The 56,903-nt window shown below is 57.5% G+C and carries 53 protein-coding genes (2 of these 53 cut by a window edge); 22 read left to right on the plus strand and 31 right to left on the minus strand.

All coding sequences use genetic code 11. The annotated features are described in order from the left end of the window. From FFS28_RS19555 to rhaB, 12 genes are all read right to left on the minus strand, one after another. Nucleotides 1–491 carry the 5' portion of an Hcp family type VI secretion system effector gene (locus FFS28_RS19555; RefSeq protein WP_042322658.1) on the minus strand. Its footprint begins 1 nt before the window's first position, so 491 of the gene's 492 nt are visible here — the first part of the coding sequence; its start codon is at nucleotides 489–491; its stop codon straddles the left edge of the window (only 2 of its three bases are visible, at nucleotides 1–2). Between the two features lies 1 nt (nucleotide 492). After that, complete coding sequence (locus tag FFS28_RS19560; RefSeq protein ID WP_137903763.1) at nucleotides 493–765, minus strand: hypothetical protein; 273 nt, start codon at nucleotides 763–765, stop codon at nucleotides 493–495. Then, on the minus strand, nucleotides 740–1,261 hold the full coding sequence (locus FFS28_RS19565; RefSeq protein WP_137903764.1) for a DUF2778 domain-containing protein: 522 nt from the start codon (nucleotides 1,259–1,261) through the stop codon (nucleotides 740–742). The genes FFS28_RS19560 and FFS28_RS19565 overlap by 26 nt, the downstream gene beginning before the upstream one ends. 355 nt (nucleotides 1,262–1,616) lie before the next feature. Beyond that, complete coding sequence (gene rhaM, locus FFS28_RS19570; RefSeq protein WP_137903765.1) at nucleotides 1,617–1,931, minus strand: L-rhamnose mutarotase; 315 nt, start codon at nucleotides 1,929–1,931, stop codon at nucleotides 1,617–1,619. Beyond that, nucleotides 1,928–3,076, minus strand: a complete 1,149-nt coding sequence (gene fucO / locus FFS28_RS19575) for a lactaldehyde reductase (RefSeq protein ID WP_137903766.1) — start codon at nucleotides 3,074–3,076, stop codon at nucleotides 1,928–1,930. Before fucO ends, rhaM begins: the two co-directional genes overlap by 4 nt. Nucleotides 3,077–3,172: 96 nt before the next feature. Continuing rightward, the gene (locus FFS28_RS19580) at nucleotides 3,173–4,180 is read right to left on the minus strand and encodes an ABC transporter permease (RefSeq protein ID WP_006179145.1); all 1,008 of its coding nucleotides are present in this window, start codon (nucleotides 4,178–4,180) and stop codon (nucleotides 3,173–3,175) included. Beyond that, on the minus strand, nucleotides 4,177–5,181 hold the full coding sequence (locus tag FFS28_RS19585; protein WP_006179146.1) for an ABC transporter permease: 1,005 nt from the start codon (nucleotides 5,179–5,181) through the stop codon (nucleotides 4,177–4,179). The genes FFS28_RS19580 and FFS28_RS19585 overlap by 4 nt, the downstream gene beginning before the upstream one ends. Next, nucleotides 5,181–6,683: a sugar ABC transporter ATP-binding protein gene (locus tag FFS28_RS19590; RefSeq protein ID WP_137903767.1), complete on the minus strand. Its 1,503-nt coding sequence runs from the start codon at nucleotides 6,681–6,683 to the stop codon at nucleotides 5,181–5,183. Before FFS28_RS19590 ends, FFS28_RS19585 begins: the two co-directional genes overlap by 1 nt. Before the next feature lie 110 nt (nucleotides 6,684–6,793). Beyond that, nucleotides 6,794–7,780 carry a rhamnose ABC transporter substrate-binding protein gene (gene rhaS / locus FFS28_RS19595; RefSeq protein ID WP_006179148.1) on the minus strand — a complete coding sequence of 329 codons (987 nt, stop codon included), beginning with the start codon at nucleotides 7,778–7,780 and terminating at the stop codon, nucleotides 6,794–6,796. A gap of 78 nt (nucleotides 7,781–7,858) precedes the next feature. Beyond that, nucleotides 7,859–8,689 (minus strand): rhamnulose-1-phosphate aldolase, encoded by an 831-nt coding sequence (gene rhaD, locus FFS28_RS19600; protein WP_137903768.1) that lies wholly within the window; start codon nucleotides 8,687–8,689, stop codon nucleotides 7,859–7,861. Between the two features lie 96 nt (nucleotides 8,690–8,785). Further along, complete coding sequence (gene rhaA, locus FFS28_RS19605) at nucleotides 8,786–10,045, minus strand: L-rhamnose isomerase (protein ID WP_137903769.1); 1,260 nt, start codon at nucleotides 10,043–10,045, stop codon at nucleotides 8,786–8,788. Next, nucleotides 10,042–11,511 carry a rhamnulokinase gene (rhaB, locus tag FFS28_RS19610; protein WP_137903770.1) on the minus strand — a complete coding sequence of 490 codons (1,470 nt, stop codon included), beginning with the start codon at nucleotides 11,509–11,511 and terminating at the stop codon, nucleotides 10,042–10,044. The genes rhaA and rhaB overlap by 4 nt, the downstream gene beginning before the upstream one ends. 301 nt (nucleotides 11,512–11,812) lie before the next feature. On the opposite strand from rhaB, the gene rhaS (FFS28_RS19620) reads away from it, so the two are divergent. Both rhaS (FFS28_RS19620) and rhaR read left to right on the plus strand, forming a co-directional pair. After that, the gene (gene rhaS / locus FFS28_RS19620; RefSeq protein ID WP_137903772.1) at nucleotides 11,813–12,649 is read left to right on the plus strand and encodes an HTH-type transcriptional activator RhaS; all 837 of its coding nucleotides are present in this window, start codon (nucleotides 11,813–11,815) and stop codon (nucleotides 12,647–12,649) included. A gap of 73 nt (nucleotides 12,650–12,722) precedes the next feature. Continuing rightward, entirely contained in the window at nucleotides 12,723–13,571 is an 849-nt protein-coding gene (gene rhaR / locus FFS28_RS19625) for an HTH-type transcriptional activator RhaR (protein WP_006179153.1), read from the plus strand. Here rhaR and rhaT read toward each other — a convergent pair whose 3' ends face one another. After that, the gene (rhaT, locus tag FFS28_RS19630) at nucleotides 13,572–14,606 is read right to left on the minus strand and encodes an L-rhamnose/proton symporter RhaT (protein ID WP_058610685.1); all 1,035 of its coding nucleotides are present in this window, start codon (nucleotides 14,604–14,606) and stop codon (nucleotides 13,572–13,574) included. 288 nt (nucleotides 14,607–14,894) lie between these two features. Here rhaT and sodA point away from each other — a divergent pair, with 288 nt between their 5' ends. Together sodA and yiiM are read left to right on the plus strand one after the other, a co-directional pair. After that, nucleotides 14,895–15,515 carry a superoxide dismutase [Mn] gene (gene sodA / locus FFS28_RS19635; RefSeq protein WP_014833772.1) on the plus strand — a complete coding sequence of 207 codons (621 nt, stop codon included), beginning with the start codon at nucleotides 14,895–14,897 and terminating at the stop codon, nucleotides 15,513–15,515. A gap of 66 nt (nucleotides 15,516–15,581) precedes the next feature. After that, nucleotides 15,582–16,256: a 6-hydroxyaminopurine reductase gene (gene yiiM, locus FFS28_RS19640; RefSeq protein ID WP_006179157.1), complete on the plus strand. Its 675-nt coding sequence runs from the start codon at nucleotides 15,582–15,584 to the stop codon at nucleotides 16,254–16,256. Nucleotides 16,257–16,372: 116 nt separating this feature from the next. Here the strand turns inward: yiiM and cpxA are convergent, their stop codons facing one another. After that, nucleotides 16,373–17,746 carry an envelope stress sensor histidine kinase CpxA gene (gene cpxA / locus FFS28_RS19645; RefSeq protein WP_006179158.1) on the minus strand — a complete coding sequence of 458 codons (1,374 nt, stop codon included), beginning with the start codon at nucleotides 17,744–17,746 and terminating at the stop codon, nucleotides 16,373–16,375. Continuing rightward, complete coding sequence (gene cpxR / locus FFS28_RS19650) at nucleotides 17,743–18,441, minus strand: envelope stress response regulator transcription factor CpxR (protein ID WP_006179159.1); 699 nt, start codon at nucleotides 18,439–18,441, stop codon at nucleotides 17,743–17,745. The genes cpxA and cpxR overlap by 4 nt, the downstream gene beginning before the upstream one ends. Nucleotides 18,442–18,591: 150 nt before the next feature. Between cpxR and cpxP the strand changes: the two genes are divergently transcribed. From cpxP to FFS28_RS19685, 6 genes are all read left to right on the plus strand, one after another. Then, nucleotides 18,592–19,098, plus strand: coding sequence for a cell-envelope stress modulator CpxP (gene cpxP / locus FFS28_RS19655; RefSeq protein WP_006179160.1), 507 nt, complete (start codon nucleotides 18,592–18,594; stop codon nucleotides 19,096–19,098). A gap of 153 nt (nucleotides 19,099–19,251) precedes the next feature. Next, complete coding sequence (gene fieF / locus FFS28_RS19660) at nucleotides 19,252–20,145, plus strand: CDF family cation-efflux transporter FieF (protein WP_042322666.1); 894 nt, start codon at nucleotides 19,252–19,254, stop codon at nucleotides 20,143–20,145. Between the two features lie 174 nt (nucleotides 20,146–20,319). Then, a complete protein-coding gene (gene pfkA / locus FFS28_RS19665; protein ID WP_131635617.1) occupies nucleotides 20,320–21,282 on the plus strand; it encodes a 6-phosphofructokinase in 963 nt (320 codons plus the stop codon). 212 nt (nucleotides 21,283–21,494) lie between these two features. Then, nucleotides 21,495–22,484 carry a sulfate ABC transporter substrate-binding protein gene (locus tag FFS28_RS19675; protein ID WP_006179164.1) on the plus strand — a complete coding sequence of 330 codons (990 nt, stop codon included), beginning with the start codon at nucleotides 21,495–21,497 and terminating at the stop codon, nucleotides 22,482–22,484. A gap of 110 nt (nucleotides 22,485–22,594) precedes the next feature. After that, a complete protein-coding gene (locus FFS28_RS19680; RefSeq protein ID WP_042322668.1) occupies nucleotides 22,595–23,338 on the plus strand; it encodes a CDP-diacylglycerol diphosphatase in 744 nt (247 codons plus the stop codon). 73 nt (nucleotides 23,339–23,411) lie between these two features. Next, complete coding sequence (locus tag FFS28_RS19685) at nucleotides 23,412–24,716, plus strand: SLC13 family permease (RefSeq protein WP_137903773.1); 1,305 nt, start codon at nucleotides 23,412–23,414, stop codon at nucleotides 24,714–24,716. A gap of 80 nt (nucleotides 24,717–24,796) precedes the next feature. Here the strand turns inward: FFS28_RS19685 and tpiA are convergent, their stop codons facing one another. After that, on the minus strand, nucleotides 24,797–25,564 hold the full coding sequence (gene tpiA, locus FFS28_RS19690; protein WP_042322670.1) for a triose-phosphate isomerase: 768 nt from the start codon (nucleotides 25,562–25,564) through the stop codon (nucleotides 24,797–24,799). Nucleotides 25,565–25,675: 111 nt separating this feature from the next. After that, complete coding sequence (locus FFS28_RS19695) at nucleotides 25,676–26,272, minus strand: DUF1454 family protein (protein ID WP_137903774.1); 597 nt, start codon at nucleotides 26,270–26,272, stop codon at nucleotides 25,676–25,678. A gap of 112 nt (nucleotides 26,273–26,384) precedes the next feature. Here FFS28_RS19695 and FFS28_RS19700 point away from each other — a divergent pair, with 112 nt between their 5' ends. Then, nucleotides 26,385–26,804 (plus strand): DUF805 domain-containing protein, encoded by a 420-nt coding sequence (locus FFS28_RS19700; RefSeq protein WP_006179169.1) that lies wholly within the window; start codon nucleotides 26,385–26,387, stop codon nucleotides 26,802–26,804. On the opposite strand, the gene fpr is transcribed toward FFS28_RS19700, so the two are convergent. The 4 genes from fpr to FFS28_RS19720 form a co-directional block, all read right to left on the minus strand. Next, nucleotides 26,805–27,551: a ferredoxin--NADP(+) reductase gene (gene fpr / locus FFS28_RS19705; RefSeq protein WP_058610683.1), complete on the minus strand. Its 747-nt coding sequence runs from the start codon at nucleotides 27,549–27,551 to the stop codon at nucleotides 26,805–26,807. A gap of 96 nt (nucleotides 27,552–27,647) precedes the next feature. Next, the gene (glpX, locus tag FFS28_RS19710) at nucleotides 27,648–28,658 is read right to left on the minus strand and encodes a class II fructose-bisphosphatase (RefSeq protein WP_137903775.1); all 1,011 of its coding nucleotides are present in this window, start codon (nucleotides 28,656–28,658) and stop codon (nucleotides 27,648–27,650) included. A gap of 123 nt (nucleotides 28,659–28,781) precedes the next feature. Further along, complete coding sequence (glpK, locus tag FFS28_RS19715) at nucleotides 28,782–30,290, minus strand: glycerol kinase GlpK (protein WP_006179172.1); 1,509 nt, start codon at nucleotides 30,288–30,290, stop codon at nucleotides 28,782–28,784. Between the two features lie 21 nt (nucleotides 30,291–30,311). After that, entirely contained in the window at nucleotides 30,312–31,157 is an 846-nt protein-coding gene (locus FFS28_RS19720) for an MIP/aquaporin family protein (protein ID WP_006179173.1), read from the minus strand. A gap of 398 nt (nucleotides 31,158–31,555) precedes the next feature. On the opposite strand from FFS28_RS19720, the gene zapB reads away from it, so the two are divergent. Both zapB and FFS28_RS19730 read left to right on the plus strand, forming a co-directional pair. Then, complete coding sequence (gene zapB, locus FFS28_RS19725) at nucleotides 31,556–31,795, plus strand: septal ring assembly protein ZapB (protein ID WP_006179174.1); 240 nt, start codon at nucleotides 31,556–31,558, stop codon at nucleotides 31,793–31,795. A gap of 143 nt (nucleotides 31,796–31,938) precedes the next feature. Beyond that, nucleotides 31,939–32,325 (plus strand): hypothetical protein, encoded by a 387-nt coding sequence (locus FFS28_RS19730; protein ID WP_137903776.1) that lies wholly within the window; start codon nucleotides 31,939–31,941, stop codon nucleotides 32,323–32,325. A gap of 36 nt (nucleotides 32,326–32,361) precedes the next feature. On the opposite strand, the gene rraA is transcribed toward FFS28_RS19730, so the two are convergent. From rraA to priA, 7 genes are all read right to left on the minus strand, one after another. Beyond that, nucleotides 32,362–32,847, minus strand: a complete 486-nt coding sequence (gene rraA, locus FFS28_RS19735) for a ribonuclease E activity regulator RraA (protein WP_006179176.1) — start codon at nucleotides 32,845–32,847, stop codon at nucleotides 32,362–32,364. A 92-nt stretch (nucleotides 32,848–32,939) separates the two neighbouring features. Further along, entirely contained in the window at nucleotides 32,940–33,860 is a 921-nt protein-coding gene (menA, locus tag FFS28_RS19740) for a 1,4-dihydroxy-2-naphthoate polyprenyltransferase (RefSeq protein ID WP_006179177.1), read from the minus strand. Nucleotides 33,861–33,928: 68 nt separating this feature from the next. Continuing rightward, nucleotides 33,929–35,260: an ATP-dependent protease ATPase subunit HslU gene (hslU, locus tag FFS28_RS19745; RefSeq protein WP_006179178.1), complete on the minus strand. Its 1,332-nt coding sequence runs from the start codon at nucleotides 35,258–35,260 to the stop codon at nucleotides 33,929–33,931. 9 nt (nucleotides 35,261–35,269) lie between these two features. After that, nucleotides 35,270–35,800 carry an ATP-dependent protease subunit HslV gene (gene hslV / locus FFS28_RS19750; protein WP_042322674.1) on the minus strand — a complete coding sequence of 177 codons (531 nt, stop codon included), beginning with the start codon at nucleotides 35,798–35,800 and terminating at the stop codon, nucleotides 35,270–35,272. A 94-nt stretch (nucleotides 35,801–35,894) separates the two neighbouring features. Continuing rightward, nucleotides 35,895–36,905, minus strand: a complete 1,011-nt coding sequence (gene ftsN, locus FFS28_RS19755; protein ID WP_137903777.1) for a cell division protein FtsN — start codon at nucleotides 36,903–36,905, stop codon at nucleotides 35,895–35,897. 92 nt (nucleotides 36,906–36,997) lie between these two features. Continuing rightward, entirely contained in the window at nucleotides 36,998–38,023 is a 1,026-nt protein-coding gene (gene cytR, locus FFS28_RS19760) for a DNA-binding transcriptional regulator CytR (protein WP_042322679.1), read from the minus strand. Between the two features lie 120 nt (nucleotides 38,024–38,143). Further along, the gene (gene priA / locus FFS28_RS19765) at nucleotides 38,144–40,339 is read right to left on the minus strand and encodes a primosomal protein N' (RefSeq protein WP_137903778.1); all 2,196 of its coding nucleotides are present in this window, start codon (nucleotides 40,337–40,339) and stop codon (nucleotides 38,144–38,146) included. Nucleotides 40,340–40,539: 200 nt separating this feature from the next. Between priA and rpmE the strand changes: the two genes are divergently transcribed. Further along, complete coding sequence (rpmE, locus tag FFS28_RS19770; protein ID WP_003862040.1) at nucleotides 40,540–40,752, plus strand: 50S ribosomal protein L31; 213 nt, start codon at nucleotides 40,540–40,542, stop codon at nucleotides 40,750–40,752. A 48-nt stretch (nucleotides 40,753–40,800) separates the two neighbouring features. Here rpmE and metJ read toward each other — a convergent pair whose 3' ends face one another. Next, entirely contained in the window at nucleotides 40,801–41,118 is a 318-nt protein-coding gene (gene metJ, locus FFS28_RS19775; protein ID WP_006179183.1) for a met regulon transcriptional regulator MetJ, read from the minus strand. Between the two features lie 275 nt (nucleotides 41,119–41,393). On the opposite strand from metJ, the gene metB reads away from it, so the two are divergent. From metB to katG, 4 genes are all read left to right on the plus strand, one after another. Further along, nucleotides 41,394–42,554 carry a cystathionine gamma-synthase gene (gene metB / locus FFS28_RS19780; RefSeq protein ID WP_101738493.1) on the plus strand — a complete coding sequence of 387 codons (1,161 nt, stop codon included), beginning with the start codon at nucleotides 41,394–41,396 and terminating at the stop codon, nucleotides 42,552–42,554. Nucleotides 42,555–42,556: 2 nt separating this feature from the next. Then, entirely contained in the window at nucleotides 42,557–44,989 is a 2,433-nt protein-coding gene (locus tag FFS28_RS19785) for a bifunctional aspartate kinase/homoserine dehydrogenase II (RefSeq protein ID WP_137903779.1), read from the plus strand. 252 nt (nucleotides 44,990–45,241) lie between these two features. Then, the gene (gene metF, locus FFS28_RS19790) at nucleotides 45,242–46,132 is read left to right on the plus strand and encodes a methylenetetrahydrofolate reductase (protein ID WP_006179187.1); all 891 of its coding nucleotides are present in this window, start codon (nucleotides 45,242–45,244) and stop codon (nucleotides 46,130–46,132) included. Between the two features lie 208 nt (nucleotides 46,133–46,340). Continuing rightward, nucleotides 46,341–48,521 carry a catalase/peroxidase HPI gene (katG, locus tag FFS28_RS19795; protein ID WP_137903780.1) on the plus strand — a complete coding sequence of 727 codons (2,181 nt, stop codon included), beginning with the start codon at nucleotides 46,341–46,343 and terminating at the stop codon, nucleotides 48,519–48,521. Nucleotides 48,522–48,613: 92 nt separating this feature from the next. Here the strand turns inward: katG and ppc are convergent, their stop codons facing one another. Continuing rightward, nucleotides 48,614–51,265 (minus strand): phosphoenolpyruvate carboxylase, encoded by a 2,652-nt coding sequence (gene ppc / locus FFS28_RS19800; protein WP_137903781.1) that lies wholly within the window; start codon nucleotides 51,263–51,265, stop codon nucleotides 48,614–48,616. Between the two features lie 271 nt (nucleotides 51,266–51,536). After that, entirely contained in the window at nucleotides 51,537–52,688 is a 1,152-nt protein-coding gene (gene argE, locus FFS28_RS19805) for an acetylornithine deacetylase (RefSeq protein WP_058610676.1), read from the minus strand. Nucleotides 52,689–52,776: 88 nt separating this feature from the next. Here argE and argC point away from each other — a divergent pair, with 88 nt between their 5' ends. The 4 genes from argC to oxyR form a co-directional block, all read left to right on the plus strand. Next, nucleotides 52,777–53,781 (plus strand): N-acetyl-gamma-glutamyl-phosphate reductase, encoded by a 1,005-nt coding sequence (argC, locus tag FFS28_RS19810; protein ID WP_088209382.1) that lies wholly within the window; start codon nucleotides 52,777–52,779, stop codon nucleotides 53,779–53,781. Between the two features lie 6 nt (nucleotides 53,782–53,787). Continuing rightward, the gene (gene argB / locus FFS28_RS19815; RefSeq protein ID WP_006179192.1) at nucleotides 53,788–54,564 is read left to right on the plus strand and encodes an acetylglutamate kinase; all 777 of its coding nucleotides are present in this window, start codon (nucleotides 53,788–53,790) and stop codon (nucleotides 54,562–54,564) included. A 77-nt stretch (nucleotides 54,565–54,641) separates the two neighbouring features. Further along, complete coding sequence (argH, locus tag FFS28_RS19820) at nucleotides 54,642–56,015, plus strand: argininosuccinate lyase (RefSeq protein WP_006179193.1); 1,374 nt, start codon at nucleotides 54,642–54,644, stop codon at nucleotides 56,013–56,015. Nucleotides 56,016–56,339: 324 nt separating this feature from the next. After that, on the plus strand, nucleotides 56,340–56,903 hold the 5' portion of the coding sequence (gene oxyR, locus FFS28_RS19825; protein WP_006179194.1) for a DNA-binding transcriptional regulator OxyR. The gene runs 354 nt beyond the window's last position; the window shows 564 of its 918 coding nt (coding positions 1–564); its start codon is at nucleotides 56,340–56,342; the stop codon falls past the right edge of the window.

A 56,903-nucleotide genomic window follows, 5' to 3' on the forward strand; every position in this document is an offset into this window, starting at 1 on the left:
CATGCCGTGGCGCGTTCGTTCCACGCGTCGCTATGCTGGATATTGCCGTCAACAATGCGCCAGGTAATTTTCTCATACTGCAAGCTGACGCTTTCGACGTGATTGATTTTATCGTTGGCTGCGATTTTCACGTTTGGCACGCTACAGTTAACGCCGGTTACCTTTACGTTCTCCATAAACACGGTGTAATAACACACCTCCTGACCTGCATCGTTGATGTGATAGAACTTAATTTCTGCGCTTTTCAGCGCCTGGCCGGTGGCAGCGGCTTTATAAAGATAGGGAGTAGAACTATCCACTTCCTTTTCGATTCTCATTGAAGAGTGCTGACGCGTACCGGTGATTGCCCCATTAGCGCTGTCTACCGGCAAATTGACGCCATGACTCAGCCCGATAATCTCAATGCTTCCTTCGCGGTCTTTGACATCTACTGAGCCTTTGATATCTGCACCGCCATCGTCTTTGAGCCACATATAGGGAGGAATTGGCATGTTATGTGTTCCTTATTTTTTTGAGTAACTTCATTGTTAAGAGATAGAGGGGCGCTGTAATGAGTAGAATGGCCATCAGCCCAATGTAGGTATAAACCTCATAAAGAGCATCCTGACCTATCTCACCCGCCCCATAAAATACTTCACCGATCCGGTGTGCTAATTCATAGTCAAACCAACCTTCAGCGGGGCCCAGAGTACGCCCTACGGGGAAAGACAAAGCGATAAAGTAAATCGTCTTCGCAACCCTACGTACAAGTTTTGGTAAAGCCACCGTCAATCACCTCTACCCAACCTCGGGCCATAAGGGAACGCATACAAGGTATTTGCATTTGCGTTGTGTTCATCAATGCATCTCTTATTATCCCGTAATCGGAGTTATGGGCGATAGTGATGCAGCCCTCGGAGATAGTCCCAGGGTGGAGCCTGAATAGACCTCGCTGAACGTGCTCAACCCACGTTCCATCGTCTATGCCGAAGTCATCCCTGTATAACGCAAACCACTCATCGCGGTTAAACTCTGCGCCGTAAAAATACCGATTGACGAGATCTTGCGATTTCGCTTTCAACGCGGAGGCGAAGCCGCCGTTCCCACGCTCAATGATCCAGTATTTGCCTGGTGGCAATGGACCTTGGGTGGGGATGGCTGCGCAACTGGCATTATTTCGGTAGGTACCCTGCCCGGAGTGAGCCATAAAAACCCCGACCCCATACAGGTTAAAGGGCGCATAATCTGCACCATTAAGTATCAACGTTCCGTGTAAGGCCATATTTACCCACCTCTTATTACACCCATCAACACTACTGCCATTACAGAGGCCGAAAATGTCATCCTCATCTCGTCCTTGTCATGTGCCTGTTCGCTTAAGCGTATGCCCGATGCCGTTTAAGAAGGTAAAGGCTGATCATATTTACGCCCTATCGATGCCTTTTTGAGACATTGACCAGGCATTTTTTAACCAAATTAAGGGGAGTGAATGAAAACTCGAGAAAAGTGCCGTATGACTACCGGCTCTGTCAGCAAGACAGCGAAGAAAGTGAATAACGGTTTGTCCCTTATTCCACGCGGGAACGATGCAATTACCGTCTTATGACGCTGCCGCGAAGGCGGCAGCGTAAAACGCATTATTCCAGGTAAAACACCTCTATCAACTCCGCGCTCACCGGGCTGTTGTCCGGGTTCGACGGCATAACCTCGCGCATGTGTTTCCACCAGCGTTGGCAGACGTCGGTACTTGCTACCGCGTTCCAGCGCGCTTCGGATTCAATCTCTACGGTTGCGAACAGCAGGTGGCGTTCCTTGTCGAGATAGATGGCGTAATGGTGCGCGCCGTGGTCTTTCAGCACAGCTTCCAGCTCTGGCCAGATGGGATTGTGGCGGCGCGCGTACTCTTCGTGCGCGTCCGGGTTAACCTGCATGACAAACGCTTTGCGGATCATAATGCCTCCAGGTACAGCTCGCGGACCTCATCGCGGCTGGCGGTTCGCGGGTTGCAAGGTGCGCACGGGTCGGCGAGGGCTTTATCCAGCCAGCCTTCGATGTCCGCTTTGGTTACGCCGAGCTGGCTAAAGCCGGACGGAATGCCGACGCGGGTACTCAGATCGCGAATCGCCTGAATGGCTGACATACTTGCTGCTTCATCGCTCATCCCGCGCGTATCGACACCCATCGCCTGCGCCACGCGGGCAAAGCGCGCCACCGCGTTCGGGCGGTTAAAGTTTTCGATGATCGGCAGCAGGATGGCGTTACACACGCCGTGCGGCAGGTTGTGCGTCGCGCCCGGTTGATGCGCCAGGGCGTGAACCAGACCCAGACCGGCGCTGTTAAACGCCATGCCCGCAAGATACTGCCCGAACGCCATCTGCTCGCGGGCTTCAAGGTTATGGCCCTCGTCGACCACTTTCGGCAGCCACAGGGTGATCAGGCGAATCGCTTCCAGCGCGTTGGCGTCGGTGAGCGGGTGCGCACCTACGGAAACGTAGGCTTCGATGGCGTGGGTCAGGGCGTCCATCCCCGTCGCGGCGGTGACGGAAGCCGGAATATCAAGCATCACGCTGGCGTCGTCCACGGCAATATCCGGGATGATGTTCGGATCGATAATCACCTCTTTCACCTGACGCGCGGAATCAATAATTACCGCGTTGCTGGTCATCTCCGCCGCCGTACCGGCGGTGGTATTGATCGCTACCAGCGGCACGCCCGCGTTTTTCACCTTGCCGACGCCGGAGTAGGCGGTGGACGGGCCGGGGTTAGCGGTCAGAATTTTGATCGCCTTAGCGGTATCGATCGGGCTGCCGCCGCCGAAGGCGATCAGGTAATCACACTCCGCGTCGCGGAATGCCGCAAACCCCTGTTGCACCAGCGCTTCCGTTGGGTTCGGGAACACCTCATCAAACAGGTGATACGACATCTCGTGGGCATCCAGTGCGGTAAACAGGCTGTCGAGCAGGCCGAGTTTAACCAGCTGGCCGTCGGTGACAATCAGCGCTTTTCCCCACTGCTTGTTCGCCACCAGGTTGACCATATCGCCGATTGCGCCCGCGCCGTGCAGGCTGATTTTAGGAAGCGCCAACATAAAGCTCATGATAATTCTCCTTAATTACTGTGATTTTTATGCCCGGCGGCGCTGCGCTTGCGCGGGCCTGCGATCCGCAGACCGGGTAAACGTAGTGCCACCCGGCTATGGAATCCGTCTTCGCTGCATCATCCGTCGCGTGATAATCGGCAGTGAAATCACCACGATCAGCATTGCGCCGACGATCACTGACATCACGATGCCGGGCACGTTTAGCAGGCTCAGGCCAAAGGTCACCAGCCCCATCAGGAAGGCGGCGATGATCACGCCGACCATGCTGCCGGACCCGCCTAAAATATTGACGCCGCCGAGCACCGCCATCGTCACCACCGCCAGTTCCCAGCCCATCGCAATCGTCGGGCGCGTGCTGCCCAGGCGCGAGGTGAGCAGCACCGAGGCGAGGCCCGCCATCAGCCCCACCAGCGCAAACAGGATCAGGTTGTGGCGTTTAACGTTGATCCCGGCATACCACGCGCCGGTCGGGTTATTGCCGATGGCGTACGTGCGGCGACCAAAGTTGGTGCGGTGCAGCACAAAGGCAAACACGGCTGCCAGCACGATAAACAGCGCAAACTCAAACGACAGCGCGCCCCAGACGTAGCCTTGCCCCAGCCACGCGAAGCTCTCCGGGTAGCTGTTCAGCGCCTGATCACCCAGCAGGATGTAGGTGATCCCGCGGTACAGGCTCATGGTGCCGATGGTGATGACGATGGACGACAGGTTAAAGCGCGTCACCAGAATGCCGTTGAACAGCCCGCACAGCAGCCCGACGCCTAATCCCACGCACACCAGCAGGGGCGTATCCATGCCCGCCGCCGCGCAAAAACCCATCGCCGTAGAGCTGAGCGCGATGGTCGAGGCCACCGACAGGTCAATCTCACGGGCGATAATTAGCATCGCCATCGGCAGGACGATGATCGCCTTCTCGGTGAAGTTGAACGTCGCGTCGGAGAGGTTCCAGACGTTGAGGAAGTAAGGCGAGGCGAGGGCGTTGCCCACGAACACCGCCAGCGTAACGGCCAGCAGGAAACCTTCCCAGCACAGCAGGCGCTGGAGCAGGCCCGGCGCAGCAGGCACGTTTTTGATCTCTTCAGTGGTCATCATTTTGCTCATGATTTCACCGCCAGTTTCTGACGCGCCAGCGCCGCGTCGCGCAGGATCAGCCTGCCTTTACGTTTGTTGCCGCGTTCGTTGAGCAGCACCGCAATGACGATCACCGTGCCGGAAATCGCCATTTGCCAGAACGGCGAGACGCCGATTACCGGCAGGGCGTTATTGATGACGCCGAGGAACAGCGCGCCGAACAGACAGCCGAGCACGCGCCCGGTGCCGCCCATGGTGCTGATCCCACCAATCACACAGGCTGCCACGACCTGCAGCTCAAAACCGTTAGCCACGTCGACATACGCAACGGCAAAGCGGGAGATCCACAGATAGCCGCAGAAGCCAGCCAGCAGGCCGGAAAGGCAGAAGCTGACGAACTGCATTTTTCCGACGTTGATCCCGGTGTAATACGCTGCGGTAGCGTTGCCGCCTGCGGTATACAGCGCGCGGCCGGTGCGGCTGTAGCGCAGGAAGTAGCCCACCAGCAGCAGCGCGGCAACGGCGCACCAGCTTAGCACCGGCAGGCCCAACACCGCCGCGCGCGGCAGGCCGAGGAAGTCCGCGCTCATCTGGTTGGCGTTGACCCAGCCGCCGCCGGAAAGCAGAAAGATAATTCCGCGATAAATGCTCATGGTGCCGAGGGTGACCACAATCGCCGGAATACCCAGTTTCCACACCAGCAGGCCGTTAATCATCCCCATTACCAGCCCGAGCGCGCTTGCCAGCATCAGTAGCCCCCAGACGGGCACGTCCGGGTAGTGGAAGTTAATCAGCGCGACGATCATCCCGGTTAGCGCCAGGTTGGCCGCCATGGAGAGGTCGATGCCTTTGGTCAGCAGCACCATCATCTGCCCGAGGGCGAGAACGATCAGAATCGACGTGTCATTGAATATCTCCACCAGGTTGCCCGGCGCGAGAAACGACGGCACGCGGCTGCCGATGGCGACAATCATCAGCACAATGACCGCGCCCAGCAGGGCTTCACGGTGTTTCATCAGTGAGTTAAGCATCACGCCGCCTCCTGTTTTACACCGCTGGCGGCGCTGACGATGGTTTCCGCCGTCGCGTCGCCCGCCTGATATTCGGCCACCATCAGCCCTTCGTGCATCACGATGATGCGGTCCGCCATGCCCATCACTTCCGGCAGTTCGGACGAGACCATAATCACCGCCAGCCCCTGACCCACCAGTTCAGACATAAACTGATGAACGGCGGCTTTTGAGCCGATATCGATGCCTTTAGTCGGCTCATCGAGGATGATCACGTCAGGATGCGTCGCCAGCCACTTGCCGATCACCACCTTTTGCTGGTTGCCGCCGGAGAGGGTTTCCACCGCCTGTTTCCAGCTAAAGGCTTTGACCTGCAGGCGGGTGGCGTATTCGTCAGCCAGTCGCCATTCGCGGTCGTCATGCAATACGCCGTTCGGGTTAAGTTTGCCGAGCTGCGGCAGACTGATGTTCTGCGCAATCGGCAGCGCGATAATCGCCCCCTGTTTCTGGCGTTCTTCCGGCACGCAGACAATGCCGGCGTTGATGGCGTCCGCCGGCTGGCGGAAATGCTGCGTTTTACCGTTAAGCACAATTTCGCCCGAGGATGGACGGGTGATGCCGGAAAGCGCCTGCATCAGCTCGGTACGCCCCGCGCCGACCAGCCCGTAAAAACCGAGGATCTCGCCCTTGCGCAGGGAGAATGAGATATTGGCGAACTCGGTCGGGTGGCAAAGATTTTTCACCTCCAGCACCGTCTCGCCTTTTTCGCAGTCGACTTTCGGGAAGGTCTGGGTAATGGCCCGCCCGACCATCATCGACACCATCCGCTCTTCGGTGATCGTGTTTATCGATCCTTCCCCGACAAACACGCCGTCGCGCAAAATGGTGTAGTGATCCGCCAGCTCAAAAATCTCGTCGAACTTGTGGGAGATAAACAGGATCGCTTTTCCCTCCTGCTTCAGGCGCTCCACTATCTGATAGAACTCGAGGATTTCATGCTGCGACAGCGCGGCGGTCGGTTCATCAAGGATCACCACCTGCGCCTCAAACGACAGCGCGCGGGCGATGGCGACCATATGACGCTGGGCGATGCTCAGGGTTTTCAGCGTTGCGCGCGGGTCGATCTGCACTTCCAGACGCGTGAGGATAGCCTGCGCCCGACGGTGCATCGCCGGCCAGTCGAGGGTGTTGAAAACGCCTTTACAGAGATACTGGCCGACAAAAATATTTTCGGTGACCGACAGTTCATCGAACAGCACCGTTTCCTGATGAATGGCGGTAATGCCGATCTTGTGCGCCGATTCCGGCGTCGGGAGGTGTACAGGGATGGCCTTATAGAGGATTTCGCCCTCGTCAGGCTGATAAATGCCGGTCATCACTTTGACCAGCGTCGATTTTCCCGCGCCGTTTTCGCCGATAAGCGCGGTCACTTTGCCGGGCCACAGCGCAAGCTGCACGTTCTCAAGGGCGCGCACGCCGGGGAAGACCTTGGTGATGCCCGAAAGCTGTAGCAATGGGGTCATGATAGTTCTCCGTTAGATCCCCTCTCCCCTCGGGAGAGGGTTAGGGTGAGGGGAGATGCGGCCTGATGCCCTCACCCCGACCCTCTCCCACAGGGAGAGGGGGATAAGGGTTAGAAAATCTTCGAGAACTTATCAATGTTGCTGGCATCGTAGACGAACGGCTCGGCCATCGCCCCGTTGCCGTCGGCATCCAGCTTCACTTTGCCGAGTTTGCCCATGCTGGCTTCGCCTTTGGTGGCGGTGCCTTTTACCAGGTCATCCGCCAGATAGGTGGCAGCGTAGCCAAGGTCAATCGGGTTCCAGATGGCAAAACTCTTGCTTGCCCCGGATTTCACTGCGCCCGCCATTTCAGACGGTAGACCTAAACCGGTGACGTAAACTTTGCCGATCTTGCCCTGGTCTTTGACCGCCTGCGCGGCGGCCACAATGCCTACCGACGACGGCGAGACGATCACTTTCAGGTCAGGCCAGGTTTTCAGCAGGCCGACCGCTTCGCGGTAGCTTTTGTCAGAGAGATCGTCGCCGTAGGCCACTGTCACCAGATTGACGGACGGGTACTTCGGCAGCACCTTTTTCATCTCCGCAATCCAGGTATTCTGGTTGGTTGAGGTTGGCGTGGCGCTCAGCACCGCCACGTCGCCTTTCTCGACGTTCAGCGCTTTTAGCGCGTCGGCGGCAAGTTTGACGTTGGTTTCACCGATCAGGGCGTTGTTCGACGGGTTCAGGTGGATTTGACGCCCGGCCTTCGCCACGCCGGAATCCCACGAGACAACCTTGATGCCGCGCTGCATCGCTTTTTTCAGCACCGGCACGACCGCATCCGGATCGTTCGCCGAGATGGCGATCGCATCCACGCCCTGGGCGATCAGCCCGTTCAGCACTTCGATCTGCGCTTCCGCCGTGGTGGTGGTCGGGCCGGTATAAATCACTTTTACATCGCCTAACTCTTTGGCCGCCTCCTGCGCGCCAACGTTCGCTGCCTCGAAGAATCCATTCCCTAAGGACTTCGCCACGAGGGCGATTTTCACTTCTGCTAAAGCGGAACCGGACAACGCCAGTGCGGCAACGGTGAGGATCAAGCTTGTCTTTATTTTCATTGCTTTTACTCCACATGAGTCAGTTGTAGGGATTGCAGGTGGTTTTCGCCCCGTCTCAATGAGCGGGGCGCGATGTTTTTATGGGTACAATGCTAACGCTGACTGCATTGGGGTGACGCCGAAGCGTTTGCCCAGCGCGATCAGCTCTTCACGGGTGATGGTCTGCTTCATGCCGCCCATGGCGTAGACTTTCACCAGCACTTCAGCCGACTTCTCGGCGGTGTCGATCAGGCCAAAGGTTTCATCCAGCGTCGGGCCGCTGCCGAACACGCCGTGGAACGGCCACAGCACCAGGGAATGTTTTTGCATATCCGTCGCGGTGGCCTGGCCGATCTCGTCGGTGCCCGGCACCATCCACGGCAGAATGCCCACGCCGTCCGGGAAGACCACCAGACATTCGGTACTGCCTTCCCACAGCTTGCGGGTGATCAAATCCGAACTGTTTTCCAGCACGTAGGTCAGGGCAATCAGGTTGGTGGCGTGGCAATGCATGATCACGCGGTCTTTGCCCTGGGTCGCCTTGATGCGCTCGCAGTGGGAAAGGAAGTGCGCAGGCAGTTCAGAGGTGGGCACCGCCTCGTCCGTCAGCCCCCAAAGAATGTGGTAGCCTGCGCCGTCGCTGTCCACTTTCACCACCCCGAGGTTGGCCTGCGGGTCAAGCTGTACGTTGCGGAAAAACTTGCCGGAACCGGTGACGATAAACGGCGTATTGGCAAGCAGCGGCATCGGCTGGCTCAGCGCGATATAGCGCGGCTGCGGGTGGAAATCGGCGACGTACGGCTCGATGTCTGCGTCGTCCAGACGCAGCGTCAGGTTGCCGCCGTTACGCTCGTCCCAGCCCTTGAGCCAGGCGTCGGAGGTGGCTTTGATCATGCCCTGGACGAACCAGGAGGTGGTGATGGTCTGCATACTGTGTTTCCTTTGAAAATGCCGGGTGGCGCTACGCTTACCCGGCCTACTCTTACCTGTAGGCCCGGCAAGCAACGCGCCGCCGGGCAATGTTTTTTACTGACGAGCGGTGAGAACGTCTTTCTCATACGCCCGCACGTTATCCAGCCACTGGCTGCCCGCCGGGGCGTCGTGACGCTGGCAGTACATCTCCCACACCGCCTGCCACGGCAGGGATTTCTGCTCCTCCAGCAGCGCCAGACGGGCGGTGTAGTCGCCGTTTTCCTCCAGCTGCTTCAGCGCGGCGGTTGGCTCCAGCAGGGCGCGCAGCAGGGCTTTCTTCATATTGCGGGTGCCGATAACCCACGCCGCGATGCGGTTGATGGAGGCGTCAAAGAAATCGAGGCCAATGTGCACGCGGTCGAACAGGTCGTGGCGGATGATTTCGCTGGCGATTGCCTGAGTTTCGTCATCCAGTAACACCACGTGGTCGCTGTCCCAGCGCACCGGACGGCTGACGTGCAGCAGCAGGCGCGGCACGTAGAGCATGGCGGCGGAGATTTTGTCGGAGATCACCTCCGTCGGGTGGAAGTGACCGGCGTCCAGGCACAGCGCGGTCTGGCGGCTGGTGGCGTAGCCCATGTAGAACTCGTTCGAGCCGACGGTGTAGCTCTCCGCGCCGATGCCGAACAGCTTGCTCTCCACGGCGTCGATGTGGTGCGCCGGGTCTAGTTTTTCGCTGATGGCTTCATCCAGTGCGGCCAGCAGGCGCTGACGCGGCGCCAGGCGGTCAACGGTGATGTCCTTCATGCCGTCCGGGATCCAGATGTTCATCACCGACGGCGTGCCGAGTTGCTCGCCGAAGTACGCCGAGACGCGGCGGCTGGCTTTGACGTGGTCAATCCAGAACTGGCGGATTTCATCGTTGGCGTGGGCGAGGGTAAAGCCATCGGCGCTCAGCGGGTGCGAGAAGCAGGACGGGTTAAAGTCCAGCCCCAGCCGGTTGGCTTTGGCCCACGCCACCCAGTTCGTAAAGTGTTCCGGTTTGATCTCGTTACGCGCCACCGGCTCGTCGGATTCGAGATAGATGGCGTGCAGATTCAGGCGTTTTGGACCCGGGATCAGGCTCAGCGCCAGCTCCAGGTCGGCACGCAGTTCGCTGGCGTTGCGCGCTTTGCCCGGATAATTACCCGTTGCCTGAATGCCACCCGTCAGCGAACCGCCTGGGTTTTCGAAACCGGCGACGTCATCGCCCTGCCAGCAGTGCATAGAGACGGGCAGACGGTCGAGCTGGCGCAGCGCCGCGTCGACATCCACGCCGACGGCGGCGAAACGCTGTTTAGCCAGGTCCCAGGCTTGTTCAAGTTGAGTGGTCATGCGCAAAGCTCCTTAGTCAGTCGTTTTTGCTGAAACTGCGCCCGGTAGCGGGCAATGTCATGGCAGGGATGGGGAGTGAAGGTGGTCAGGCCATAGTTGTCGGCCACTACCGAGCGGAAATCGTCGACGCTCGCCAGTTCGTCCAGGGTCATCAGCTGAATGCCGATATTGCCGAGCGTGGAGGCCTCAACCGGCCCGGCGACGACGGTGATCCCGCAGGCGTCGGCGCAAAGCTGGTTCAGCAGCTGGTTCTGGCAGCCGCCGCCAACGATGTGCAACCGGCTGAACGGCCTGCCGCGAAGGCTCGCCAGTTCGTCGAGAATGTCGGCATACAACAGGGCGAGGCTGTCAAAAATACAGCGCGCCAGCTCGGCAGGGCGGGACGGCACCGGTTGGCCGGCCTCGACGCAGGCGGCCTGGATCTCGGCGCTCATGTGCGCCGGGTTGATAAAGCGGTCGTCATTGGGGTTGATCAGGTACGTACAGGCCGTCAGCTTTTCGGTTTGTGCAATCAGCGAGGCCAGGTCGGTGATGTTCTGCTCTTTCAGCACCCGCTGGAGCAGCCACAGCCCCATGATGTTCTTTAACACCCGGTAACGGCCTTCTGCACCGCCCTCGTTGGTGATGTTCGCCGCCAGCGCGGCGTCGCTGGTGTAGGGCGTTTTGCTCTCAAAGCCCATCAGCGACCAGGTGCCGGAAGAGAGATACGCCGCGTCTTTGTCGGCAAGCGGCGCGGCGATGACCGCGCTGGCGGTATCGTGGCTCGCCACGGCCACCACCGGGATCGGATTGCCCTGCGGGCAGAGCCACTCGCCAATCACATTGCCCGGATGGGTCGGCGTGCCAAACCACGACGGCGAGGCACCCGTCCAGGCCAGCAGGTTTTCGTCCCAGTTATCGGAATTGATGTTCACCAGCTGCGTGGTGGTGGCGTTGGTGTATTCCCAGTTCAGGTTGCCGGTCAGGCGGTAGCTGAAGTAGTCGGGGATCAGTAGGGCGTGCGCCGCCTTTGCTGCCAGTTCCGGCTGCTGTTCGACCAGGGCGCGCAGCTGATACAGGGTGTTAAACGGCAGGAACTGAATGCCGCTGCGCCCGTAAATCGTCTCTTTACCCAGATGGGCGATGGCATGCGCCATGACGCCGTCGGTACGGCTGTCGCGGTAAGAGACGGGCAGGCCGACGCGTTCGCCAGCGTCGTCCAGCAGGACGTAATCCACGCCCCAGGTATCAATTCCGATGCTGTCGATACGGATGCCGTCATTGCAGACGTTCTCAAGCCCGGTACGGATGGCCGCCTCCAGGCCGTCAATGTCCCAGGTATCAAAGCCGTCCCGCTTTTGCAGGCAGTTGGCAAAACGGTGCATTTCGCGAAGCGAAAGCGTGCGCTGGCTACGGTCCCAGGTCGCCAGCATTACGCGGCCGCTGGATGCGCCTAAATCGACAGCCACACAATGGCGAAAAGTCATGGTCACGTCCTTTCTCAAGTCATTAGCGGTGAGTGTAAGAAAGGGAAGAAAAAGGCACCTTCTCGCCAGTGACAGGGCAAATCGCGCGCTGGCAAGAAAGCAAAGGTGAACGTGAGGCAGTTCACAGTTTCCAGTAATGGCGGGGTTTTCAGGCAGTGTGACGCTTACCGCATTTCCCGATCTTTCCGCCCGTTTCTTGAAAAACGAACAGCTTTTGCGAGGTTTGCTGCTGAAAATTTAAGGTGCGTGCGCCGGGCCTTAATTACTATTTTGAGAACTTTTCTCATTGGTGGGGGCCGTTATGACCGTACTACACAGCGTGGATTTTTTTCCTTCGGGCGGATCGCCTGTCGCGATTGAGCCACGGCTCCCGCAGGCAGCGTTTCCGGAACATCATCATGATTTCCATGAGATTGTGATTGTTGAGCACGGCACGGGCATTCACGTCTTCAACGGCCAGCCGTACACTATCAGCGGTGGCACGGTCTGCTTTGTACGCGATCACGACCGGCATTTATACGAACATACCGACAACCTGTGTCTGACCAACGTGCTGTATCGCTCGCCGGATGCGTTCCAGTTTTTGTCCGGGCTTAATCAGCTTTTGCCCCAGGAGAAAGACGGGCACTATCCGTCGCACTGGCGGGTTAATCAGTCCACGTTGCAGCAGGTGCGCCAGCTGGTGAGCCAGATGGAGCAGAGCGAGGAGGGGCTGGAGACGCACGTCGTTGCCACGCGTGAACTTCTGTTTATGCAACTGCTGGTGCTGCTGCGCCGCAGTAGCCTGGTGGAGGGGCTGGAAAATAACGCTGCGCGCCTTAACCAGCTGATGGCCTGGCTGGAAGAGCACTTTGCTGAGGATATCTGCTGGGAAACGCTGGCGGATGATTTCTCGCTGTCGCTGCGTACCCTGCACCGCCAGCTGAAGCAGCACACCGGGCTGACCCCACAGCGCTATCTTAACCGCCTGCGTTTAATCAAGGCCCGGCATCTGCTGCGCCACACGGATGAAAGCGTCACGGACATCGCTTATCGTTGCGGTTTCGGCGACAGTAACCACTTTTCGACGCTGTTTCGCCGTGAATTTAGCTGGTCGCCGCGCGACATACGCCAGGGCAAGGACGCGTCGCTTCAGTAACGCGAGGGCAATCACCGTTTTTTCGCCGCAAAAAGGCTAATAATGTCAGGTTATTCGCCCGTGAGGTTGTGGTGTGGCTGCTCAGTTAATTCTTCGCAAAGATGATTTTTTTGCCTCCGCAGGCCAGGCCGTTGCGGTGGCCGATCGCTATCCGCAAAACGTCTTTGCCGAACACACGCATGAATTTTGCGAGCTGGTGCTGGTGTGGCGGGGCAACGGCCTGCACGTCCTTAACGACCGGCCTTACCGCATCACGCGCGGGGATCTGTTTTACATTCGCGCCGAGGACAAACACTCCTACGCCTCGGTGAACGACCTGGTGTTGCAGAACGTCATCTACTGCCCAGACAGGCTCAAACTCAACGTCGACTGGGCCGCAAACATTCCGGGGTTTGTTGATGCGAAGGGCGCACCGCACTGGCGCTTAAGCAGCAACGGCATGACCCAGGTCCGGCAGGTGATTTCCCAGCTTGAACAGGAGAGCCTGAAAAACGATCCCGAGGCTAACCAGATGGCGGAGCTGCTCTTTGCCCAGCTGGTAATGACCCTCAAGCGCTATCGTTATGCCACCGACAACCCCTCCGCCACCACTCAGGAGGCGCTGCTTGATAAGCTCATCACCCAACTTGCGGGCAGCCTGAACAAGAGTTTCGTGCTGGAAAAGTTCTGCGAGCAGGAGCAGTGCAGCGAACGCGCGTTACGCCAGCAGTTCCGCACCCAGACCGGGATGACGGTGAACCACTATCTGCGCCAGCTGCGCATCTGCCACGCTCAGTATTTGCTCCAGCATACGGAGCTGATGGTGAGTGAGGTGGCGATGCGCTGCGGCTTTGAGGACAGCAACTACTTTTCGGTGGTGTTTAACCGCGAGGTGGGGATGACGCCGGTACAGTGGCGTCATCGTAGTCGAAAGGCGGCGTGATCAGTTCGCCATGCCGAGGCCAACAATGTTGGCAGCGATAATAATCACCACGCAGCCGAGGCTCAGCACGCCCACCGGACGACGCCCGGCGTTGTTCCACTCCTTCAGCACCAGCCCCACCAGGCCGCCGCACAGCACGTAGAAGCTCATGTGCAGCATCCAGCTCATGTAATCGTACTGCGCCGGAATGCTGGCGTGGCCCCAGGCGTAGAAGAAGAACTGCAGATACCACATCAGCCCACCCAACGCGGAGAGCAGCACGTTGGTTACGATCAGCGGTTTTGCCAGCGAGAAGTCGGCTTTTACCGACAGGTTCTTCACTTTTGCCAGACGAATAAAGCAGAAGCCCAGGTTGACCAGCGCGCCGCCGCCCATGATCACCACGTAGCTTGGCAGGGCAACGTACAGCGGGTCGACGCCCAGCGCGGCGGCGGCTTCGTGCATCGGTTTGGCGGCGTTCATGGCGAAGGACATACCGGCGGAGAAGATGCCGCACATTACCGCCAGCAGCAGCCCTTTCTTCAGGTTGAAGTCCTCGGCTTTGATGCCCATCTTGCGCTCTTTAAGCTGGCCCGCGCGGGTCACGATGCCCACGCCGATCACCGCGACCAGCACGCCCAGCAGCGTCATGCGCCCGCCTTCGGTATTGATCAGCACGTCGAAATTGCCGTTGAGGATTGGCGTCATCAGGGTGCCGACAATCAGCGTAATGCCAATCGCGATGCCGATACCCATCGACATGCCGAGGTAGCGCATGGTGAGGCCATAGTTGATGTTGCCGATGCCCCACATCGCGCCAAACAGGAAGACCGGCAGCAGGGTAGAGGCGCTGAAGGAGGAGAAATAGCCCCAGAAATCGGGCAGGAGCATGGCGCTGATGGTCCACGGCAAAATCAGCCATGACACCGTACCGCCGACGGACCACATGGTTTCCCATGACCAATGTTTAACCTTTTTAAACGGGGCATAGAAACAGGCTGCACTGGCTGCGCCTATCAAATGCCAGAAAATACCCATCGTAATCGCATGATTCATTTTTACATCCTCATCGTTTTTATAGTCGGTGGCTTCCCGCCGACTTGATGAGTGTAAAAATTAGGCGGTTTGGGAACCTTCAGAAGGTTGCCGCACTTTTGTTCAGGATGGCAATCAGCACGTTAACCGCGTGAGCAGACTCACAATTTCGCGATGAGAGGGAAAATGAATAACCTTATAAAAACTACGGCATTGATAATCATTTTCAATATCATTTAATTAACTATAATGAACCAACTGCTTACGCGGCATTAACAGCTGTGCCGCCCGACACTAATGGAGAGGATTATGAGTTATACACTGCCATCCCTGCCGTATGCCTACGACGCACTGGAACCGCATTTCGACAAGCAGACGATGGAAATCCATCACACTAAACACCACCAGACCTACGTGAACAACGCCAACGCTGCGCTGGAAAGCCTGCCAGAGTTCGCTAGCCTGCCGGTTGAAGAGCTGATCACCAAACTGGACCAGCTGCCAGCAGACAAGAAAACCGTTCTGCGTAACAACGCTGGCGGCCACGCTAACCACAGCCTGTTCTGGAAAGGCCTGAAAACCGGTACTACCCTGCAGGGCGATCTGAAAGCGGCTATTGAGCGCGACTTCGGTTCCGTAGACAACTTCAAAGCGGAATTCGAGAAAGCCGCTGCGACCCGTTTCGGCTCTGGCTGGGCGTGGCTGGTCCTGAAAGGTGACAAACTGGCGGTGGTTTCTACCGCAAACCAGGACTCCCCGCTGATGGGTGAAGCGATCTCTGGTGCATCCGGTTTCCCAATCCTGGGCCTGGACGTGTGGGAACACGCTTACTACCTGAAGTTCCAGAACCGTCGTCCAGACTACATCAAAGCCTTCTGGGACGTGGTGAACTGGGACGAAGCTGCAGCGCGTTTCGCTGCGAAAAAATAAGGTTGCATTGACGCCTGTGAGAAGCGAGTCTGATGACTCGCTTTTTTTGTATCTGAAGGAGTAGAGATGCACTACCCGGTCAACGTGTTTACAGGCAAGGTAACGGAGTACGAAGGCAGCCGCCCGAGCGCCATCGCCAAAGTGCAGGTTGACGGCGAGTTGAGCCTCACCGAGCGCGGTCTCGTGGGCGATGAGCAGGCCGAAAAGAAAATTCACGGCGGGCCGGAGCGCGCGCTGTGCCACTATCCGCGTGAGCATTATGCTTACTGGATGAGTGAATTCCCCGAGCAGGCGGAGCGCTTCGTCGCACCCGCCTTTGGCGAGAACCTCTCTACCGAGGGGCTGACCGAGCAAAACGTCTTTATCGGCGATATCTTCCGCTGGGGCGATGCCCTGATTCAGGTGACGCAGCCGCGCTCGCCGTGCTTCAAGCTGAACTACCATTTTGGCATTGAAGATATGTCCGCCCGGCTGCAAAGCGCCGGTAAAACCGGCTGGCTCTACCGCGTGGTGCTGGCGGGGAACGTTTCGGCGGATGCCCCGCTGGCGCTCGTTTCACGCGTGAGTGATGTGTCGGTGTACGACGCCTGCGCGATCGCCTGGCATATGCCCTTTGACGATGAGCAGTATCATCGCCTGCTGTCAGCGGCAGGGCTATCGACAAGCTGGACCAGAACGATGCAGAAAAGGCGTTTAAGCAACAAAATTGAGGATAATTCGCGAAGATTGTGGGGAAGATAATCCCTTTTGGCGAAATGCAGGCCGGGTAAGGCGAAGCCGCCACCCGGCTTTTTTGTTGGCATCTTGCGTGAATTTGCCCGGTGGCGCTGCGCTTACCGGGCCTGCAAAACGAACAGCTACGAACGCTTATACAACGGCAGCCACAGCGTTAAACGCAGTCCACCCAGCGGACTGTCGTCGGCTTTCACCCAGCCACGATGCTGCTGCATGGCGGTTTCAACAATCGCCAGCCCCAGCCCCGTGCCGCCGGACTCGCGGTCACGCGCCTCGTCGGTACGGTAGAACGGACGGAAAATCTGCTCGCGATCTTCCGGACTCACGCCCGGGCCGTCGTCGTCCACGATGATGGTGATCCCGTCTTTATCCACCGAGAACGCCACCTCAATCTTCGTGTGCGAGTAGCGCAGGGCGTTACGCACGATATTCTCCAGCGCGCTTTCCAGTGCGTTAGGGTTACCGTACAGCGGCCATGGGCCTGGCGGGAAGTTAACGGTGAACGATTTCCCCATCTGCTCGGCTTCGAATGCCGCGTTATCCAGCACCTCATGCCACAGATGGTTGGCTTTGACCGTTTCACTCACCAGCGCGTTTTTCTGCTGGTTGCGCGACATCACCAGCAAATCGTTGATCATGCTGTCCAGACGATGCGCTTCGGTTTCAATACGCTCCAGCTCTTTGCTCTCGCCGCTGCGGCGGCGCAACAGCGCGGTGCCAAGCTGCAGTCGCGTGAGCGGGGTGCGCAGTTCGTGGGAGATGTCCGATAGCAGGCGTTGCTGCGCGGTCATCATGCGGTCAAGGGCGCTCACCATCTGGTTAAAACTGGTCCCGGCGGCCAGGAACTCCTGCGGCCCGGCTTCCAGCTCGGGATGTTGTCTCAGGTTGCCCTGAGCCACTTCGTCGGCGGCGTTTTTCAACTTACGTGCCGGTTTCGCCAGACTCCACGCCAGCCAGAGCAGCAGCGGCGAGCTGAGCAGCATAGTCACAATCAGCAGCAGAAGCGGGCGGTCGAACAGCAGGTTGATGAAATCTGTCTGGGAGCTGCTCGCAGGGCGAATCAGATAGAGCTGATAGTTATCCTCCCCGTCTCTGACGGAGAAAGGCCCTACCATCTCAACCCGGCCATATTTTTTCTTCTGAGGGTGGTCGGCGTTATCCGCCTGGCCAATGAAGTTGCGGATGATCTGCATTTCATTGCGATCGGCCCCAATGACGCGGCCTTCGCTGGTCACCAGCAGAAGACGTTGTCCGGGCGGCGCCCACTTGTCGATAGCGCGAAACAGCCTGCGCCACCACATCAAATCGTTTGGCGGATCGTTTGCCAGCTCGGCTTCGACGTGTTGTTCGATCATCACGCCCTGACGTTGCTCACTGTCGAGAAGCTCCGTCATCTGGCGTGAGTCGAGTTTTGGCAACATCAGTACGAGCATTAAAACCAGTGCCAGCGTCAGCCAGAAGATGGCGAAGATGCGGGCGGTTAAGCTGCCTATCATGAAGCGGAAACCATCAGATAACCGCGACCACGTAGGGTTTTAAACCACGGGTGACCGTCTTTACGCTCCGGTAATTTACGGCGCAGGTTAGAAATATGCATGTCGATGGCGCGGTCAAACGGCGTGAGACGTTTGCCCAGCACTTCCTGACTCAGGTGTTCACGCGATACCACCTGGCCGAGATGCTGCGCCAGCAGATAAAGCAGGGTGAACTCGGTGCCGGTTAATTCCAGCGTCTGGCCGTCAAAGCTGGCTTCCTGACGACCCGGGTTCAGGCTCAGGGAGTCCACTTCCAGCGTCGGCGAGCTGTTGTCCGTATTTTGCTGCTGCTCGCTCCAGTGGGAACGACGCAGGATTGCGCGAATACGGGCCACCAGTTCACGGTCGTTGAACGGTTTCGGTAAATAGTCATCCGCACCCAGCTCAAGGCCAAGGACACGGTCAAGTTCGCTGCCGCGTGCGGTCAGCATGATAACGGGGGTCTGGTGCGTCTGGCGAAGCTCTTTCAGCGTATCAATGCCGTTTTTCTTCGGCATCATAACGTCGAGCAAAAGTAGATCGATGCTGTCATCAAGGAGACTCAGCGCCTGCTCGCCATCGTGGGCAACCAGAACGTTGAAACCTTCCATGTCGAGCAACTCCTTTAAAAGGGAAGTCAGCTCTCGGTCATCATCAACTAACAGAATTTTATTCATTGTTTAAATACCTCCGAGGCAGAAATTACGACATCAAGGCTATCTAATCCATGACTTTACGTTGTTTTACACCCCCTGACGCATGTTTGCAGCCTGAATCGTAGACTGTCTCTCGCTGAATCGCGACATGAAAGATTTTGGGAGCAAGTGATGCGCAAAGTTACCGCTGCCGTCATGGCCTCAACGCTGGCCTTCAGTGCGTTTAGCCAGGCTGCTGTAGCTATCATCGGCGATACCGGTTCCTCGCAGGAGGGCGCAGCGCAGAATAGCAGCCAAAGCCATATGTTTGACGGCATAAGTTTAACCGAACATCAACGCCAACAGATGCGAGATCTGATGCAGAGGGCACGACATGAGCAGCCCCCTGTTAATGTTAGCGAAATGGAGACAATGCACCGCCTCGTCACCGCAGAAAATTTTGACGAAAGCGCTGTACGCGCTCAGGCCGAAAAAATGGCTCAGGAACAGGTTGACCGCCAGGTAGAGATGGCGAAGGTCCGCAACCAGATGTTCCACCTGCTATCGCCCGAGCAGCAAGCGGTTTTGAACGACAAACATCAGCAACGAATGGACCAGTTGCGTGAGGTTGCACGGATGCAGCGAAGCTCAGAAACAACGTTTTTCAGTAGCAATAGCAGCACCCGTAGTAACCAGTAAACCCTGTTTTCCTTGCCATAGACACCATCCCTGTCTTCCCCCACATGATGTGGGGGTTTTTTTTGCCCGTCGTTCAGGTTTGTTAACCTTTTATTCATCCTTAGACTCCTCTTCCATCCGTTATACTAGCGCCATGGCATGACAGGAGTGTTTATGAATCAATCCTATGGCCGGCTGGTTAGCCGGGCCGCAATAGCCGCGACGGTGATGGCGTCGTGTTTGCTGATTATCAAAATTTTTGCGTGGTGGTACACGGGCTCGGTCAGTATTCTGGCTGCCCTGGTGGACTCGCTGGTGGATATTGCCGCCTCGCTGACCAACCTGCTGGTGGTGCGCTATTCGCTGCAACCGGCTGATGAAGAGCACACCTTCGGGCACGGAAAGGCGGAATCGCTGGCGGCGCTGGCGCAAAGCATGTTTATTTCCGGTTCGGCGCTGTTCCTGTTTTTAACCGGCATTCAGCATCTCGCCTCGCCGACACCGATGAACGATCCGGGCGTCGGCGTGGCTGTTACGGTAATCGCACTTATAAGCACTCTTGTTCTGGTAACGTTCCAGCGCTGGGTCGTGCGTAAAACGCAAAGCCAGGCGGTACGGGCAGATATGCTTCATTATCAGTCTGATGTTATGATGAATGGGGCGATTCTTATTGCGCTCGGTCTGGCCTGGTATGGCTGGCATCGTGCGGACGCGTTGTTTGCGTTAGGCATTGGCGTCTATATCTTGTATAGCGCTTTACGGATGGGGTATGACGCGGTGCAATCGCTTCTCGACCGCGCGCTTCCGGACGCAGAACGCGATGATATATATTCCATCGTGACCTCCTGGCCCGGCGTCAGTGGGGCACACGATCTTCGTACGCGGCAGTCAGGGCCGACCCGCTTTATTCAGATTCACATAGAAATGGAAGACAACCTGCCGTTGGTTCAGGCTCACATCATAGCTGAGCAGGTCGAGCAGGCAATTTTGCAGCGTTTTCCTGGTTCAGACGTCATCATTCACCAGGACCCCTGCTCGGTTGTACCCGGACACGTTCAGCTTTCGTAATACGGTGTAAAAAAGTGAGCCAGGCCAGCATTTTGTGTATAAATTACCGCCATAGGGTCTGACCTGAATCAATTCAGCTGGAAGAGATTGATATACTATTTGCAGTATTCGTTGATGGAATAATTTCTTTCGGCAACAGATTTCAATTTTGCATTCCTAAGTTCAGAGGTAGTCATGATTAAGAAAATCGGTGTGTTGACAAGCGGCGGTGATGCGCCCGGCATGAACGCGGCAATTCGTGGGGTTGTTCGTGCAGCCCTGACCGAAGGTCTGGAAGTGTTTGGCGTCTATGACGGTTACCTGGGCCTGTATGAAGACCGTATGGTTCAGCTCGACCGTTACAGCGTGTCTGACATGATCAACCGTGGCGGCACCTTCCTCGGCTCCGCACGCTTCCCGGAATTCCGTGACGAACACGTTCGTGAAGTGGCTATCGAAAACATGAAAAAACGTGGCCTCGATGCGCTGGTTGTTATCGGCGGTGACGGTTCCTACATGGGTGCAAAACGTCTGACTGAAATGGGCTTCCCGTGCATCGGCCTGCCGGGCACCATCGACAACGACATCAAAGGCACCGACTACACCATCGGTTTCTTCACCGCACTGGGTACCGTTGTTGAAGCGATTGATCGTCTGCGCGACACCTCTTCTTCTCACCAGCGTATCTCCATCGTGGAAGTGATGGGTCGCTACTGTGGCGATCTGACCCTGGCGGCGGCGATTGCGGGTGGCTGTGAGTTCATCGTGGTGCCGGAAGTGGAGTTCAGCCGTGAAGATCTGGTGAACGAAATCAAAGCCGGTATCGCGAAAGGTAAGAAACACGCGATCGTGGCCATCACCGAGCACATCTGTGATGTGGATGAACTGGCGAAGTACATCGAAACCGAAACCAAGCGCGAAACCCGTGCAACCGTACTCGGCCACATCCAGCGCGGCGGCTCCCCAGGGCCATACGACCGTATCCTGGCGTCCCGCATGGGCGCGTATGCGATCGATCTGCTGCTGCAGGGCCACGGTGGCCGCTGCGTCGGTATTCAGAACGAAAAACTGGTACACCATGACATCATCGACGCGATTGAAAACATGAAGCGTCCGTTCAAAGGTGACTGGCTGGACTGCGCGAAAAAACTGTACTAATCGGCTCTGTTGCCCGGTGGCGCAGCGCTTACCGGGCCTACAAAAGTTTGGTTCGTAGGCCGGGTAAGGCGTAGCCGCCACCCGGCTTTTTTACGCACTCAATCTCCTTTTTTATTCCTCAAAGTTATAGCCAATCTTTTTTTATTCTTTAATCATCGGTTAGCTTTCTGGCACGCTGCAATCATCAAAACATTGCATAAGAGAGCCGGGCGATGAACAAGTGGGGCGTAGGGTTAACATTATTGCTGGCATCGACCAGCGTGCTGGCAAAGGACATTCAGCTTCTGAACGTGTCGTACGACCCGACGCGTGAGCTGTACGATCAGTATAACAAGGCCTTTGCGGCGCACTGGAAGCAGGAAACCGGTGATAACGTGGTGGTTCGCCAGTCGCACGGCGGTTCCGGTAAGCAGGCAACCTCGGTCATCAACGGCATTGAAGCCGATGTCGTCACCCTGGCGCTGGCTTACGACGTAGACGCCATTGCCGCGCGTGGCCGTATTGATAAGAACTGGATCAAACGCCTCCCGGACAACTCCGCGCCGTACACCTCGACCATCGTTTTCCTGGTGCGTAAAGGCAACCCGAAACAGATCCATGACTGGAACGACCTGGTCAAGCCGGGCGTTTCCGTGATCACCCCGAACCCGAAAAGCTCCGGCGGCGCGCGCTGGAACTACCTGGCGGCCTGGGGCTACGCACTACACCACAACAACGGTGACCAGGCGAAAGCCCAGGATTTCGTCAAAGCGCTGTATAAAAACGTTGAAGTGCTGGATTCCGGCGCGCGTGGCGCAACCAATACCTTCGTGGAGCGCGGCATTGGTGACGTGTTGATTGCGTGGGAAAACGAAGCCCTGCTGGCGACTAACGAGCTGGGCAAAGACAAGTTTGAAATCGTCACCCCGAGCGAATCTATCCTCGCCGAACCGACTGTCTCCATCGTCGATAAGGTAGTGGAGAAAAAGGATACCAAAGCGGTGGCTGAGGCCTATCTGAAGTATCTCTACTCGCCGGAAGGCCAGGACATTGCCGCGAAAAACTTCTATCGTCCGCGCGATCCGGCGGTTGCGAAGAAGTACGAGAACGCCTTCCCGAAACTGAAACTCTTCACCATTGATGAGGAATTTGGCGGCTGGGCCAACGCGCAGAAAACGCATTTCTCCAATGGCGGCACCTTCGACCAGATCAGCAAACGCTAGCCTTTCGCACAGAACGACACGGTGACCCGGTGTGAGAAATCCACCGGGTTTTTTATTTGGTCATCATTTTGCGTTACTCTTTTGCCTCTATGAAAAACAGGGAACGCGTTGTGAAAAAAATACTTTTGCTCATTTTGATTGTTATCGTGCTCGCCGCAGGGGGCTGGTACTTTTTAAAAGCGGGTAATTCGAATGCGCTGCGTCATATCGTGCTCGACCAGTGCGTGCCTAATCAGCTTAAAAACGATAACCCTGCGCCGTGCGCAGAGGTGAAGCCGGATGCAGGCTACGTGGTGTTTAAAGACCGCAACGGTCCGCTGCAGTATCTGCTGATGCCCACCTACCGCATCAATGGCACCGAAAGCCCGCTCCTGACCGAGCCTCAAACCCCTAACTTCTTCTGGCTGGCGTGGCAGTCGCGTAACTTTATGAGCCAGAAGCGCGGCGCAGACGTGCCGGACAGCGCCGTCTCACTGACCATCAACTCCCCGACTGGCCGCACGCAGAACCATTTCCATATTCACATCTCCTGCCTGCGTCCGGACGTGCGGCAAAAGCTGGACGCCAGCCAGGGGCAGATCAGCACCCAGTGGCTGCCGCTTCCCGGCGGACTGGAAGGGCATGAATATCTCGCCCGCAGGGTGACGGAAAACGAGCTGGTACAGCGCAGCCCGTTCATGATGCTGGCGGAAGAGCTGCCGGAAGCGCGCGACCATATGGGACGCTTCGCGCTGGCGATGGCGCAGCAGTCTGACGGCTCATTTGTTCTGCTGGCGACCGAACGTAACCTGCTCACCCTTAACCGCGCATCCGCTGAGGAATTACAGGATCATCAATGCGATATCCTGAAGTGACCCCACCATAAATAGCGTTTACTCGCCCTGCCTGTCGCCGTAGACTTGCTGAAAAAATCTACAGGAGACAGGCATGTCGCTCTGGTTCACTCACCCTCTGTTTCTGCCCTCGCTGATTGTTGGCGTCACCATTGTGCTCTGGGCGACGTCGCTGCTGCCGGAGTTCATTACCGCGCTGCTGTTTTTCACGGCGGCGATGGCCACCAAAATAGCCCCGCCGGACGTTATTTTCGGCGGTTTTGCGTCGTCCGCTTTCTGGCTGGTGTTCAGCGGGTTTGTGCTGGGCGTGGCGATCCGCAAAACCGGCCTCGCGGACAGGGCCGCGCGGGCATTGTCCGCGAAACTGACCGACTCCTGGGTACTGATGGTGGCAAGCGTGGTGCTGCTCAGCTACGCGCTGGCGTTTGTGATGCCGTCGAACATGGGACGTATTGCGCTGCTGATGCCAATTGTCGCCGCCATGGCGAAGCGGGCCGGTATTCCTGATGGCTCCCGCGCCTGGTTTGGCCTGGCGCTGGCGGTCGGATTCGGCACGTTCCAGCTCTCCGCGACCATTCTGCCAGCCAACGTTCCCAACCTGGTGATGAGCGGCGCGGCGGAAGGTTCGTACGGGATCCACCTCAACTATGTGCCGTACCTGCTGCTGCATACGCCGGTGCTGGGCATTCTCAAAGGTCTGATTCTGATCGGCCTGATCTGCTGGCTGTTTCCCGGCAGCCCAAAGCCGCCGCGCAATCTGGCACCCTCTGAGCCGATGGGGCGGGACGAAAAGCGTCTCGCCTGGCTGCTGGCGGTCGTGCTGGTGATGTGGGTCACCGAGAGCTGGCACGGCGTGGGACCCGCCTGGACGGGTCTGGCGGCATCGGTCATCGTCATGCTGCCGCGTATTGGCTTTATCACCGGAGAGGAGTTCTCGGCGGGAGTGAACATGCGCACCTGCATTTATGTGGCGGGCATTCTCGGGCTGGCGATTACCGTCACGCAGACCGGTATCGGTGCGGCGGTGGGGGAGGCGTTGCTGCACGTTATGCCGCTGGATGCAGACAGGCCGTTTACCAGCTTCCTGGCGCTGACGGGGATCACCACCGCGCTCAACTTCATCATGACGGCCAACGGCGTTCCGGCGCTGTACACCACGCTGGCGCAGAGCTTCGCGGATGCGACCGGCTTCCCGCTGCTGTCGGTGATCATGATTCAGGTGCTGGGGTATTCCACGCCGCTGCTGCCGTATCAGGCGTCGCCGATTGTGGTGGCGATGGGGTTAGGGAAGGTGCCTGCGAGGGCGGGGATGTTGTTGTGTCTGGCACTGGCGATAGCGACCTATATGGTGCTGCTGCCGCTGGATTATCTGTGGTTTAGCTTGCTGGGACGGCTGTAAAAAAGCCCGGTGGCGCTGACGCTTACCGGGCCTACAGAACCGTAGGGCGGGTTAGCTAAGCGCCACCCGCCACAACAGCATTACGCCTGTTTAGCGGCTTCTGCTGCTTTAACGATCACCGCGAAAGCGTCGGCTTTCAGGGATGCGCCGCCAACCAGCGCGCCGTCGATGTCCGGCTGGGTGAACAGCTCAGCGGCGTTCGCTGCATTTACGGAACCGCCGTACTGGATGATAACCTGCTCAGCCACTTTCGCGTCTGCTTTAGCAATGTGGTCACGGATAAATTTGTGAACCGCCTGCGCCTGCGCTGGGGTTGCTGATTTGCCGGTACCGATAGCCCAGACTGGCTCGTAAGCGATAACCGCGCCTTCGAACGCGCTCGCGCCCTGGGTTTTCAGTACGGCGTCGATCTGACGAGCACACACTTCTTCGGTTTTACCCGCTTCGTTTTCTGCTTCGGTTTCACCGATGCACAGAACCGGGATCAGACCCTGCTCTTTCAGCACGGCGAATTTCTTCGCGATAAACTCGTCGGATTCTTTGTGGTAGGTGCGACGCTCAGAGTGGCCGATGATGATGTATTTCGCGCCGATATCTTTCAGCATTTCAGCGGAGGTTTCACCGGTGAATGCGCCAGACAGATTAACGTCAACGTTCTGAGCACCCAGCACGATGTGGCTGCCGTCAGCGGCACGTTTAGCCAGGTCCAGGTACATATCCGGTGGCGCGATAGCAACCGCACAGCCCGTTACGCCAGCCAGCTCTTTACGCAGGTTCGCAACCAGCTCGTTTACCATGTGGCGGCTGCCGTTCAGTTTCCAGTTACCCATCACTAAAGGATGTCGCATTTTAATTCTCCACGCTAAATAAGCGAATTAAGGAATATGGCCACCCTTAAGGGCGGCATGGTCTGTGAATCAGTATAGAGATTTTCCCTCGAAAGGCTTTGCTTTTTGTCATTAATTCGCCCCTCCGAGCGGGTCTGATAGTGCCAGCTTAATCGGTTCAACAGCGAAGGTCAGTCCCTTTTCGCCATTATCTGCCACCACATAGCGAACGGCACCTTCGGTCTCGGCGTAATAGTGTTTGTTTTTACCCGCAGTGAGCAGTTTTTGCAGCTTTTGCTGGCTCTGCGCTTTGGTTAAGGCCGGGGTAAAAGCGCGCAGCACGGCGCTCATGTATTCATGGGCTTTCGCTTTTGCCGCTTTCTGTTCAGGCCCCTGGATGGGCAGCCAGGTTATCTGCATGCTTTTGATTTTTAACGTTCCACGCTCCAGCGCGGTTGAGGCATACAGATTTTCGTTAATCTTGCTGGCTGCGCGGGTGAGGGTCGAGGTATCCCGGGCGCTCTCGATAGAGCGAAATTCATCCAGCGGCAGGGTTGGGTTGTCTTTGTTAAAGGCTTCGCGGAACTGGCTGATGGAGCGATCGAACGACGGCGCGCCCGCAAGCAGATAGGGCGCGGCAGCAGGAGCGGCGTTGTCGGCGGCGTGCAGGGTGACGCTGGCGCTCAGCATCGCTAAACACAGTAACAGAGAGTATGCCGAACTTTTCATCAATATTGCCCCTGGCCGTCAATGGCCATGATTAAAACGATATATGCCTGGCTTGTCAAAAGGTCACCACTCCAGGGTAAAATGCGCGCTATATCATAATAAGGAACCTTACATGACCATACAGCAGTGGCTGTTTTCATTCAAAGGGCGTATCGGACGCCGGGACTTCTGGATATGGATAGTGACGTGGATCGTCGCTATGCTGGCGCTGTTTTTCGTGGCGTTCAATGCGTGGCTGAGCACGCAAACTGCGGCCTTTGCGCTGGTGTGCCTGCTGTGGCCAACGGCGGCAGTGGTGGTAAAACGCCTGCACGATCGCGGCCGCTCCGGCGCATGGGCATTTCTGATTATTCTGGCGTGGATGCTGGTGGCAGGGGACTGGTCGATACTGCCATCCATCCTCCCGTGGGTGGTTGGCCTGCTGTTGCCGACCATTATCTTTGTGATGATGATTATCGATCTGGGCGCGTTTATCGGCACCCAGAGCGAAAACAAATACGGTAAAGACACCCTTGAGGTGAAGTACCGCTGATCACCAGTAGTGTTCAGCCGTCATATGGCCCGGTCGGCGGCGAAGGTGCTTCGTCATCTGCCGGGTATCCTTCAGAAGCTGCTGCGTATCCCTGACCATCTGCGGGTTACCGCACAGCATCACGTGGCTGGTTTCCGTATTCATCGGTAAACCAACCGCCGCTTCCAGCGCACCGCTCTCAATCAACGCCGGCACGCGTCCCGTCAGCGAGCCTGCCGCCGTTTCGCGGCTGACCACGGTCTGAATTTTCAGCTTCCCGGCATAGCGCTGCTCCAGCGCCTGCATTTGCGGCAGATAGCTCAAATCAGCGGCATAGCGCGCGGCGTGTACCAGCACGATATTCTTAAAACGCTCAAGATCTTTGCCGTACTCCAGAATGGAGAGGTAAGGGCCGATGGCGGTCCCGGTCGCCAGCATCCACAGGGTGTCGCAGTCCGGAATTTCGTCCAGCACGAAGAAGCCTGCGGCTTCGCTGACAATCTGCACCTCGTCGCCGGGCTTCAGCGCGGCGAGGCGCGGGCTGAGCTTGCCGTCCGGGACGGTAACCAGATAGAACTCAAGGTCCGGGTTATCCGGCGCGTTGACGTATGAATAGGCGCGCTGTACGCGCTCGCCGTCGACATCCAGCCCCAGCTTCGCAAATTGCCCTGCGGTAAACGGATGAACCGGAGCGTGAAGGGTGAGACTAAATAGCGCATCGGTCCAGAACTGTACCTTTGTGACTTTACCCGTTACCCAGTCCGCCATGATCTTCTCCTGTGCTGTTTCTCTGCTCTATCTTCCGGTCTTGCGGGGAAGATTTCCAGCCCAATCGGGCCGGAAAGCTCAATCGATCAAACGGTTTTACAGAATGTGGGTCTGCACGTCCGGGTCTTTACGATCGAGATAGTGGATAGACTGAATGCGGCGAATGGTGCGTGATTTTCCGCGGATCAGCAGCGTTTCGGTGGTCGCCATATTGCCCTTGCGGGTAATGCCATCCAGCAGATCGCCTTTAGTGATGCCGGTTGCAGAGAAGACCACGTTATCGCTGCGCGCCATGTCTTTTAACGCCAGTACCCTGTTGGCTTCAATGCCCATCGCCGCACAGCGTGCCAGTTCGTTCTCGCCAATGCGACGGTTCTCTTCGCTGTCGCCTTTAACGTCGTGACGCGCCAGCAGGCGGGCCTGCATATCGCCGTCGAGCGCGCGGATCACCGCCGCGGAGACCACGCCTTCAGGCGCGCCGCCGATGCCGTAAAGCACGTCCACTTCGCTGTCAGGCATGCAGGTCAGGATGGAGGCGGCAACGTCGCCGTCCGGGATGGCAAAGACGCGCACGCCGAGCTTTTGCATCTGGGTGATGGTGGCGTCGTGGCGCGGTTTCGCCAGAATGGTGACGGTCAGTTCACCGAGCGGTTTACCCAACGCCGCGGCGACGTTGCGCAGGTTCTCTTCCAGCGGCAGGTTAAGGTCGATTGCGCCCTTCGCGCCGGGGCCGACGATCAGCTTTTCCATGTACATATCTGGCGCATTGAGGAAGCAACCTTTGTCGCCGACCGCCAGCACTGCCAGGGCGTTAGCCTGGCCCATCGCCGTCATGCGGGTGCCTTCAATGGGGTCGACGGCGATATCCACGGCATCGCCCTTGCCGGTACCGACTTTTTCACCGATGTAGAGCATCGGCGCTTCGTCGATTTCGCCTTCGCCAATCACGATGGTGCCGTCGATGTTGACCTGATTGAGGACAATGCGCATGGCATGGACAGCTGCGCCGTCAGCGGTATTTTTGTCGCCACGGCCAAGCCATTTATAGCCAGCCAGGGCGGCGGCTTCGGTGACGCGGGAAAACTCGATGGCAAGTTCACGTTTCATGAGGTACTCGTGCAATCAAAAAGAATTGCACGAAGTTTATCACAGAGTGGGATGGGGTGCGGGGACCGGTGCGGTCTGGGCCCCTCACCCTGACCCTCTCCCCATGGGAGAGGGAATATTTGATTACTCGTCGTGCTCTTCCCACGCCAGGGCGCGCTTCACCGCTTTCTTCCAGCCGCTGTAGCGGTAGTTACGCTCGGTGGTTTCGATACCCGGGCGGAATTCGCGTTCGATGACCGCTTTCTCCTGCAGTTCGTCCAGGTTCTGCCAGAAACCGACCGCCAGACCGGCGAGGTACGCCGCGCCAAGCGCCGTAACTTCGCGCACTTCAGGACGCTCCACGCGGGTGCCCAGAATATCGGACTGGAACTGCATCAGGAAGTTGTTGGCGACCGCGCCGCCGTCCACGCGCAGGGCGTGAAGACGAATGCCGGAGTCGGCCTGCATCGCTTCGAGCACATCGCGCGTCTGGTAGGCAATGGACTCCAGCGTCGCGCGGATGATGTGGTTTGAGTTCACGCCGCGCGTCAGGCCGAAAATAGCACCGCGCGCATACGGGTCCCAGTAGGGAGCGCCAAGGCCGGTGAAGGCAGGCACCACGTATACGCCGTTGGTGTCTTTCACCTTGGTGGCGAAATATTCGGAGTCAAACGCGTCGCTGATGAGCTTCATCTCGTCGCGCAGCCACTGAATAGACGCGCCTGCCATGAATACCGCGCCTTCCAGAGCGTAGTTCACTTCGCCGCGCGGGCCACAGGCGATAGTCGTCAGCAGGCCGTTCTCTGATTTCACCGCCTTCTCGCCGGTGTTCATCAGCATAAAGCAGCCGGTGCCGTAGGTGTTCTTCGCCATCCCTTCCTTAACGCACAGCTGGCCGAACAGCGCCGCCTGCTGATCGCCAGCGATACCGGCGATAGGGATACGCGTGCCGCCTTTACCGCCGATGTTGGTCTGGCCGTACACCTCGGAGGACTTGCGTACCTGTGGCAGCATGGCGCGTGGGATATCCAGCGCGTCCAGCATCTTGTCATCCCACTCGAGGGTGTTGATGTTGAACAGCATGGTGCGCGAGGCGTTGGTGTAGTCGGTGACGTGCACGCGTCCCTGGGTCATCTTCCAGATAAGCCAGGTATCGACGGTGCCGAACAGCAGCTCGCCGCGTTTTGCGCGCTCGCGTGAGCCTTCGACGTGGTCGAGGATCCACTTCACCTTGGTGCCGGAGAAGTACGGGTCAATGACCAGCCCGGTGGCGCTACGGATGTACTCTTCCATGCCGTCGCGTTTCAGCTTTTCGCAAATTTCCGAGGTGCGGCGGCACTGCCAGACGATGGCGTTGTAAATCGGTTTGCCGGTTTCGCGTTCCCAGACAACGGTGGTTTCACGCTGGTTGGTGATGCCGATGGCGGCAATCTCGTCGGAGCTGATGTCGGCTTTCGCCAGCACTTCGACCAGAGTAGAGCTTTGTGACGCCCAGATCTCCATTGGGTCGTGCTCTACCCAGCCTGGACGAGGATAAATTTGTTCAAATTCGCGCTGTGACACGCTGACGATGTTCGCGTCATGATCCATTACGACAGCGCGGGAGCTGGTGGTGCCCTGGTCGAGCGCAACGATATATTTTTTTTCGGTCATGGTTTGTGTCCCGTAGTCAGTTTACAGCGAAGCTTTTTGTTGTGTGGCGGAGGTCGTCTCTTTCTCCTCTTCCACACAGGTGTCGCACGGTAAGTGGCGACCAATTAATTTGCGATAGCCGAATGCGCCCAGCGCCGCCCCTACGATAGGCCCGAACAGCGGCACCAGGAAGTAAGGAATGTCTTTGCCGCCGGTGAAGGCAACGTCGCCCCAGCCCGCGAAGAACGCGAAGGTTTTCGGCCCCAGGTCACGCGCCGGGTTCATCGCAAAGCCTGTCAGAGGCCCCATAGATGCCCCGATGACGGCGATCAGCAGGCCAATCAGCAGAGGCGCCAGCGGGCCGCGCGGGATACCGTTCCCGTCATCGCCCAGCGCCATGATAACGCCCATCAGAATAGCGGTAATCACCATTTCAACTGCGAACGCCTGCACAAAATTGATATGCGGGTTCGGATAGGTGGAGAAGATGCCAGCCAGTTCCAGGCTGTCGACACTGCCGCGAACCATATGATGCGTTTGTTCGAAGTCGCTGAAAAGATTGTAATAAAGCCCGTAAACTAACGCCGCTGCGCAAAACGCGCCGGCAAATTGAGAAAGGATAAAGGGTACGACTTTGCGTCCGTCGAAGCACGCGAACAGCCACAGCGCGATGGTCACCGCCGGGTTAAGATGTGCACCGGAAACCCCTGCGGTCAGGTAGATGGCCATCGCCACGCCCAGACCCCAGATGATGCTGATTTCCCACTGACCGAAACTGGCACCCGCCACTTTCAGTGCTGCGACACAGCCCACTCCGAAGAATATCAACAACCCGGTACCCAGAAACTCGGCAATGCACTGGCCTTTTAAGGTTGATGTCTGACTCATAATCGGAATCCTGAAGAAATTGAATGTTTTTTGTTAGCATGACCGCCCGTGACAGCCATGGTGCCCTGTAGACACGGTGTTAATTTATCGTTAACGAGCAAAAACGAGAAATATCGAAATCAAAATGTGTGGTCTGCGTCAATAAAATGAGCGTTTTCGCGCCATAAAGCGCGTTTTTGCATCACGACAGAAATGAGAGCTGAATCATTTCATTAACTAAAGAGTTAACAATTTAGGGGTATATGCCGCGAACGCACCAGGATGACACTGAAAAGTGTTGCAAAGCGCGATCTGCGCGGTCTGTCGCTGGACAGAGAGCGTCGCGCTCCATACAATCGACGCTATGTCGTGCGCGTTTACGTTAAAGCGTCGCCTTGCAATTCAGGAGAGGTAGCATCATGTCTTTAGAAGTGTTTGAGAAACTGGAATCGAAAGTACAGCAGGCGATCGACACCATCACCCTGCTGCAGATGGAAATTGAAGAGCTGAAAGAGAAGAACAACTCCCTGTCACAGGAAGTTCAGAATGCTCAGCACAGCCGCGAAGAACTGGAGCGTGAAAACCACCAGCTGCGCGAACAGCAGAATGGCTGGCAGGATCGTCTGCAGGCGCTTCTGGGACGTATGGAAGAAGTGTAATTCCGAATTCGTACAAAAGGCACGCTAAATGCGTGCCTTTTTTATTTCATCGAAATAGACTCGCTTGATACGACAACTCACACGGAACGCGAGATGACGAAACAAAGCGATATTGTCGATAACACTTTTCTTGAATTGCGCGTATGAAGAAATATTTCCTTATTTTAACGTTCTCTGCGCTGGCGATACTTTATTGTCTTTTGATGACGCGTTCCTTCATGGATGAGGAATACACGCAACGTGATTTTCTTCAATATTATTTATTAACACCTGAACCGCTCAGGCAGGCACCCAGGGTTGCATCGCACTGGTATTTTACCCGTCACGCCGATGAGGGAAGTGGCTTGCAGATCAGTACGCTTACGTTTACGGATATTGAAGGGGATAAAATCCAGTCGATAGCTGAAAAGCTCAACGCTTATATTGATAGCTATCCCGACCATCGTGTTCAGATGGGGATTGCTGTCGAGGAGCGGAAGGGAACGTATGAAATTCGTATCACCCATTATGAATCGGGTGAAGATAAATAAAAAAAAGGCCATCCGGTTTGCCGATGGCCTTTATCGTTACTCAATATCCAGCGCATCCTCAGAAAGGATAATCCCGGTATTGTCGGCATAGAGATGGTCGCCGGAGAAGAAGGTCACGCCGCCGAAATTCACGCGGATGTCGCTTTCGCCGATGCCGTCACCTGCTGCACCCACTGGAATGGCTGCGATAGCCTGGATGCCGATATCCAGGTCTTCCAAATCGTCCACCTGGCGCACGGAGCCGTAGACCACAATTCCTTCCCACTCGTTTTGCGCGGCAAGACGGGCAAGGTCAGCGTCGATCAGGGCGCGGCGCACTGAACCACCGCCATCGACCAGCAGAACGCGGCCACGGCCATTCTGTTCGAGCAGATCGTACAGCAACCCGTTATCCTCGAAACATTTCACCGTGATGATTTGTCCGCCAAACGACGACCGTCCACCAAAGTTGGAGAACAGCGGTTCAACGACGTTGACATCTTCCTGGTAGATGTCACAAAGCTCGGAGGTATCGTATTTCATAGGTTTAACGCTCAGTTGCTGCGAATGTGTTCAGTATATCGTGCGAAAGGCGTTGTTGGCAAAATCATCAATTGTTAATTGATATTTGTCAGTTAACGCAGCGTCTGGCTCAGGACAATCCCGATGACGAACAACAGGTTAGTTAACAGCGCCCCTTTTACCGTGCGTTCGAGCATCGGCGGCATGGCGGACGGGCTAAGTTCGCGCATCACGAAGCGCGCCTGTTTCACCAGCAGCGGTGCGGCGAGTATAAACAGCCAGCCCCACAGGCTGTGCAGTGAAATCAGGTTAAACAGCGCCAGGCAAATCAGCGCCCCCATCAGCAGGCAGACGTGGTAGCGGCGTGCATTTACCGGGCCGAGGCGCACCGCGAGCGTGTTCTTACCGTTTACGCGGTCGCTGTCAATATCGCGCAGGTTGTTGATGTTGAGCACCGCCGTCGCCAGCAGGCCGCAGGCGGTCGCCGGCAGGAACAGGGCAGGGATCAGCGTATGCGTCTGTAAGTACCAGCTCCCCATCACGCTTAGCCAGCCGAAGAAGACCAGGACTGAAATATCACCCAGACCAATATAACCGTAGGGCCGCGTACCAACGGTATAGGTAATGGCCGCGATAATGGCGAGCAGGCCCAGCACCAGGAAGCCAATAAAATCGCTGGTGGTTTTAGACGCTACCGTCACCAGCGCCAGGCCGGACACGCAAATCAGCGCCACGGTGATAATCAGCGCCCGTTTCATCTGCGCCTGGGTGATCACCCCTTTTTGCATCCCACGCAGTGGCCCGATGCGGTCAGGCTTATCGCTGCCCTTTACCGCGTCGCCATAGTCGTTGGCGAGGTTGGAGAGGATTTGCAGCAGACCGGCGGTAATCAACGCCAGCCCCGCCACCCACGGATCGAAATGCCCTTGCCACCAGGCAAGCGCAGTACCGACGACGATCGCGGCGAAGGCCAAAGGAAGGGTTTTAGGGCGTAAACTTTCGAGCCACGCCTGAGTACGGCTGATATCAGTCATAGTTATTTAGCCAATAAAAATGGGGGCATTAGCCCCCATCAACAGTGATGAAAATGCAATAACCGCGATTATAGGATAAAACGGCTCAGATCTTCATCTGCCACTAACGCATCCAGGTGTTTGCCCACATATTCTGCGTTGATGGTAATGCTTTCGCCATTGAGGTCGCTCGCATCATAAGAGATGTCTTCCATCAGGCGTTCCAGTACGGTGTGCAGACGACGCGCGCCGATGTTCTCGGTCGTTTCGTTAACCTGCCATGCCGCCTGAGCGATGCGTTTAATGCCATCCTCGGTGAACTCGATGTTCACGCCTTCGGTTGCCATCAGCGCTTTGTACTGTACGGTCACAGAGGCGTTTGGCTCGGTCAGGATGCGCTCGAAATCTTCGGTGGTCAGCGCCTGCAGCTCAACGCGGATCGGCAGACGACCCTGCAGTTCCGGGATCAGGTCAGACGGTTTGGCCACCTGGAACGCACCAGAGGCGATAAACAGGATGTGGTCGGTTTTGACCATGCCGTGTTTAGTGGAGACGGTGCAGCCTTCAACCAGCGGCAGCAGGTCGCGCTGAACGCCTTCACGGGAAACGTCCGGGCCTGAGGATTCACCGCGCTTACAGATTTTGTCGATTTCATCGATAAACACGATGCCGTGCTGCTCAACCGCGTCGATAGCATCCTGCTTCAGCTCTTCCGGGTTCACCAGCTTCGCCGCTTCTTCTTCGATCAGCAGCTTCATCGCGTCTTTGATTTTCAGCTTACGCGCTTTCTGCTTCTGGCCACCCAGGTTCTGGAACATGGACTGCAGCTGGCTGGTCATCTCTTCCATGCCAGGAGGGGCCATGATTTCAACGCCCATTGGCGCAGCGGCGAGATCGATCTCAATCTCTTTGTCGTCCAGCTCGCCTTCGCGCAGCTTCTTGCGGAACGCCTGACGCGCCGCAGACGGCTCAGCCTGCTGTTCCGCCTGGCCCCAGTTGTTTTTGGCAGGTGGGATCAGCACGTCGAGAATACGCTCTTCGGCCATCTCTTCGGCGCGATAGCGGTTCTTCTCGATAGCCTGAACGCGCACCATCTTGATCGCCGAATCGGTCAGATCGCGGATGATGGAGTCCACTTCTTTACCCACATAGCCCACTTCGGTGAACTTGGTGGCTTCAACTTTGATGAACGGCGCGTTAGCCAGCTTCGCCAGACGACGGGCGATTTCGGTTTTACCGACGCCGGTCGGGCCGATCATCAGAATGTTTTTTGGGGTCACTTCATGGCGCAGCTCTTCATCAAGCTGCATACGACGCCAGCGGTTACGCAGGGCAATCGCCACGGAACGCTTGGCATTGTCCTGGCCGATAATGTGTTTATTCAGTTCGCTGACAATTTCGCGTGGGGTCATTTCAGACATGGGAGATCCTTACGCTTTAGACGGTAATTCTTCGATGGTGTGATTGTGGTTGGTATAGATGCAGATATCACCTGCAATATCCAACGCTTTCACCGCGATATCGCGCGCGTTCATGTCGGTATTTTCCAACAGCGCGCGGGCAGCTGCCTGAGCGTATGGGCCGCCAGAGCCGATGGCAATCAGGTCGTTTTCTGGCTGGATCACGTCACCGTTACCGGTGATGATCAGCGAGGCGTTTTCGTCGGCCACGGCCAGCAGCGCTTCGAGCTTGCGCAGCATGCGGTCGGTACGCCAGTCTTTCGCCAGCTCAACGGCGGCTTTCACCAGATGACCCTGGTGCATTTCCAGTTTGCGTTCAAACAGTTCAAACAGCGTGAAGGCATCGGCAGTGCCGCCTGCAAAACCGGCGATCACTTTGTCGTTATAGAGACGACGCACTTTCTTCACGTTGCCTTTCATGACGGTATTACCCAGCGTGGCCTGGCCGTCCCCGGCAATTACCACCTGGCCGTTACGGCGTACACTTACTATTGTTGTCACGAGCAGACCCCCTGGTTACAGAATCGGGAAACAGAAGCCCTGAGCCTGTGCTCAGGGCTGAATAGAATGATAGATGGGGGGGATTTTGGGGGTTTCAACCCCCGGAAGCGAGTCGAATGCAGTTTGTGTGGCCCGCGACCTTCAGACGGGAAATGGTGCCATCGGCATTTTCTTTGCCTTTCACCGGACCAATCACCACGCGATTCCAGCCGTTATTGGTGGTAATGCGTGAATCAAACCCTTCGAACGCCAGCTGAGCACGGACGGTTTCCGCCTGCTCTGCGCCTTTAAACGAACCACACTGCACCATCCAGCGACGTTCATCTTTTTTCTCAGCCGTTTGCTTCGGGGCCTCGGTCTCTTTGGTGACCGGTGCGGCCTGCTGCGTTTTCGGCTGCTGCGCGGTGGTATGCGCCGGCGTTTGCAGCAGATCCTGATACGGCTGGGCGGCTTGCTTTTGCGGCTGCGCTTTTGGCTGCTGGGCAGGCTGAGTTTGTACCGTGCGCGTTTGCTGCTGCGGCTGCGGCTGCTGATAAGGCTGTTCCGTCACCCGCGGCTGCGAGCGAGGCTGCTGTACCGGCTGGGTTTGCGCCCACTGCTGCTGTTGCTGCTGTTGGATCTGAGCCTGGCGCTGACGCTGCAACTGCAACGTTTGCTGACGCTGAGCGGGCGTTTGTTCATTCCACGGGACTTCGTTCAGCTGCGTTGGCTGCTGGCGCATATCGGCCTGCATCTGGGCCAAGAGCTGACGCTGTTCATCCGTGAGCTGATCGGCGTTCTTCACTTCGCCACCGGCGGACGGTTCGGTAGGCGCACGCACCCCCGGCTGGCGACTTTCCAGCTCTTTAATGTAACGCCAGCGTTCTTCAGGTTTTGGTGGTAAGCCATTGCCGACCACTTTGTTGCCCTGAAGCGCCTCGGACTCTTCTTTCTTATGATGCGTGATAAAGTACAGGCCACCAATAAAGGCGACCAGTACAGCCGCAGCAATAGCGACCATCGCTGGCGAGACAGCAGGCAGGCTACGTTGCTTGTTCCTTGAGCCACTCTTTTTGCGTCGCGAAGGTGCCGGCTGGCCGCGACGTACATAATCTCGTTGTGCCACTATCGTTTCGCTGTATTTATTCGTTCGTCAGCCCGCCATGTTACTTAAGCGGCGGGGCTTTGACCAGACAGTGAGTCTTAAAGAGGTTTACTTTAAGTCAATGCCTGGGTAGAGCCGCGCACAATTAGCTCGCAGTCGAGCAGTCGCGAGCCGCTGCTAACTGTTTGACCATGCAGCTGATCCAGCAAAAGCAGCATCGCTTCACGGCCAATCTGGTAGCGGGGTTGTGCAACGGTTGAGAGCGGTGGATCGCAAAATTCCGAAAGCGAAATGTTATCGAAGCCGATAATCGACAAGTCTTTCGGCACACGCAGCCCACGGCGTTTGGCATAAGACAAGGCCCCCAGCGCCATGACGTCGCTGTGACAGAACACAGCGGTAGGTGGCTCCGGCAGCGCCAGCAGTTTCTCCAGCGCCTGCCCGCCCGCTTCATAGGTGAAATCCCCACGGGCAATATAGTGCGGGTCGACGATGGCACCGGCGCGACGCAGCGCCTGAACATAACCCTGCAGGCGATAATGGCACAGCGGCATCTCTTCCGGGCCAGCGATACATCCGATGCGCTTATGCCCCAGCTCCTGAAGATAGTTCACGGCATTAAAGGCGGCGGTGAGGTTGTCGATATGCACGGTCGGCAGTTCAAGTTCCGGCGCAAACTCGTTAGCCATCACCATCGGCGGTAAATTGCGTTGTTCTTCGATGCTGGCGTCAAACGGCAGGCGCGAGCCAAGCAGCAGCATGCCGTCGATCTGCTTGGTGATAATAAGGTCGATAAAGGTCTTTTCCTGCTGGTTCTGATGGGCGCAGTCGCCAATCAGAACGAGGTAGCCTTGTTCCGCCGCCGTGACTTCAATACCGCGGATAATCTCGCTGAAGAAGGGATCGCAGATGTCCGGGACAATCACCAGGATAGTGCGCGATTCGTTACGCTTCACGTTACGACCCATCGCCTGCGGGAAATACCCGACTTCCAGGGCCGCCTGCTCCACCCGATGGCGGGTCGCCTGGGAGACTTTATCCGGGTTCATTAATGCGCGGGACACGGTTGCCGTAGAAACTTGCGCTTTCTCGGCAACGTCTTTCATGGTCGCCGAGGCAACCTCTTTCCTGGACTTCAACGTCTTCTCCTCGCATGAACACCGAACTTCTCACCTTGCCATTTTTACAGATTGTTAATGGAATCGGTTACAGAATTTTCATGAAAAGTGTGAGGAATGTTGGATTTTTTCGATCCGTATTCAGCCTTCTATCGGATCGACGTCAAGAACCCACTTCACTTTACGCGCGTCCGGCAGCGTGTTGATCAGCGCCAGCGTGGCGCTCACGATGTGCTGTAAGCGGATGCGGGAGGGATGTTGCAGCAAAATCTGCCAGCGGAATCGCCCGCCACGCTTGGCGGCCAGCGCCGGAACAGGCCCTAAAATCCACAGCTGATTATCCACCAGAGGGCTGGCCTGCAGGAGATTTCGCAGCTGCTGGAGGAAAAGCGGCGCCTGCTGGTTGTTATGATCTTCTGCACGGATGATGACGTGGCTGGTCCACGGCGGAAGCTGCATTGTCTGGCGCTCGGCCAGCGCCTGCTCGGCAAAGGCGTCGTAGCCTTTATGCAGCAGGATTTGCAGCAGCGGATGTTCAGGATGGTGCGTTTGCAGCACCACTTCCCCCTGTTTCCCGGCACGTCCGGCACGCCCGGCAACCTGGGTATAGAGCTGGGCGAAACGTTCCGCAGAGCGGAAATCCGCGGAGAAGAGCGCGCCATCGACATCCAGCAGGGCGACCAGCGTAACGTCCGGGAAGTGGTGTCCTTTAGCCAGCATCTGGGTGCCAATCAGGATACGCGCACCGCCGCGATGCACTTCCGCCAGCTGTTGTTCCAGCGCCCCTTTCCGGCTGGTGGTGTCCCGGTCAATGCGTGAGATAGGCACGTCAGGGAAGAAGGGGGCGAGCGTCTGTTCCAGCTGTTCCGTACCCAGCCCGACCGGCACGATATGCGTGGAGCCGCACGACGGGCACTGTCGCGGCACCGGGCGCTGGCTGTCGCAGTGGTGGCAGCGCAAATGACGCTGAGCCTGATGGAAGGTGTAATAGTGGTCGCAGCGCGGACACTCGGCAATCCAGCCACAGTCGTGACACAGCAGCGCAGGGGCAAATCCGCGGCGGTTAAGGAACAGGATCACCTGGTTGCCCGCCTGCAGATGCTGGCGCATGCGGGTGATGAGCGCCGGGGCGAGCCCCGCCTGCACCTGCTGACCTTTCAAGTCCAGCACGTGCTGGATGGCCGGGCGAGCATTGCCCGCGCGGCGCGTCAGGCGCAGCATGTGATATTTGCGCTGGCGTACATTATGCAGCGTTTCGAGCGCAGGCGTGGCGGAACCCAGAATAATGGGGATCTGCTCGCTATGGGCGCGATAGACCGCTAAGTCACGGGCATGGTAGCGCCAGCCTTCCTGCTGTTTATAGGAGCTGTCGTGTTCTTCGTCGATCACGATAACGCCGAGATTTTTAAACGGCGTAAATAAAGAAGAACGTGTACCGATGACAATCGCCGCCTCGCCATTTTTGGCTTTCAGCCAGGCGCTGAGGCGTTCGCTGTCGTTCAGACCGGAGTGAAGCACCTCAACCGGCGCATTAAAGCGCTCGCGAAAACGGGCGATGGTTTGCGGCGTCAGGCCGATTTCCGGCACCATCACCAGCGCCTGTTTGCCCTGCGCGAGCACGTTTTCCAGTACGCTCAGGTAGACTTCGGTCTTGCCGGAGCCGGTGACGCCCGCCAGCAGCCAGGCGGAGAAATGATCCGATGCACTGTGGATTGCACCCACCGCGGTCGCCTGTTCGGTGTTCAGCCGCAGGCGATCGCCCGAAACGGAAAAGCTCTCCCGCCAGTCTTGCTGCGCGGGCGCTTCGCTGCCAAGTTCGCTCAGTCCTTTCTTGCGCAGTGCCTGCAGCGCGGTTTCGCTGACCTCAAGTTCATTCACCTGATGCCGCCAGATTTTCCCCTGGCGCAGCGCCGCCAGCGCCTGCTGCTGTTTCTGCGAGCGCTTCAGACTGTTGATATCTACGGCCTGGCCCTGTTCGGTGGCAAACCAGTACCACATCGGCGCGTGGCAGGCGTTTTTCCCCTGACGCAGCAGTATGGGCAGCGCATGAAACAGGACATCGCCAATCGGGTGATGGTAGTAATCCGCCGCCCACAGCAGTAATCGCCAGGTGCTGGTGGAGTAAACGGGTTCGCCGTCCAGCACCTCAACGACCGATTTCAACTCATTGAGCGGCAGTTCGCTTTTCTCGCTGACGGAGACGACGATCCCCACGCGCTGCTGTTTGCCAAATGGCACGGTCACGCGACAGCCCGCTCTGGCGCTCATGCTGTCGGGCAGCAGATAGTCAAAGGTGCGGGGAAGCGGAACGGGCAGGGCTACGTGAGCAACGGGCATCGAATCTTCCTGACTTGAAAAGTGGCGCGTTAGTATACACATTAGAGAAAGCGGCGTGCGGATCAGTTTGCATACGCTGGTTAAATTCTGTATGATTCGCCGCCTTTGGTGTACTTTACGCCAAAGAACTTACATTCAACATCGCGTGGTGTCTGGCGTTAGGGCTGGAAGAGCGACGCGGCCTTAACTGAGGTTCTCCCATGAAAAAAGATATTCACCCGAAATACGAAATGATTACTGCAAACTGTTCTTGCGGTAACTCTATCCAGATCCGCTCTACCGTGGGCCACGATCTGAACCTGGACGTGTGCGGCAAATGCCACCCGTTCTACACTGGTAAGCAGCGTGATGTTGCAACCGGTGGCCGTGTTGACCGCTTCAACAAGCGTTTCAGCATCCCGGGCGCTAAGTAAGTTTCCCGAAAAAAAGGCACCGCAAGGTGCCTTTTTTGTATCCGCTAATCAGTATTCCCACGTATCCGGGTCGATACCCAGTTCACGCATGATCACCTTCGCCTCTTCCGGAATTTCATCACTACGCTCTTTGCGCAGATCGTCGTCGTTTGGCAACGGTTGGCCGGTAAACGCGTGCAGGAATGCTTCGCACAGCAGCTCGCTGTTCGTCGCGTGACGCAGGTTGTTCACCTGACGACGCGTACGTTCATCGGTGAGGATCTTCAACACTTTCAGAGGAATGGAAACCGTAATTTTCTTTACTTGCTCACTCTTCTTACCGTGCTCAGCGTATGGGCTGATATATTCGCCGCTCCATTCAGCCATGAGATACCTTTAATCCTCTCAGTCATTAATCTAAAGGTGCAAAACCGTAACTGACGGTTCTGAACCGGAATCTTGTGTAGTTTACCGTAGAGACGATACCGTGGCACGGATATTGCCGCTGCAGCGTGCACTAAAGCATATAATTTTAACGGCTATTTGCGCATTGCTCAATCTATACGCAAAGAAGTTTAGATGTCCAGATGTATTGACGTCCATACTTTCAATGTTTACTCTGGTGCCTGACTTTTCACCTAATTAGCCAGGAAGCCTTCACCATGACGCGTAAACAGGCCACCATCGCAGTGCGTAGCGGATTGAATGATGACGAGCAGTACGGCTGTGTTGTCCCGCCTATTCACCTCTCCAGTACGTATAATTTCACCGGATTTAATGAACCCCGCGCGCATGACTACTCGCGTCGCGGCAACCCGACGCGCGATGTTACCCAGCGCGCGCTGGCGGAACTGGAAGGTGGCGCAGGGGCGGTACTGACCAATACCGGCATGTCGGCGATCCACCTGGTGACCACCGTCTTCCTGAAACCTGGCGACCTTCTGGTTGCGCCGCACGACTGCTACGGCGGCAGCTATCGTCTGTTTGACAGCCTGGCAAAACGCGGCTGCTACCGCGTGCTGTTTGTCGATCAAAACGACGAACAGGCGCTAAAACAGGCGCTTGCAGAGCAGCCGAAGCTGGTGCTGGTGGAAAGTCCAAGCAATCCATTGCTGCGCGTTGTCGATATTGCGAAAATTTGTCAGCTCGCAAGGGATGCGGGAGCGATAAGTGTAGTGGATAATACGTTCCTCAGTCCGGCCCTTCAGAACCCGCTGGCACTGGGTGCAGATCTGGTATTGCATTCATGCACTAAATATCTGAACGGCCATTCTGACGTGGTGGCGGGCGTGGTGATTGCAAAAGATCCCGACGTTGTCACTGAACTGGCATGGTGGGCCAATAATATTGGCGTCACCGCGGGTGCCTTCGACAGCTACCTGCTGTTACGCGGCATTCGCACGCTGTCCCCACGCATGGAGGTGGCGCAGCGTAACGCCCAGGCGATCGTGGATTTCCTGCAAACACAGCCGCTGGTGAAGAAACTGTATCACCCGTCGCTGCCGGAAAATCAGGGCCACGAGATTGCCGTGCGCCAGCAGAAAGGGTTTGGCGCGATGTTAAGTTTTGAACTGGACGGCGACGAGCAAACGCTGCGTCGCTTCCTGAGCGGGCTGTCATTGTTTACGCTGGCGGAATCCTTAGGTGGGGTTGAAAGCTTGATCTCCCACGCCGCGACCATGACGCACGCAGGTATGGCACCGGAAGCCCGTGCCGCCGCCGGTATTTCTGAGACGCTGCTGCGTATCTCAACCGGTATTGAAGATTCTGAAGATTTAATTGCCGATCTGGAAAATGGCTTCCGGGTCGCAGCCAAGGGGTAATCATGAGTGTGATAGCGCAGGCAGGGGCGAAGGGTCGTCAACTGCACAAGTTTGGTGGTAGTAGTCTTGCTGATGTGAAGTGTTACCTGCGTGTCGCAGGGATCATGACCGAGTATTCACAGCCGGGCGACATGATGGTTGTCTCCGCGGCGGGCAGCACCACCAACCAGCTGATTAGCTGGCTTAAGCTGAGCCAGACCGATCGCCTTTCTGCGCATCAGGTTCAACAGTCTTTACGCCGCTATCAGAGCGAGCTGATTGCCGGTTTGTTGCCAGCGGACGTGGCGGACGGGCTGATTAGCGCGTTCACGCACGACCTTGAACGTATGGCCGCCCTGCTCGACAGCGGCATTACCGATGCAGTGTATGCCGAAGTGGTGGGGCACGGTGAAGTGTGGTCCGCCCGCCTGATGGCCGCCGTGCTGCAACACCTTGGCGTGGACGCGGCCTGGCTTGATGCGCGTGATTTCCTGCGTGCCGAGCGCGCCGCGCAGCCGCAGGTAGACGAAGGGTTATCTTATCCGCTGCTGCAACAGCTGCTGGTGCAGCATCCGGGCAAACGTATTGTGGTGACAGGCTTTATCAGCCGCAGCAGCGCGGGCGAAACCGTGCTGCTGGGGCGTAACGGCTCTGACTATTCAGCGACGCAAATCGGCGCGCTGGCGGGCGTTTCCCGCGTCACCATCTGGAGCGACGTGGCCGGTGTTTACAGTGCGGACCCGCGTAAGGTGAAAGATGCCTGCCTGCTGCCGCTGCTGCGTCTGGACGAGGCCAGCGAACTGGCGCGTCTGGCAGCGCCGGTTCTGCACGCCCGTACGCTGCAGCCGGTGTCCGGCAGCGATATCGACCTGCAACTGCGCTGTAGCTATACCCCTGAACAAGGCTCTACGCGCATTGAACGCGTGCTGGCCTCGGGTACCGGGGCACGTATTGTCACCAGCCATGACGACATCTGCCTGATTGAGTTCCAGGTGCCTGCGGGCCAGGATTTCAAACTGGCGCAAAAGGACATCGACCTGATCCTCAAGCGTGCGCAGGTTCGTCCGCTGGCCGTGGGCGTGCATAACGACCGCCAGCTGCTGCAGTTCTGCTATACCGCTGAAGTGGCGGACAGCGCGCTGAAAATTCTGGATGAAGCGGGCCTGCCGGGCGAGCTTCGTCTGCGTCAGGGGCTGGCGCTGGTGGCGATGGTCGGGGCGGGCGTCACCCGTAACCCGCTGCATTGTCATCGTTTCTGGCAGCAGCTTAAGGGCCAGCCGGTGGAATTTACCTGGCAGTCGGAAGAGGGCATCAGCCTGGTGGCCGTGCTGCGTAAAGGGCCGACCGAAAGCCTGATCCAGGGGCTGCATACCTCACTGTTCCGTGCGGAAAAACGCATTGGGCTGGTGCTGTTCGGGAAAGGCAATATCGGTTCACGCTGGCTGGAGCTGTTCGCGCGCGAGCAGGTCACGCTCTCGGCGCGTACCGGATTCGAATTTATTCTCGCAGGCGTGGTGGACAGCCGCCGCAGCCTGCTGAATTACGACGGGCTGGACGCCAGCCGCGCGCTGGCTTTCTTTAACGATGAAGCGGTCGAACAGGACGAAGAGTCGCTGTTCCTGTGGATGCGCGCGCACCCGTATGACGACCTGGTGGTGCTGGACGTGACCGCCAGCGAACAGCTTGCCGATCAGTATCTGGATTTCGCCAGCCACGGGTTCCACGTCATCAGCGCCAACAAACTGGCTGGGGCGAGCAGCACCGATAAGTATCGCCAGATCCACGATGCGTTCGAGAAAACGGGTCGCCACTGGCTGTATAACGCCACGGTCGGCGCGGGCCTGCCGGTCAACCACACCGTGCGTGATCTGATTGACAGCGGCGACAGTATCCTGGCGATCAGCGGCATCTTCTCCGGCACGCTCTCGTGGCTGTTCCTGCAGTTTGACGGCACCGTACCGTTCACCGACCTGGTGGATCAGGCGTGGCAGCAGGGGTTAACCGAGCCTGACCCGCGCGTTGACCTCGCCGGAAAAGACGTGATGCGTAAGCTGGTTATTCTGGCGCGCGAGGCGGGCTATGACATCGAGCCGGACGCGGTCCGCGTCGAGTCGCTGGTGCCTTCTGGCTGCGAGGAAGGGTCGGTCGATCACTTCTTCGAAAATGGCGACGAGCTGAACGAGCAGATGGTGCAGCGTCTGGAAGCGGCAAACGAGATGGGGCTGGTGCTGCGCTACGTGGCACGCTTCGAGGCGAACGGCAAAGCGCGCGTGGGTGTGGAGGCGGTTCGTCCTGAACACCCGCTGGCGGCGCTGCTGCCGTGCGATAACGTCTTCGCCATCGAAAGCCGCTGGTACCGCGATAACCCGCTGGTGATCCGTGGTCCGGGCGCAGGGCGTGATGTGACCGCCGGGGCGATCCAGTCGGACATCAACCGTCTGGCTAAGCTGCTGTAACCCCCCTCACCCTAACCCTCTCCCCGCAGGGGAGAGGGGACGGCTCGGTGCTGTTTTTCCCCCTCGCCGGGGTTAGGGGACACCCAAACCCATCATGAACTCCCCTCAACTCCCCCTGAGCATTCCTCACCGTTAATGTTGATTATTTCTGTTGACGCCACTCCGCTTTTCCGTCATTTTTACATCTGGACGTCTAAACGTATAGAAGTTCACAACACAACACATAACGACACGCGATTGATGAGGTAAGGTATGAGCTTTTTTCACGCCAACCAGCGGGAAGCCCTGAATCAGAGCCTGGCCGAAGTAAATGGCCAGATTAACGTCTCTTTTGAATTTTTCCCGCCGCGCACCAGTGAAATGGAGCAAACCCTCTGGAGCTCTATCGATCGCCTGAGCAGCCTGAAGCCGAAGTTTGTCTCCGTCACCTATGGCGCAAATTCCGGTGAGCGTGACCGTACGCACAGCATTATTAAAGGTATTAAAGATCGTACCGGTCTGGAAGCTGCGCCGCACCTGACCTGCATCGACGCTACGCCTGACGAACTGCGGACAATTGCCCAGGATTACTGGAACAACGGCATTCGCCATATCGTTGCGCTGCGCGGGGATTTGCCGCCGGGGAGCGGTAAGCCGGACATGTACGCCACTGACCTGGTCGCGCTGCTGAAAGACGTGGCGGATTTTGATATTTCCGTCGCCGCCTACCCGGAAGTGCATCCGGAGGCAAAAAGCGCCCAGGCGGATCTGCTCAACCTGAGGCGCAAAGTCGAGGCCGGTGCTAACCGCGCCATCACGCAATTTTTCTTCGACGTGGAAAGCTATCTGCGCTTTCGCGACCGCTGCGTCTCTGCGGGCATCGACGTTGAAATTATTCCAGGCATCCTGCCGGTATCCAACTTCAAACAGGCGAAGAAATTTGCCGACATGACCAACGTGCGCATCCCGCTGTGGATGTCAAAAATGTACGAAGGGCTGGACGATGACCCGGAAACCCGCAAGCTGGTGGGGGCCAATATCGCGATGGACATGGTGAAGATTTTAAGCCGCGAAGGGGTGAAAGATTTCCACTTCTATACGCTGAACCGCGCGGAGATGAGCTATGCGATATGTCACACCCTTGGCGTCAGACCCGGTTTGTAACAAATAAAAGCCCTCTTCGGAGGGTTTTTTGATTTCTAAGGGTTTTATTTCTCTGTTGTTTCGACGATGCTGGTTTTGACGCTCTATAGTCACATATTTTCTACTGGAAATTAAACGGAATTAACTATCGAATCTGTGGATTATCCCAACTATACCTTATCGATTAAGGCGTATATCGTAACGGTAACACAGCAAAGGGAGTACAACGATGAGCACGTCAGACGAGACCAATAAAATGGCTTCGATCGGCAAATGCCCGTTCCATCAGGGTGGCGTCGATCATAGCGCGGGGGCGGGTACCAGCAGTAAAGAGTGGTGGCCTAAACAACTCCGCATTGACCTTCTTAATCAACATTCCAGCCGTTCTAACCCCTTGGGTGAAGACTTCGACTACCGCAAAGAATTCAGCAAGCTTGACTACTCCGCCCTGAAAGGCGATCTCAAAGCCCTTTTGACCGACTCACAACCGTGGTGGCCTGCCGACTGGGGCAGCTATGCGGGCCTGTTTATTCGTATGGCCTGGCACGGTGCGGGCACTTACCGTTCCGTTGATGGGCGCGGAGGGGCAGGGCGCGGGCAACAGCGCTTTGCGCCGCTGAACTCCTGGCCTGATAACGTGAGCCTGGATAAAGCCCGTCGTTTACTGTGGCCTGTTAAGCAAAAATACGGACAAAAAATCTCCTGGGCCGACCTGTTTATCCTCGCGGGTAACGTGGCGCTGGAAAATTCCGGCTTCCGCACCTTCGGGTTTGGTGCAGGTCGTGAAGACGTCTGGGAACCGGATTTAGACGTCAACTGGGGCGATGAAACGACCTGGCTGAAACACCGCGATCCGGAAGCGCTGGCAAAACGTCCGCTGGCCGCCACCGAAATGGGCCTGATTTACGTGAACCCGGAAGGGCCAAATGCCAGCGGCGATCCGCTGTCTGCCGCCGCTGCCATCCGCGCGACGTTCGGTAACATGGGCATGAACGACGAAGAGACCGTCGCACTGATTGCCGGTGGTCACACCCTGGGTAAAACCCACGGCGCGGGCGAAGCCACGCACGTCGGGACCGATCCGGAAGCCTCTCCGATTGAAGCGCAGGGCCTGGGCTGGACCAGCACGCACGGTACCGGGATTGGCGCAGACGCTATTACCTCCGGTCTGGAAGTTATCTGGTCACAAACACCGACCCAGTGGAGCAACTACTTCTTCGAGAACCTGTTTAAATACGAATGGGTGCAGACCCGCAGCCCGGCTGGCGCTATTCAGTTTGAAGCCGTGGATGCACCGGACATCATGCCGGACCCATTCGACCCGTCGAAAAAACGTAAGCCAACCATGCTGGTCACCGACCTGACGCTGCGTTTCGACCCGGAATTCGAAAAAATTTCGCGTCGCTTCCTGAACGATCCACAGGCTTTCAACGAAGCCTTCGCCCGTGCGTGGTTCAAACTGACCCACCGCGATATGGGACCAAAATCGCGTTACATTGGTCCGGAAGTGCCGAAAGAAGATCTGATCTGGCAAGATCCGCTGCCGCAGCCGGTGTTCAATCCTACCCCGGAAGACATTGAAAGCCTGAAGGCGGAAATCGTGGCCTCTGGCTTGTCCGTGAGCGAACTGGTCTCTGTGGCCTGGGCGTCTGCATCGACCTTCCGCGGTGGCGATAAGCGTGGCGGTGCCAACGGCGCACGTCTGGCGCTGGCTCCTCAGCGCGACTGGGATGTTAACGCCGCTGCCGTGCGTGCGTTACCGGCGCTGGAAGCCATTCAGCGTACCACCAACAAGGCGTCGCTGGCGGATATCATCGTGCTGGCGGGCGTGGTCGGCGTTGAGCAGGCGGCGAAAGCCGCAGGTGTCTATGTCACCGTGCCGTTTACGCCGGGCCGTGTGGATGCGCGTCAGGACCAGACGGATATCGAGATGTTTAACCTGCTCGAGCCGATTGCCGATGGCTTCCGTAACTACCGTGCGCAGGTGGATGTGTCCACAACCGAGTCATTGCTGATTGATAAAGCCCAGCAGCTGACGTTGACCGCACCGGAACTGACGGTACTGATCGGCGGCCTGCGCGTGCTGGGGGCGAACTTTGATGGCAGCAAGAACGGCGTGTTCACCAACCGCGAAGGCGTGCTGAGCAATGACTTCTTCGTCAATCTGCTGGATATGAATACCCAGTGGAAGGCGACCGACGAGTCGAACGAGCTGTTTGCCGGGAGCGATCGTACCAGCGGTGAAGTGAAGTACACCGCAACGCGCGCCGACCTGGTATTCGGTTCGAACGCCGTGCTTCGTGCGCTGGCCGAGGTTTACGCCAGCAGCGATGCCAGCGAGAAGTTTGTCCGCGACTTCGTGGCAGCCTGGGCACGAGTGATGGATTTGGACCGTTTTGACGTGAAGTAACCCGTACATCGGGTAAAAAATCCCCGCTTCGGCGGGGATTTTTGTCATTGTTTGAAAGCAACGTGCGAAAGCCGCCCGTGTTAGAACCGCGATTAACCCGTGTTACGCATACCTGCCGCAACGCCTGCAATCGTCACCATCAGCGCCTGCTCGACGCGAGGGTCCGGCTCTTTGCCTTCCTCTTCGGCGAGACGGGAACGGTGCAGCAGTTCGGCCTGCAGTACGTTCAGCGGATCGGTGTAGACATTACGCAGCTGGATAGACTCGGCAATCCACGGCAGATCTTCCATCAGGTGCGAGTCGTTAGCGATATCCAGAACCACTTTGATGTCGCCTTCCAGCAGCTCACGCAGCTCTTTCCCCAGCGTCCAAAGCTCTGGTTTCACCAGGCGCTGATCGTAGTATTCCGCCAGCCACAGGTCGGCTTTCGAGAAGACCATCTCCAGCATGCCCAGACGGGTTGAGAAGAACGGCCAGTCGCGGCACATGCTTTCCAGCTCGCTCTGCTTACCGTCTTCCACCACTTTCTGCAGCGCCGCACCGGCACCCAGCCAGGCTGGCAGCATCAGGCGGTTTTGCGTCCAGGCGAAGATCCACGGAATGGCACGCAGCGACTCGACGCCACCGGTCGGGCGACGTTTGGCCGGACGCGATCCCAGCGGCAGCTTGCCCAGCTCCTGCTCAGGCGTGGCGGAACGGAAGTAAGGCACGAAATCTTTGTTCTCACGCACGTAGCCGCGGTACAGATCGCAGGAGGTATCCGACAGCTCGTCCATGATGTGGCACCAGGAGGCTTTCGGCTCCGGCGGTGGCAGCAGGTTCGCTTCCAGAATCGCGCTGGTGTAGAGCGACAGGCTGCTGATGGTCACTTCCGGCAGGCCGTATTTGAAGCGGATCATCTCGCCCTGTTCGGTTACGCGCAGGCCGCCTTTCAGGCTGCCCGGCGGCTGGGAGAGCAGCGCCGCGTGCGCAGGGGCGCCGCCACGTCCGATAGACCCACCGCGACCGTGGAACAGCGTCAGTTCAATGCCCGCTTTCTCGCAGGTTTTGATCAGCGCATCCTGTGCCTGGTACTGTGCCCATGACGCCGCCATCACGCCCGCGTCTTTTGCGGAGTCGGAATAGCCAATCATCACCATCTGTTTGCCCTGGATGAAGCCGCGATACCAGTCGATGTTCAGCAGCTGGGTCATCACGTCGTTGGCGTTGTTCAGGTCATCGAGGGTTTCAAACAGCGGTGCAACCGGCAGAGCATAGTCGATACCGGCCTCTTTAAGCAGCAGGTGAACACCCAGCACGTCGGACGGGGTTTTTGCCATTGAGATCACGTAGGCGGCCACCGATCCTTTCGGCGCATCGACGATCGCTTTACAGGTATTGAGCACCTCGCGGGTGTCGTTGCTTGGCTCCCAGCTGCGCGGCAGCAGCGGGCGCTTGGAGTTCAGTTCGCGGATCAGGAATGCCTGTTTGTCGGCTTCTGACCAGCTTTCATAGTCGCCGATGCCGAGATAGCGGGTCAGTTCGCCCAGCGCTTCGGTATGGCGAGTGCTTTCCTGACGCACGTCGATACGCACCAGCGGCACGCCGAAGCACTTCACGCGCCTGAGGGTGTCGAGCAGTTCGCCGTTGGCGATGATGCCCATGCCACAGGCCTGCAGCGACTGGTAACAGGCGTACAGCGGCTCCCAGAGCTGCTCGTTCTGGCTGAGCAGACCTTCCGGTTTAGGCAGGCGCTGGCCTTTCAGACGCGCTTCCAGCCAGGCCTGAGTGGCCATCAGTTGACCGCGCAGTTTTTTCATCAGATAACGATACGGCTCGCTGGCGCCTTCTTCGCCAGCCAGCGCGCGCAGCTCCGGCGTGGCTTCCACCATCGACAGCTCGGAGATAAGTACCTGAATATCCTTCAGGAACAGATCGGTGGCTTTCCAGCGGCTCAGCAGCAGCACGTGGCGGGTGATTTCCGCCGTGACGTTCGGGTTGCCGTCGCGGTCACCGCCCATCCAGGAGGTGAAGCGCACCGGAACAAAATCGACCGGCAGGCGGTAGCCAAGGTTCTCTTCCAGCTGTTCGTTCAGCTCGCGCAGGTAGTTCGGTACCCCTTCCCACAGGCTGTTTTCCACCACCGCAAAGCCCCATTTGGCTTCGTCGACCGGGCTTGGGCGGTGCTTACGAATTTCATCGGTGTGCCACGACTGGGCAATCAGCTGGCGCAGGCGGCGCATCAGCTGGTTACGCTCGTAATCGGCAATGTCTTTGTTATCCAGCTGCTTAAGGCAGCTGTTCACTTCCACCATTTTGTGGATCAGCGTACGACGGGTGATTTCCGTAGGGTGAGCGGTCAGTACCAGCTCAAGCGAAAGGGACTCCACCGCTTTTTTAATGATGTCTTCGTTGAGATCGGGCTGGTCTTTCAGTTTACGAAGCGTGCGGGCAATGACTTCCGGGTTGCTGGCCGCTTCGCCGTTGGGCGAAATGCTGTGATATTGCTCGGCGGTGTTGGCCAGATTCAGGAACTGGCTGAACGCGCGTGCAACAGGCAGCAGCTCATCGTTGGAGAGATTCTGCAAGGTCGTGAGCAGCTCCTGACGGTGAGCCTCGTTACCTGCACGGGAAGATTTGGACAGCTTGCGGATGGTTTCAACGCGGTCGAGAATGTTCTCACCTAACGCGTCTTTGATGGTATCTCCAAGCACTTTGCCGAGCATACTGACATTACTACGCAACGCGGAATATTGTTCGTTCATAAAAACCCAGTCACCCCATCATTTTTGTTTATGCCCAGTCGAAAATCGGGTGGACATTATTTTGTCATCTCCTCTTATAAAGCCACGTAAAACCCCCGTCGTCAATTGCTGCGAAAACGGTTCAGCAAACGAATAAATGCGGGTAATTTACGAAATTTAATTCGCTTCGCGTCAGATAAGAGATGCTTATGAGAATGTGATGCGGATCGCGGGAATTTTCCCTCTCACCCTAACCCTCTCCCACCGGGAGAGGGGATAGCGATGGTCAGTTTTAATGCCAGCAGAAGTGATGCACAACCTGGGTGATCAGCTCGCGGGTAGGCTTGATAAAGCGGGTTTCCAGGTACTCATCCGGCTGGTGGGCCTGGTTGATTGAACCCGGGCCAAGCACCAGCGTTGGGCACAGGGTCTGAATAAACGGCGCTTCGGTGCAGTAGTTCACCACATCGGTTTTCTCACCGAGCAGCTTTTCCACCACCTGGACCAGCTGGTGATCCGGCGGACATTCGTAGCCCGGGATTGGCGGATGCAGCTCTGAGACCGTCAGACGGCCCGGCCAGCGCTCGCTTACCGGGGCCAGTGCTTCATTCAGCAGGCCGTCGAGATCGCTCAGCGTCATGCCCGGCAGCGGACGGATATCCATGTGCAGTTCGCAGCAGGCGCAGATGCGGTTTGAGGCGTCACCGCCGTGCAGGCTGCCGAGGTTCAGCGTCGGGTAAGGTACGGTGAAGGCTTCGTAGTGATAGCGCTCTTTAAGATCGTCACGCAGGGTCATGATGCGGCCAATGGCGTCGTGCATCAGCTCAATGGCGTTCACGCCGCGCGCCGGATCGCTGGAGTGGCCGGACTGACCCAGTACGCGCACCGCCGTTGAAATATGGCCTTTATGGGCGCGAATCGGTTGCAACGACGTGGGTTCACCGATGATCGCGCAGTCCGGGCGAATGGCCGTGTTTTCCGAGAAGTAGCGTGCCCCCGCCATGCTGGTCTCTTCATCGGCGGTCGCCAGTATGTAGAGCGGCTTTTTCAGCGTTGTCACGTCGACGTCACGCAGCGCGTCGAGGATAAAGGCGAAGAAGCCTTTCATATCGGCGGTGCCCAGACCGTACAGCTTGTTGTCGTGTTCGGTCAGGGTGAACGGGTCGCGCGTCCAGCGGCCATCGTCAAACGGCACGGTATCGGTGTGGCCGGCTAGCAGCAGGCCGCCCGCACCGGTTCCGGTACTGGCGAGCAGGTTAAATTTATGGCGCGTGCCGGGGACGGGCTGAACCTCAACGTTAAAGCCCAAATCGCTAAACCAGCCCGCCAGCAGATTGATTAAAGACTCATTGCTCTGATCCAGCGCTTCTTCGGTTGCGCTGATGGACGGTGTGGCAATCAGGGCGCGGTAAATCTCGATAAATGGCGGTAAGTTCATTTTCATTGTTGACACACCTTAGGTCGTGATAGTATCAATATTCATGCAATAAATGTGAATAAAAATACATTAACGTTGAGCATAAAGGAACCCGATGTTGAATACGCTGATTGTAGGCGCTAGCGGTTATGCGGGCGCAGAGCTTGTAAGCTACGTGAATCGCCATCCTCATATGACCATAACCGCTTTGACCGTGTCAGCGCAAAGCAATGATGCAGGAAAGTTAATCTCTGAATTGCATCCGCAGCTCCGGGGTATTGTCGATCTGCCTTTGCAGCCAATGTCTGATATCAGCGCGTTCACCGACGGCGTGGACGTGGTGTTTTTAGCCACCGCGCACGAGGTCAGCCACGACCTGGCACCGCAGTTTCTGGCGGCGGGCTGCGTGGTGTTCGACCTCTCCGGTGCATTCCGCGTGAACGACGCCGCGTTCTATGAAAAATACTACGGTTTCACTCATCAGCACCCGGCACTGCTTGAACAGGCGGTGTACGGCCTGGCGGAGTGGAATGCGGACCGGCTGAAAGAGGCGAACCTGATCGCCGTGCCGGGCTGCTACCCGACGGCGGCGCAGCTCTCCCTGAAGCCACTGATCGATGCGGGCCTGCTGGATCTCAACCAGTGGCCGGTGATCAACGCCACCAGCGGCGTAAGCGGTGCGGGCCGCAAGGCCGCAATGTCCAATAGCTTCTGTGAAGTGAGCCTTCAACCGTACGGCGTGTTTAACCACCGCCATCATCCTGAAATCACGACCCATCTGGGCGCGGACGTCATCTTTACACCGCATCTGGGTAACTTCCCGCGCGGGATCCTCGAAACCATTACCTGCCGCCTGAAGCCGGGCGTTACTCAAGACCAGGTAAGCGAGGCCTTTACCCAGGCATATGCGGATAAACCGCTGGTGCGTCTGTATAACAAAGGCGTCCCGGCGCTGAAAAACGTGGTCGGTCTGCCGTTCTGCGATATCGGCTTTGCCGTGCAGGGCGAGCACCTGATTGTGGTGGCGGCCGAAGATAACCTGCTGAAAGGCGCTGCCGCTCAGGCCATGCAGTGCGCCAATATTCGTTTCGGCTTCCCTGAAGCGCAGTCTCTTATTTAAGGTGTGATGATGAACCCATTAATTATCAAACTCGGCGGCGTGCTGCTGGACAGCGAAGAAGCGCTGGAGCGTCTTTTTACCGCACTGGTGAACTATCGTGAGTCGCACCAGCGCCCGCTGGTCATCGTCCACGGCGGCGGCTGCGTGGTGGATGAGCTGATGAAAGGGCTTAACCTGCCGGTGACCAAGAAAAACGGCCTGCGCGTCACGCCTGCCGACCAGATTGACATCATTACCGGTGCGCTGGCGGGAACGGCGAACAAGACGCTGCTGGCGTGGGCGAAGAAGCATCACATTGCTTCCGTGGGCCTTTATCTGGGCGACGGCGACAGCGTAAAAGTGACCCAGCTCGACGAAGCGCTCGGCCACGTTGGACTGGCGCAGCCGGGTTCGCCTAAGCTGATTAACACTCTGCTGGACGGCGGGTTCCTGCCGGTCGTCAGCTCTATCGGCGTGACCGAAGAGGGCGAGCTGATGAACGTCAACGCTGACCAGGCGGCGACGGCGCTGGCGGCTACGCTTGGCGCAGACCTGATCCTGCTCTCCGACGTGAGCGGTATTCTGGACGGCAAAGGCCAGCGCATTGCGGAGATGACGGCGGCGAAAGCCGAGCAGCTCATCGACCAGGGCATTATTACCGACGGCATGATCGTCAAAGTGAACGCGGCGCTGGATGCCGCCCGCACGCTGGGCCGCCCGGTGGATATCGCCTCCTGGCGTCACGCGGAACAGCTGCCGGCGCTGTTTAACGGCACGCCAATTGGCACGCGTATTCTGGCGTAATCAATTTACAGTTTTGCAGGCCCGGTAAGCGTAGCGCCACCGGGCAATGAAATTCAAAGATATAAAGGAAGCATGTTATGGCACTTTGGGGTGGGCGTTTTACACAGGCAGCGGATCAGCGGTTCAAACAGTTTAACGACTCGTTGCGTTTCGACTATCGCCTGGCTGAACAGGATATTGTCGGCTCTGTGGCCTGGTCCAAAGCGTTGGTCACCGTTGGCGTGCTGACCGCAGACGAACAGCTGCAACTGGAAGAGGCGCTGAACAACCTGCTGGAAGAGGTGCGTCTGGATCCGGCGCAAATTCTCCAGAGCGATGCCGAAGACATTCACAGCTGGGTGGAAGGCAAGCTGATCGACAAAGTCGGCCAGCTGGGTAAAAAGCTGCACACCGGGCGTAGCCGTAACGACCAGGTAGCGACCGATCTCAAGCTGTGGTGTAAAGATACCGTGGCCGAGCTGCTGGCGGCCAACCGTCAATTGCAGAGCGCGCTGGTGGAGACCGCGCAGAACAACCAGGACGCGGTGATGCCGGGTTATACCCACCTGCAGCGCGCGCAGCCGGTGACCTTTGCTCACTGGTGTCTGGCCTATGTGGAGATGCTGGCGCGTGACGAAAGCCGTCTGCAGGATACCCTGAAGCGTCTGGACGTCAGCCCGCTGGGCTGCGGGGCGCTGGCGGGAACGGCGTATGAAATCGACCGGGAGCAGCTGGCAGGCTGGCTGGGCTTTGCCTCCGCCACCCGTAACAGCCTGGACAGCGTCTCTGACCGTGACCATGTGCTGGAGCTGCTGTCTAACGCATCCATCGGAATGGTGCATCTCTCGCGCTTTGCCGAAGACCTGATCTTCTTCAACTCCGGTGAAGCCGGTTTCGTTGAGCTGTCTGACCGCGTGACCTCCGGCTCTTCCCTGATGCCGCAGAAGAAAAACCCGGATGCGCTGGAGCTGATCCGCGGCAAGTGCGGCCGCGTGCAGGGCGCGCTGACCGGCATGATGATGACCCTGAAAGGGCTGCCGCTGGCGTACAACAAAGATATGCAGGAAGACAAAGAAGGGCTGTTCGACGCGCTCGACACCTGGCTGGATTGCCTGCACATGGGCGCGCTGGTGCTGGACGGCATTCAGGTGAAACGTCCGCGTTGTCAGGAAGCGGCCCAGCAGGGTTATGCCAACTCGACCGAGCTGGCGGATTACCTGGTAGCGAAAGGCGTACCGTTCCGTGAAGCGCACCATATTGTGGGTGAAGCGGTGGTCGAAGCGATCCGTCAGGGGAAACCGCTGGAGGATCTGCCCCTGGCTGACCTGCAGAAATTCAGTGCGGTGATCGGGGAGGATGTTTACCCGATTCTGGCGCTGCAGTCGTGCCTGGATAAGCGTGCGGCTAAAGGTGGTGTGTCGCCGAAGCAGGTGGCACAGGCGATTGCGGATGCGAAAAACCGCCTGGTTTGATGGGGGCGGGCTGGTGCCCTCACCCCGGCCCTCTCCCACGGGGAGAGGGAGCAAACACTAAAAATGGCAACTTCGGTTGCCATTTTGCTTTTATCTCCGGGCTTTTTACGTAAAAAAATGCGGACCACGGGGTCCGCAAAAGTTCACGTTGGCTTTATTTTTTCGAGTTTTGAGAGAAACTCGCTGACGGGCGGGGACGTCAAGGGTCAAACACGTACCGCCTCGTCTCTGTGGTGTATTATTCAACAGAATGCTTGATAGGGATAATCGTTCGTTGCTATGCTATCTATCGCCATGAACTATCGTGGCGACGGAGGATGAATAATGAATATTCGTGATCTTGAATACCTGGTAGCGTTAGCCGAGCATCGTCATTTTCGCCGCGCGGCAGATTCCTGCCACGTCAGCCAGCCCACGCTGAGCGGTCAGATCCGCAAGCTGGAGGATGAGCTGGGCGTGATGCTGCTTGAGCGCACCAGCCGTAAGGTACTGTTCACCCAGGCCGGTCTTCTGCTGGTGGATCAGGCGCGCACCGTGCTGCGCGAGGTCAAAGTGCTCAAGGAAATGGCAAGCCAGCAGGGGGAGACGATGTCCGGCCCGCTGCATATTGGCCTGATCCCAACCGTTGGCCCGTACCTGTTGCCGCAGATTATTCCCATGCTGCATCAGACGTTCCCCAAACTCGAAATGTATCTCCACGAAGCGCAAACCCATCAGCTGCTGGCGCAGCTCGATAGCGGCAAGCTCGACTGCGCGATCCTGGCGCTGGTCAAAGAGAGTGAAGCCTTTATCGAAGTGCCGCTGTTCGATGAGCCGATGATGCTGGCGATCTATGAAGATCACCCGTGGGCGAACCGCGATCGCGTGCCGATGGCCGATCTGGCCGGT

This window comes from Enterobacter sp. 2VL, assembly GCF_005503595.1.
Classification (GTDB): domain Bacteria; phylum Pseudomonadota; class Gammaproteobacteria; order Enterobacterales; family Enterobacteriaceae; genus Enterobacter; species Enterobacter cancerogenus.

Excerpts from the sequence above, each read along its gene's own strand:
- priA (WP_137903778.1), bottom strand. The coding sequence starts at position 40,339 with ATGCCCGTTGCTCACGTAGCCCTGCCCGTTCCGCTTCCCCGCACCTTT.
- FFS28_RS19700 (WP_006179169.1), top strand. The coding sequence starts at position 26,385 with ATGACCATACAGCAGTGGCTGTTTTCATTCAAAGGGCGTATCGGACGC.
- FFS28_RS19590 (WP_137903767.1), bottom strand. The coding sequence starts at position 6,683 with ATGACCCCATTGCTACAGCTTTCGGGCATCACCAAGGTCTTCCCCGGC.
- cpxR (WP_006179159.1), bottom strand. The coding sequence starts at position 18,441 with ATGAATAAAATTCTGTTAGTTGATGATGACCGAGAGCTGACTTCCCTT.
- FFS28_RS19720 (WP_006179173.1), bottom strand. The coding sequence starts at position 31,157 with ATGAGTCAGACATCAACCTTAAAAGGCCAGTGCATTGCCGAGTTTCTG.
- rhaT (WP_058610685.1), bottom strand. The coding sequence starts at position 14,606 with ATGAATCATGCGATTACGATGGGTATTTTCTGGCATTTGATAGGCGCA.
- fieF (WP_042322666.1), top strand. The coding sequence starts at position 19,252 with ATGAATCAATCCTATGGCCGGCTGGTTAGCCGGGCCGCAATAGCCGCG.
- FFS28_RS19685 (WP_137903773.1), top strand. The coding sequence starts at position 23,412 with ATGTCGCTCTGGTTCACTCACCCTCTGTTTCTGCCCTCGCTGATTGTT.
- FFS28_RS19565 (WP_137903764.1), bottom strand. The coding sequence starts at position 1,261 with ATGGCCTTACACGGAACGTTGATACTTAATGGTGCAGATTATGCGCCC.
- rhaS (WP_137903772.1), top strand. The coding sequence starts at position 11,813 with ATGACCGTACTACACAGCGTGGATTTTTTTCCTTCGGGCGGATCGCCT.
- cpxP (WP_006179160.1), top strand. The coding sequence starts at position 18,592 with ATGCGCAAAGTTACCGCTGCCGTCATGGCCTCAACGCTGGCCTTCAGT.
- rhaS (WP_006179148.1), bottom strand. The coding sequence starts at position 7,780 with ATGAAAATAAAGACAAGCTTGATCCTCACCGTTGCCGCACTGGCGTTG.
- metB (WP_101738493.1), top strand. The coding sequence starts at position 41,394 with ATGACGCGTAAACAGGCCACCATCGCAGTGCGTAGCGGATTGAATGAT.
- zapB (WP_006179174.1), top strand. The coding sequence starts at position 31,556 with ATGTCTTTAGAAGTGTTTGAGAAACTGGAATCGAAAGTACAGCAGGCG.
- rpmE (WP_003862040.1), top strand. The coding sequence starts at position 40,540 with ATGAAAAAAGATATTCACCCGAAATACGAAATGATTACTGCAAACTGT.
- metJ (WP_006179183.1), bottom strand. The coding sequence starts at position 41,118 with ATGGCTGAATGGAGCGGCGAATATATCAGCCCATACGCTGAGCACGGT.
- katG (WP_137903780.1), top strand. The coding sequence starts at position 46,341 with ATGAGCACGTCAGACGAGACCAATAAAATGGCTTCGATCGGCAAATGC.
- rhaM (WP_137903765.1), bottom strand. The coding sequence starts at position 1,931 with ATGATCCGCAAAGCGTTTGTCATGCAGGTTAACCCGGACGCGCACGAA.
- glpK (WP_006179172.1), bottom strand. The coding sequence starts at position 30,290 with ATGACCGAAAAAAAATATATCGTTGCGCTCGACCAGGGCACCACCAGC.
- FFS28_RS19695 (WP_137903774.1), bottom strand. The coding sequence starts at position 26,272 with ATGAAAAGTTCGGCATACTCTCTGTTACTGTGTTTAGCGATGCTGAGC.
- rhaD (WP_137903768.1), bottom strand. The coding sequence starts at position 8,689 with ATGCAGACCATCACCACCTCCTGGTTCGTCCAGGGCATGATCAAAGCC.
- cpxA (WP_006179158.1), bottom strand. The coding sequence starts at position 17,746 with ATGATAGGCAGCTTAACCGCCCGCATCTTCGCCATCTTCTGGCTGACG.
- pfkA (WP_131635617.1), top strand. The coding sequence starts at position 20,320 with ATGATTAAGAAAATCGGTGTGTTGACAAGCGGCGGTGATGCGCCCGGC.
- FFS28_RS19785 (WP_137903779.1), top strand. The coding sequence starts at position 42,557 with ATGAGTGTGATAGCGCAGGCAGGGGCGAAGGGTCGTCAACTGCACAAG.
- rhaA (WP_137903769.1), bottom strand. The coding sequence starts at position 10,045 with ATGACCACTCAACTTGAACAAGCCTGGGACCTGGCTAAACAGCGTTTC.
- menA (WP_006179177.1), bottom strand. The coding sequence starts at position 33,860 with ATGACTGATATCAGCCGTACTCAGGCGTGGCTCGAAAGTTTACGCCCT.
- sodA (WP_014833772.1), top strand. The coding sequence starts at position 14,895 with ATGAGTTATACACTGCCATCCCTGCCGTATGCCTACGACGCACTGGAA.
- fpr (WP_058610683.1), bottom strand. The coding sequence starts at position 27,551 with ATGGCGGACTGGGTAACGGGTAAAGTCACAAAGGTACAGTTCTGGACC.
- FFS28_RS19585 (WP_006179146.1), bottom strand. The coding sequence starts at position 5,181 with ATGCTTAACTCACTGATGAAACACCGTGAAGCCCTGCTGGGCGCGGTC.
- glpX (WP_137903775.1), bottom strand. The coding sequence starts at position 28,658 with ATGAAACGTGAACTTGCCATCGAGTTTTCCCGCGTCACCGAAGCCGCC.
- FFS28_RS19730 (WP_137903776.1), top strand. The coding sequence starts at position 31,939 with ATGAAGAAATATTTCCTTATTTTAACGTTCTCTGCGCTGGCGATACTT.
- argH (WP_006179193.1), top strand. The coding sequence starts at position 54,642 with ATGGCACTTTGGGGTGGGCGTTTTACACAGGCAGCGGATCAGCGGTTC.
- fucO (WP_137903766.1), bottom strand. The coding sequence starts at position 3,076 with ATGAGCTTTATGTTGGCGCTTCCTAAAATCAGCCTGCACGGCGCGGGC.
- argE (WP_058610676.1), bottom strand. The coding sequence starts at position 52,688 with ATGAAAATGAACTTACCGCCATTTATCGAGATTTACCGCGCCCTGATT.
- argB (WP_006179192.1), top strand. The coding sequence starts at position 53,788 with ATGATGAACCCATTAATTATCAAACTCGGCGGCGTGCTGCTGGACAGC.
- metF (WP_006179187.1), top strand. The coding sequence starts at position 45,242 with ATGAGCTTTTTTCACGCCAACCAGCGGGAAGCCCTGAATCAGAGCCTG.
- rraA (WP_006179176.1), bottom strand. The coding sequence starts at position 32,847 with ATGAAATACGATACCTCCGAGCTTTGTGACATCTACCAGGAAGATGTC.
- FFS28_RS19675 (WP_006179164.1), top strand. The coding sequence starts at position 21,495 with ATGAACAAGTGGGGCGTAGGGTTAACATTATTGCTGGCATCGACCAGC.
- ppc (WP_137903781.1), bottom strand. The coding sequence starts at position 51,265 with ATGAACGAACAATATTCCGCGTTGCGTAGTAATGTCAGTATGCTCGGC.
- hslU (WP_006179178.1), bottom strand. The coding sequence starts at position 35,260 with ATGTCTGAAATGACCCCACGCGAAATTGTCAGCGAACTGAATAAACAC.
- argC (WP_088209382.1), top strand. The coding sequence starts at position 52,777 with ATGTTGAATACGCTGATTGTAGGCGCTAGCGGTTATGCGGGCGCAGAG.
- tpiA (WP_042322670.1), bottom strand. The coding sequence starts at position 25,564 with ATGCGACATCCTTTAGTGATGGGTAACTGGAAACTGAACGGCAGCCGC.
- rhaB (WP_137903770.1), bottom strand. The coding sequence starts at position 11,511 with ATGACTTTTCGCCATTGTGTGGCTGTCGATTTAGGCGCATCCAGCGGC.
- yiiM (WP_006179157.1), top strand. The coding sequence starts at position 15,582 with ATGCACTACCCGGTCAACGTGTTTACAGGCAAGGTAACGGAGTACGAA.
- FFS28_RS19580 (WP_006179145.1), bottom strand. The coding sequence starts at position 4,180 with ATGAGCAAAATGATGACCACTGAAGAGATCAAAAACGTGCCTGCTGCG.